A 57,671-nucleotide genomic window follows, 5' to 3' on the forward strand; every position below is an offset into this window, starting at 1 on the left:
CTGTTTTCCACATACATTGGGCCCATATTCCGCTGTAACAGCCCATTATATTCGGTTTCAAGCATTCCCTCAGCCTTCAGTCATATTCAGCATCTTAGCATCTTAGTTATTCTACGAATCATTCAAAGGAACTCTTATCTACAATTCACACTAACCTTTTCCACAGCAGCAGGAAACTATAGTTTCCTATACATACAAAAAAACGCCAACCCATGCATCCCTGCATTCGTTGACGTCTTACTGAATCAGACTTACGTCCGGCGCATATACGCACGCACGGTAATCGGAGCAAAGACCGCCACAATCACAGCGGCTCCGATCAGGGAATAGACCAGATCACTGCCTACCGTTCCATGATTGACCAGTTCACGGACAGCAGTGACCAGATGCGAGATCGGATTGTTATTCACGAACCACTGAAGCCATTTCGGCATCGTCTCAACCGGCACGAAGGCATTCGAGAGGAAGGTTAGCGGGAATAACACGATCATAGAAATCCCCTGTACACTGGATGCCGTGCGGGCGATCACGCCGAAAAAGGCAAAGATCCAGCTGATGGCCCAGGAGCATCCGATGACCAGAACCGCCGCCAGGGCAACCCCGCCGATGCCGCCTTCCGGCCGCAAGCCCATGATGTAGCCCATTACGAAGGTGAGTACTGTAGCAATCGTGTAGCGTATAGTATCTGCAAGCAGTGCTCCTGCGAGAGGGGCAATCCGGGCAATCGGCAGCGATTTGAAGCGGTCGAACACCCCTTTCTCCATGTCCTCCCGCAGCTGGACACCGGTGACGACAGAGGTCGTGATTACGGTCTGCACCAAGATTCCCGGAATGATTACCGGCAGATAACTTGCCACATCACCGGCAATTGCCCCGCCGAAAATATACGTGAACATCAAGGTGAATATAATCGGCTGAAACGTGACGTCAAACAATTGCTCCGGTGTACGCCGGATCTTGAGCAGTCCTCTGTAGGCCATCGTAAAGGAATTTCGTACCGTCTGGCCGAAGCTGGTACGGTTTTTTAAATTACGGTCTACACCCGGCTTGATTAATGTACTCATGCTAATACTCCCTCCTTCTTCTGCGCGCTATCCGGGACAAGCCCCGCAGCTTCCTTGACGCCATAACCGGTCAAGGTCAGGAATACTTCATCCAGCGTCGGCTTCTGCACACTCATCTCAAGCAGCGGTATGCCTGCCTCACGAAGGGCGATCAGCAGGTCGGTTACCCGGTCCACGTTCCCCATCGGTGCGATAATTTTGGCTGCTTCTGCCGACAGGTTAGAGCGTCCCTGAAGCACCTGCTCCACAATCTGCCGCGCCTTCAGCAACTGCTGCGGATGGACCACCTTCAAGTGAAGCGAGGAGTTGCCCACCGAGCTCTTGAGTTCATCAACGGTTCCCTCTGCGACCACCTTACCGGTATCAATTACGGCAATCCGGTCCGCCAGTTGATCCGCTTCCTCCAGATATTGGGTCGTCAGCAGGACCGTCGATCCCGTATTCACCAGCCTGCGGATCGTCTCCCACATCTGATTGCGCGTCCGGGGATCAAGCCCCGTTGTCGGCTCATCCAGGAAGATAAGCGGCGGCTGCGCAATTAGACTGGCCGCCAGATCCAGCCGCCGGCGCATCCCTCCGGAGAAATTCTTCAGCGGGCGCTTCGCTGCTTCCGTCAAGCCGAATTCCTCCAGCAGCTCAGAAGCCTTGCTGCGTGACTCCGCACGGCCCAGGCCATGCAGCCTGGAGAAGATCACCAGGTTCTCCGTCGCGCTAAGCGATTCATCCACCGATGCATATTGACCCGTCACTCCAATTAACTGACGCACGATCTGCGGTTCTTTTGCCACATCATGTCCGAAGATACGCGCCGAACCTGCGTCAGGCCGGAGGAGGGTAGCCAGCATGCGAATTACGGTTGTCTTCCCGGCACCATTGGGACCCAGCACCCCATAGATCATTCCTGTGCCTACCTTGAGATCCACACCATCCACGGCCCGGTTGCTCCCGTAGATTTTGACCAATCCCTGCGCTTCAATGGCGTAGCTGCCGCCCTGCCCTGCTGCTTGTGTCTGCTTCATGTTTTATTCCTCCTTGATTGCTGAATCTATAAGGATAGTAACCGGCATATGTAAACTGAATTTAAACCTCCTTCTACTCTGCCCGGTTGCTGTTTCCCTATCCCATTAAACCAAAAATCCGATCCCTTGGGATCGGACTTGCGGAGTACGCTTGCAGGCGTACCTCTATATACAGTTCTCCTTAGTCATAGCCGCCTTCAGCTTCGGGCAATGCCTGGTACTCTTCTTTACCGGCTACGATGTCTGCGATGAAGGTCCGCAGCTCCAGCAGTTGCTCTGCATCTGCCGTAAGCTCACAATTCTCGCCGGACCAGGACCAGTTCCGTGTGAATCCGTTGACGGTGATCCTCCAGCTGTCCTCCTGATAAGGGACCACCGCACAGCCCTGCTTGAGAGGCACAAGCTCCAGCTTCCCCATGATGTGAATGGCTCTCATCCGCTCATAGATGCTGCGCATTTCATCTTCGGTCAGCATAATATCCGCTGTGGCCGTTCCGTTCATGATCAGATCTTTTACCACAGTATCCTGATACGTGTTGATCTCATTCTTGTTGACCTCCCCATACCCGTACCGGACGAGAAAATCGAAATCAGCAGGCATCTCTTCAGGCATCTCTCCCAATACCTCCGGCTGCTCCGGAGCGGGTTGTGCATCCTTATTCGTGCTACAGCCAGCAATGACCAGTGCAGCCAGCAGCAAGTAAAATATGTGCTTCAGGTTAGTCACCTCCACCTTAATCCGATAGCGCCCGCATGATGTTAGATTTCGCCTCTGCCGCAACCGCTTCATTTCCGTCATCGGCCGCTTGCATGAAGATCAGCATGGGGATGTATACCGCCATCAGCCGCGCCAGCAGCTTCGTGTCCTCGTCCGCTCCTCCGTACGTTTCGAAAAACACGCCGCGGGCGTACGGTGGTAAAAAGCTATAAGCAACGCTCAAATCGCAAGCCGGATGGCCTACGCTCAGATCACCCCAATCAATGATGCCGGAGACGATCCCGTTCTCATTCACAAGCATATTTTTGAAATGAAGATCGCCATGCAGCAGTACATTTACCTCCTCCACACGGTCCTGTTGCAGCCTGCTGATATACGCCTCGATCCTACCTGACTCCGCCGGCGATAGGTGTTCAACCAACTTCGATAGAAAGCCCTCCATTTTCACTTTGCGCGATGCGATGTCCGTCAAGCTCCGATGATCTTGCTGAACTCCGTACTTCAGCGCCGTATCGACCGGAAACTCATGCAATCTCCGCAAAAATTCCGCCAGCGTCTCTGCCGATAAAGCCCGGCGTTCTTCCGTCAAACCGACTGGAAACTCTCCTGGCACGTGGGCATAGCCAAGAAAGGGTGCCGGATATTCGTCACTTGCTTCGCCATAAAACAACGGTTTCGGATAGGGGATGGTCAAATAGGCCGCCAGCTTCGGCAGCAGCTTCCCTTCCATACGAATCGCGCCAACTGCAAACGTCCTTCTTGGAAACCGGAACACGTACTCGTCACCGATGAGAAAAACCGTATTGTCCCAGCCCCAGCCTAGTCGCTTCACTTGCTTCGATGACAGCTCTGGGAATTGCCTGCCGATCAGCGTCCGCGCCTGCTCTTCGTTAACCTCCCACTCCGCATCCCATACATTCGTTCCTCCCATGAATTGTCTTCCTCCTCGTTCATTATGTACTATAGTAACGCCAACCCTTGATTCCGGTAATCCCGGTGCGTGATGATATCCGGTTCAATATAGCCTAATCCTTCCTCTCAGCTAATTACCTGTTATGTATATCTGCCTTCCACCCAGCAAAAAGGCCGGGGCCACAGTCACCTGTGTCCGCCAGCCCAGTATATCATGTCTAACGCCATCTCTTCACCTCTGCCTAAGCGGCGCCCGGTCCCGCTGGATACTTGCACCATTAAGGTCGCTTAACTTCCCGCACCGGAATCCATATTTCACTTTTAAAAGCTAATGAGTCGGTATCCTTGCTTTCATTCCATAGAAGCTCCGGCCCCTCGACCTGCTCATAATTGGAAGAGGGGAACCATTCGGAATAGATCCGGCCCCAGATATTCTGAAGTGTGTCCGGAAACGGCCCCACTGCTTCGAATACAGCCCACGTAGACACAGGAACCTCAAGCTTGGCGTAGGATGGCGGAGCTTCCAGAGTGGTGGCAACACCAATATAATGATCCAGCTCCCCGCGTTCCTCCATCCGTCCTTTCGAGAAATTCACCGATGCGCTGATTATTCCCGCCGGAATGATATTCGACAGCCCCTTCAGCTCATCGATCATCTCCATATTCAGACTCTGCCACATGGCAGCGATCTCCGGGTTCACCCCGCTGAACTGGATGGCTACCCTTTTCTTGAGTCCAACGATTCGGAAGGCCTCTTTCTCCTCTATGCGGTAATTCATTTCACTGCCTCCTCTAATGGTTAATTGAAAGGTCATTCGAGGAAAGGCCTTCAGGGGTGTCCCTGCCGTTCTTGCTTCTGAAGGCGTTACGCCGTGAAGCTGCTGAAAGGCTTTGGTGAATGCATCCGGTGAAGTGTATCCATACTCCAGAGCAACATCAATAATGCGGTGCTGGCTCCCCTGCAGCTTGAAGGCAGCCAACGTAAGACGTCTGCGGCGGATATATTCGGAGAGCGGAATACCGGCCCGGAAGGAGAACATCCGTGTAAAATGATACTCCGAGCATAACGCGTAGCCTGCAGCCACTTTTACATCGATCTCGTCGTCCAGGTGCTCTTCAATGTAGAAGAGTGCAGCATTCATATCTTCCAGCAGGTTCATCGTATACCTCCCTTTCCTCCCCATCAGCTTAACAGCTCTGCCGGGGCAGCATCCGACAGTTCCTGCACCATATTAACGGGTACTTTCTTATTCAAGACAATCCGCAAATTTAGAGGCATAATGAAACATAGAATGTATACGAATAAGCGAGACAGGAAGTCCCCATTACGCGGCTAAAAAAGGAGGTTGCCATGAAGCTTCTCCCCAACTGCATCACGCTCAGCCGGATCGGGCTGGCTCTTCTGCTGCTGTACCTGAGGCCGCTGGGCACAGGCTTCACTGTAGTCTACCTCCTGTGCGGAATTACCGATATGCTGGATGGTCCGATTGCCCGAATGACCGGTACGGTTAGCAGCTTCGGTGCCAAGCTCGATTCCGTGGCCGATATGACGCTGGCTGGCACTGCACTCTATACCTTATATCCGTTCCTTGGTCTGACCCCCGGCCTCATCCTGTGGATCGTGCTGATAGCCGTCATCCGGGGAACCTCCATCCTGACCGCGCTGTGTAAATTCAGCACCTACGGCAGCATTCATACCTACGGGAACAAGCTGGCCGGATTGCTGCTATTCCTTACACCATTGCTGCTTCCCCATGTGAATCAGGCGATCTGGACAATAGCTGTATGCTCAGTAGCCACTCTATCTGCAATCGAGGAACTGATCCTGCTTCTGATCGCAAGTGAGCTGCAGTTGGACCGCAAGGGACTGTATGTGCGGCGCTGATCATCTCACTCCAGCCCCAAATACTCCCTAATCCCATCTATAACAGCGGAGGCCACGCTCTCCTGGAACACGGAGGTCCACATCTTCGCCTCGTCGCCGGGATTGGTTAGATACCCCAGCTCCAGCAGCACCGACGGCATTACCGTATCGCGCAGAACGAAGAAATTCCCCTTCTTCACGCCGCGGTCTTTAAGGCCGGTAGCTTGAATGACATGCTTATGTATCGTCTCGGCCCAAGCCAAGGATTCTTCATGATAATAAAAGGTTTCTGTACCCGAGGCCGATGCATCCTCATAGGTATTACCATGAATGGAGATGAACAAGTCTGCGGGCAGGTTATTGGCGAACTGGGGCCGGAATAGCTCTTGTGAGGAAATAAAAGCATCCCCGGTCCGGGTAAGCAGGATCTCAAGCTGCGGGTCCTGCTCCACCCTGGCAGCGATTTGCTCTGACAGGTTCAGATTAAACTCCTTCTCCAGGCGTCCGCTTACAGAGACTGCCCCGGGATCTTCGCCGCCGTGCCCCGGATCTACTACAACCTTATAGACCTTGCCCTGGTAGGGCTGGCTGCTGCGCTGCGGCTGACCGCCTGATCTGGCAGATGGTGCATGGAGAGCAGTATCCTCAGCCGGGCCCGCACTGAGGCTGGTACTGGCAATGTTCCCGCCTGATCCGCTGTCTGCCCCATTACTGCATGCCGCCAGTAACAGCAGGGTGAGCCATGCGGCAGCTATCAGGTACCTTTTCCTCATTCGGATGACTCCTTCCTGCTCATTTCAGGGGTGCTCTCCCGGACGGCCTTATCCGGTGAATTCAGCAGCACCAGCCCTCCGATGATAATCAGCAGACTGATGCCGGTGAGCAGATTGAACGGATCATTCCAGATCAGGATGCCGATCAATGCCGTCAACGCCGTCCCCACTCCAGACCAGATGGCATAAGCCAGGCTTAGAGGTATGGTGCGAAGGCTGATCGATAAGCAGTAAAAAGCCAGGCCCATTCCAAGCACCACTCCGATCGACGGCAGCACACTGCTGAAACCATTGGAGAGCTTAAGCATAGTCGTACCGAAGATTTCCGACATAATAGCGATGCTTAGCGCGAAGTAACCTCTCATCTCTACACCCCCGTTGACAGCTTCAGCAGAATCACACCGCCGATGATGAGGATTAAGCCTGCTATTTTTCGCACATTCAGACGTTCCTTATAGACCAGTACACCAACCAGTGCGGTTAACGCCGTTCCTACGCCGGACCAGATGGCATAAGCTGTCCCTAGAGGGATCTCCTTCAGCGCCAGCGACAGATTGAAGAACGCCAGCCCCATGCCGGCGGCCACCGCTATGGAGGGAAGCAGCTTTTTGAACCCGTTCGATGCCTTCAGCATGGAGCTGCCGAAGACCTCGCTCACAATGGCTAACGCTAATAACATATAAGCATTCAATGGATTGCCTCCTAACTCATGACCCTGACAAAAGTCCCCGGATATAGCAGCTTAGCTCCCTGGCAGTCTGCTCGTGCGCCGGCAGGCCCGGATGGGTCCGTGCTCCCATCGTTTCATTCGTCACATTCGGCAGCTGGAACACCGACACGTTCTTGTCGCCCGTAGACTTCATGTATTCATCCACTGCACGGTAGATCGCCGGCATCAGGGAGAGGCCCAGCATGCCATACACCCAGAGAAGATGCGCCCCGGGGTTATAGCTTCTCAGCTTCGCCAGGAACCTCGTAACCGCGGCCTCGAAGGCGGCCAGATCCTCCTCATGATAGCTTCCGTCTTCATTCAGCCGCTGCTTATAGATGCGCCCGGTGTCCTCATCCAGCCATTCCGGGGAGTTGAACGCGCCGTCATCATTGGTGCCCAGGTTAACTACTACCACATCCGGCTGCCAGGCCGCAAAATCATTCATCGCATGCGCCCCGAGCGCTTCATTACGGGGACCGGTCAGCAGACCGCAGACCTGCTCGTAGATGTCAGGGATATTGCCTCCAGGATTGTTGTCCCAGCTGGAGAGCACTCCCCAGCCGCTCTGCGAGATCACCCTGAATTCGGCCTGCACGGCCCCGGCAGTTATCGCTGTGTAGTTATGAACGCCGCTGAACCAGGCAGGAATCCAGTCCTCTTCACTTTTGGCGCCAATGACACCCTCACCTGATGTGATACTGTCACCGATGAACTCCAGCCGGAACGGCTTCGCTTCAACAGGCAGGAAGCTGCCGTCAGTGCGGACCGCATGGAACTGGAGATAGGCGCCGGGATCGCCGCTCATCGCCTGAACCTCTTTTACAATCCGGATATTCTTCACCCGCTCAGGGCTCATTCCTCTGAATATGCAGACCCAGTGCCTTCCGGCATTCACCATCTGTCTGCTGACGGGAACGGAGTTGATCAGCACACTGATCCAGGACTCGTGATGATCGTAGCCGGACTCCACTTCAAGCCACAGCTCGGAGGCCTGGAGGTTCACTTCTATCGCACTGCCCGTCCAGAATAACGTCAGAGGGTTAAGCGCTCCGGTCGTTCTGCCATGAATCTTCAAGTGCTTGATCTCTGTCAAAGGCTGTACCTGTAACTGCAAATGCGAATTGTAGCTCATTCTATTCCCTCCAGTTTGCTGGCAATCGAGAAGCTGCGGACCTTCATCCACTTTCCGCCTACCCATTCGTCAACGGTGCCCTTCCGCGTTCTGACACAGAACTTATGCGAGGTACCGCGGTCAAAGCCCGTTGCTTCATATAACAGGTCCTCGCCCTGCTGTCCCTTGAAATACACCTGCTTCAGGCCGAGTCTGTTCAATAGCTCCTGCTTCACACTGTCTGTATATTGGCGTGAGAATTCTTTTGTCATCATTGTCCTCCTGCTTGGTTTATCAACGGTTCAACTTCCCGGATGCTTCTTAGAGAATAACGTATATGCGGCGAATTTTCACCTTTATTTTTCACCAAACTGCCCTTAAATCCGGTTGATTTTGAACTCGGCCCTGTAATAGAATTAATGGATTATATAGAAAAGGATGCGCATACGCAATGCCTTATAAGGAATCACGTTCTCTTCGAAAAAGGTCGATTCTGTTCTTCTCGCTGATCATGCTCGTGAAGAGTTATTTCGCCTGGTATTACCTGTTCGAGGACGGTCCGACCTGGACCACCTGGCTGAAGGAAATCCCGTTCGTGCTGCTGCTGTTCTGTCTCATTGAATGGTTCGCCACGAGGCATAAGGTCGCCATCTATCTGATCGTCAATCTGCTCATTACCGTCCTGTTCTTCTCTCTCATCGTCTATCATAATCATTTTGGAATGATTGCTACGTCCCAAGTCTTCGGTCAGGTCAAGCAGGTAGGCGCCGTCAAAAAAAGTATATTCGCCGTCGTGCATCCGCAATATATGCTTATCTTCGTCGATATCATTATCATCAGCCTGATTATGCTCAGACGCAAAAAAGCGCTGGCCTGGAAGCATTCCATGTCCCGTCCCAGCAACCGCAAGGCGGTAGCTATCCTGTTCTGCATCTCGCTTATGCTGTGCATGATGAATATCTTTCCCAACAAAGCCAGTATGAATGAGAACGTCAAGGCAGAGCAAATGGGCATTCTCAATTATGAAGCCTACGCCCTGCTGCGTGAACCTGCCGAGGAGCCTATGGACCCTGCGCAGATCTCCCAGGCCGGCATTGACATGACGAAGGGTATCCAGCCTGTCGCCCAGCCGGTGATGTTCGGGGCCGCCAAGGGAAAGAACCTGATCATCCTGCAAATGGAATCGCTCCAGAACTTCCTGATCAATCTGTCGGTGGACGGAACCGAAATCACGCCGAATCTGAATAAGCTTGCCGGTGAGAGCTACTACTTCCCGCGCTTCTTTCAGCAGGTAGGCCAGGGCAATACTTCCGATGCCGAATTCATCGTCAACACTTCCTTTTATGTGCCGCCGGATGGTCCGGCCACAGATAAGTATGCTCCGAAGGAGCTGCCGAGTCTGCCGAAGCTGCTGGAGGCACAGGGCTACGACACTGCAACTTTTCATACCAACAATGTGGAGTTCTGGAACCGCGGGGAGCTGTATAAGGCACTGGGCTTCAATCAATATTACGACAAAACCTATTTCGGCGAAGAGGATGCAGTCTTCTACGGCTCCTCAGATGAAGTCCTGTACAGGAAGACCTCTGCAGAGCTTGCGCGTATGGATCAGCGTGAACAGCCCTTCTATGCTCATGTAATCTCAATGTCGTCACATAATCCGTTCTCGATTCCAGAGAGCAAATACAAGATGACCCTGCCGGAGCGTTACGAGGGAACGCTGGTCGGCGACTATATCCGGGCTGAGAACTATGCGGATTATGCGCTGGGCCAGTTCATAGAGGAGCTTAAGAGCAGCGGTGTGTGGGATAACAGCGTGGTGGTCCTCTACGGCGATCACCGGGGACTCCCGATCTTCTCACTGAAGGATGGGGATAAAGTCCTGCTGCAGGAAATCCTGGAGCATGATTATAATGAGCGTGATCTCATTAATGTCCCATTCATTATCTCCGCCACCGGTGTTACGACACCGGCACTGAAGGAGCAATTAGGCGGCCAGGTGGACATTCTTCCTACTGTCTCTAATCTGCTCGGTGTCCCGCTGGACTATCATATCCACTTCGGACAGGATTTGCTTAATCAGACAACATACAACCTGCTGCCGCAGCGCTATTATCTGCCTACGGGTTCCTTCGTTAATAATGAAGAGCTGTTTCTGTCCGGCAGCGGGTTCGAGGACGGCCAGCATTACACCCTGTCCGGTGACGGAACGGATCTGACTCAATCGACGGAGGATGAATTCACCCGGGCGCTGGAGCTGCTCCGCATGTCCGACAGCTATGTGACGCAGCTTCGGGACCGCCCGGTGGAAGATGAGCCTATGAGCGAGTAACGGCAAGAAGCCCGGTTCGGGGATCTCCCTTAACCGGGCTTATTTTGTGTCTAGCTGAGGGTTAGCGCTGCTTGCCGATGAAATTCCGCACAGCCTGACCTGCCTGAAGCGGAAGCTGCATCCAGACATACGCATGTAGCGAATCCGGGATCAGCGCAATTTCATAGCTGTCCAGCAGCTCTGCGAAGGCATTCAGACTGTTGCGCACCCGTTCATCGTTCCATTCCGCTTCGCTGGGCAGGAACAAGACCGGGCATTGTATTGTCTGATAATAGTGTTCAAAAGACATGCGATTCAATGCTGTCATAGAACGGTTCCTCCCATTCGTCCAGGTCTGCCCGGAGCTGCACTTTCCTCTGCTCCACCTCTTCTGCCGTGCCGTCAAATATACCATATGCGCCAAATTCGTTATTCAGCGCACCTTCGCATACCAGGGACGCTACAAGCTCCGGATGGGCTGCTGCCAGACTGACCGCTATCTGTGCCCCCATCGAGCTTCCTGCTACGTAGCACTTGTCCACCTGCAAATGCCTTAGTAACTGATACATATCCTCTGCCATCTCGTCAATGTGATAGCCAGTCTCCGGCTTGTCCGACCGGCCATGCCCCCGGAGATCCGGTGAAAGGATGCTGTAGTCCTGCTCAAGTTGCGGGAGAATTCCATCCCACATATGCAGGTTGCTGGATCTTGCCAGTCTGGCTTCAGTGCAGGCATTCGGCACAAGAATGCATACTCAGCGGCACAGTCTTGATCTTCTGATTAACAATGCGGGAGTCATGACTCCACCTGTACTCCAGGTCACCGCAGACGGGTTCGAGCTGCAATTCGGTACGAATTACCTTGGACACTTCGCGCTCACTGCGTACCTGATGCCCTTGCTGCGCAAAGCAAAGGAGCCCCGGGTGGTCAGTCTAAGCAGTATCGCCCACCGGAATGGCTCCATTCATTTTGACGACCTGCAATTTGAACGCCGTTATCATGCGGGACAGTCCTACGCCCAATCCAAAATAGCAATGATTATGTTCGCTCTGGAGCTGCAGCGCCGCAGTGATCTGGCCGGATGGAACCTGCTGAGCCTACCGGTTCATCCGGGCATATCACGTACGGACCTGCTGCTGAATGGGGCGGGACGAAACAGTGCTCCCGGCATTCTCCGCAGGCTGCTTGGGCCCATCTTATTCCAGCCGGCTGCCCAAGGCGCACTCCCTGCACTGTTTGCCGCCACATCACCGGATGCCAAGGCCGGAGTCTATTACGGTCCCGGCAGACTCTCAGAAACCAGAGGCTTGCCGAAGCCGGCAAGATGGCTCCGCAAGCGCTGGACCGGACTGCCTCAGCCAGGCTGTGGGAGGTCTCCCGGCAGCTGACACAGGCGGATTTCGAAGCGATTGTGAGTGGCTGACATCTCTTATGCCGGGTCTGGTTGCCCGCTAGGCACCAATCCCGTCTTCTGATCATACACAATATAGAAAAGAAGGGCGGGATGCGGGATGACTACTAACAAGAGAGATGCAGAAGAGTGGGCGATTTTTCTGGCGGCGGTCTGCGGGCAGACCTACACTCAATTCGACAATGCAGAAGGGGCATTCGTGGTGCCGGAGGGTTTCTCAGCCGTGCACAGCTTCCAGGCGAAATCGATGGGGAATGTCTGGGAGCTGTTCGGCTTCATTCTGGAATCTCCGCAGGAGATCATTATTGCCTGGCGCGGAAGCATCTCCACCAATGACTGGCTCTCGAACATGAATGCCGCGCAAAAAAAATTCAAATACATTCAGGAGCCCTGCATGACCCATCGGGGGTTCACCGATATCTATGCATCTGCCCGGGATGCCATTCTCTCTGTGCTTGGCACACTGTCCCCGGAGAAGACGCTGTATGTAACAGGCCATAGCCTTGGCGGCGCACTGGCCACTCTATGTACGCTGGATATTGCCGCCAATTCTGCCTTCACCGCCCCGAGGCTCTATACCTACGGGTCTCCGCGTGTCGGGGATCCGGATTTTGCCAAGGCCTTCAGCCGGTATGTACGCAGCAGCTACCGTTATGCCAATCTTTTTGACGTCACTACGTATGTTCCGCCAACCGTCTACAAGCTGCCTAAGCAGAAGACCAAATACTATTACACCCATGTCCATACTCTTAAAACCCTGTCCTTTCAGAATGGCAGCCCTGAGCTGAACCATGTTATCCGCAGTTATTTCGCTGTGCTTAGGAAGACCCGGCCGGACTTCACCACAGCTCTGTGCGCCGCGAACCCCGGGTTCTGTCCAGTCCCGGAGCTAATTACTTAGTTCGCCAGGATCTGATTCAGGCTCTCCTCCAGCTGCGGCGTTCCGGCGGGAGACAATACGCCAGCCTTCGCCAGGATCTCCTTGTTGTAATACAGCATATGGAAGTGGGTATCCAGCGGAACCGCTTAAGGCTTGCCGTCATAGGATACGCTTATGATATTGGAATCCGAAATCTGCTTCAGGTCGAATCCTACCTTGGAGGCGAGTTCATCCACCGGCATAATCTGCTGGGCTTTCACGAACGGCGAGATCCGCTCCACGTGGGCGACCGCAACATCCGGACCTTTGGAGGACGACAGCGCTGTACCGAGCTTCGCGTAATACTCATTGGATTCCAGCCGGAGCGGCTTAACGGTCACCTCTTGCTGCGAGTCGTTGAAGCCCTTGATAATCTGATCCACGAACTCTCCTTCCCCGCCGCCGAACATATTCCAGAAGGAGATCTCTACCGGACTGCCGCTTGTGCTCTCTGGTGCAGCCGGTTCATCTGATGCCTTGGCCGCTCCGTTCTCTGTATTTCCGGAAGAGCATCCCTGCAGCACCAGAGCCAGCCTCAGCCCGGCCGTTACTACACTTGATAAGCCTTGTTATATCTTCATCTGTACAACCCTCTTCTCCGTAAAGTTTGTGCAAGGAAGGCCGCCACATGGTGATGTAAGGGCTTTCTCATCTCTAACTCTACAGCGAACACTGCTGTGCTTGAACCGACAAACTGCCGGGAGCGCCGTTGTTCTCGTCGATGGTGCTGAGGAAGCTCCAGTTGCCTCCACCGTTCGTGCTTTTATACACTCTGAGCTTGTACGATTCCTGCCAGCGGACAGAACGCATCGCCAGCAAAATATCGCCATTCGTGAGCTGCACGAACTGCCCGTTGTCGTTGAACCGATAATTCACCGCTATTTAGGCTCCAATTTTACGATTATCCGCTCGCCTACCGGTTGATCTTACGAATCTCTTCCAGTGGAAGCTTCGGTGTCCGGTCCGCCGTCAATAGTCCGTTCACTTCCTGCTGCACATCCGTAACTTGGGTATAGCAATAACCGCAGATGTACGGGGTATCCTTGATCGCCTGCGTGATGCTGCGGAACCGCTCGATGAACGCCTCTGTGCTGCCCACCTGCTCTCCATAGCCCCACCCTTCGCCGGTGTCGAAGGCAATGCCCCCGAATTCACTGACTATGACCGGCTGCCCCCGGTACTCATACCCCTCTGCCATCGCGTATTTCCAATTGTTGAACGAGGAACTGCCGCCAAGCACACTGCCGGAGTCCGCATACCGCTCCATTAGAGCCGCACCGCTCTCCTCGTAATCATGCAAGGTAATAATATCGCTGATCGTATGCTCCCAGCCGTCATTGACAATCACCGGACGATCCGGGTCCATCGCCTTGGTCAGATGATAGATGCCCTCTGTGAATTGCTGCTGCCGCTTGTTCGTGTAGACCTGCGGAATGCCCCATGATTCGTTAAAAGGCACCCAGGTAATTACCGAGGGATGATTATACTGCTGCCGGACAATCTCTGTCCACTCCTTCGTGAACTGCTCCACCGCCTCATCGCCAAACTCATAGGTGGCCGCCATCTCCGACCAGACCAGCATTCCCTTCACATCACACCAGTACAGGAAGCGCGCATCCTCAATCTTCATATGCTTGCGGACCCCGTTGTAGCCCATCGCCAGAATCGCGTCGATATCAGCAATCAGCGCCTCCTCCGAAGGCGGGGTCAGATGGCTGTCCGGCCAATAGCCCTGGTCCAGAATCAGCTTCTGATACACTGGCGTATTGTTGAGCAGCACCTTGCCTTGTTCAATGGAGATTTTGCGGAGTCCGAAATAGGAGAATACCCGGTCAATCACCTGCTCCGCCTGGTACAGAACGAACTCCACCTCATACAGTACCGGCGCCGCGGGCGACCAGGACTGGAGCTTCCAGGGGCCATTCGCTTCATGTGTCAGCTCTACATCCAGTTGAAGCGAGGCCCGGTCTGCCTGAAGCGAGACCTGCTTGAAGGTCTTCTCTCCGGTGCTGATCCGGGTCTCCAGCCGGAGATCAGGGCTTGCCCCATGGGTGTTGTATTCGAATTGGACCGAGCGGTTATCGAGATCCGGGGTGATTTTGACAGACTTAAGGTACGAAGGGGATACATACTCCAGCCACACACTCTGCCAGATTCCCGTGGTCTGCACATAGAAGCACTCGAAATTCTCATCCACCCAGCGCTGCTTGCCCCGTGGCTGTGTACAGCTCTGGCTGTCCTCCACCTTGACCGTCAGACGGTTCACTGCTCCGGCTCCCGTGTTGAGATAATCGGTAATATCCAGTGTAAAAGCCGCATACCCGCCTTGATGACCCCCGGCATAGCTGCCGTTCACCCACACCTTCGCGATGTAATCTACCGCCTGGAAATTCAGCAGCACCCGCTTGTTGCCCAAGCTGTCAGGTTGGTGTACCTCCCGCTCATACCATACATACGGATGGAATTCGGTCTCACCGATACCGCTCGCCTCCGTCTCATACGTGAACGGAACCTGAATCTTCAGATCGCCGTGCAGCTCCTCATGCCATCTCTCCCGCTCCCCTGTGTTGTCATCGTCATAGCGGAAATCCCACTCCCCGTTCAGACTCTGCCAGCCGTTACGGACGAACTGCGGCCGCGGATAATCCTTGATATAATGCCGGGTTGTCATGGAACAATGCACACTCCTTATAAACAATAATTTTGTTTTAATACAATAAATATGTATCAATTATTGCAGAACCTGTTGAAATGTCAATGCTGACGCAAAAAAAGAACCTTCGCCATAAGCAGCAGGTTCTTCTCCGCAAATACAAATACAATCTTAGATTCACCTTCTTCTAGACTAAGTCTCTACACTATAAAAAATCTTCATCACCAGATCCTGCTCATAATCGCCGAACTTTTTGCCGAACAGGTTCATGCCGCCCTTGAAGACCGCATTCTCCTTCACACCCAGCCGCAGATCCACATGGTTCTGGCCGGTGAGCTGCAGTTGCTCCAGATTAACAGCGGATAGCTCCTGATGGTCAATAGTGCTGCGGGTGTTGTCTACGCTCCAGGTTTTGAGTGCGCCGAACTGGGTTCCCGTATCGATCCACCATGCGGGATTCAGCTTCCCCCGTCTGCCGCCAAAGTCTCCGGGCGAGGTCCAGGTTCCCACCTCCACCTGGTTAATCCACAGCGTAATATCCGAAGGCCACTCATTCTCGTAATTCGGTGCCTCCGAGCAGATCTCCATGGAGAACTGAATCCGGCGAAGCACCGCTCCTTGCGGGATCTCCAGCGGATAGCGGTATTCGAGATATCCCTTGCGCAGCCAGAGCAACTGGGCTTGTACCCTGTCCGGATGAAAAAATCCCGCCGGTGAATCCTCGGTAATAATCGGACCGTTCTCACTGACCATCCCGCAGGTTGGCGCTACCTCGCAGGCGGTGAAATTGCCGATCGGCATGGATATCTCATAGCAATATTCGCCTTGATCGGCTTGCAGGCGGCGCTGCGGGGCATTGATCGTGATTTTGATATCATCATAAATCCGGCTGCATACCTTCATCGCCCCGCGGGACGCGGGCAGCAGTTCGGTCTCAATCAGCCCAGCCTGCTCCAGCACCTTCACATTGGAGGCAGCCGTGGATACCGGAATCTCCAGCGCCTCCGCCAGCTCCGCCACATTCATTCTCCGGCTGTTAAGCAGCGCCAGCATTCTGAGTCTAAGCTCCGTAGAGAGCGCGTGTGTCACCTTCACCAGCTCATCCGCATGCTCCATGGATAACTCCAGCATATCGATCACCTCATTTAACTGTCCGTAATTACATATCCTACAATCCTGCACTAATTGCAACATTCCCCGGATCGAACGCCCGCTAACCCAAGAATATTGCATAAAATGCAGCAATTCCTTCGCATAAGGCAGCTATTCCGGACAATTCCTGCAGTCTGTGCAACAATTCTCCCAGCGTTGCCGCTGCTAAGATATCAAAGTTGTAAAACTTACAACATTATAGTCGCTAAAGATATTATGGAGCTTCCAATCACACCTTGGCTGGAGCGAAGGACTTCTGTCCAGCTTAGTTATCCAGCATCACAACCTGATCACCGAGCCGGACCTCTCCCGGAGTGATGACGGAAGCATAGACGCCGAACTGCTGCTTAAGCTCTTTATAGACCTGCTTCAGCAGTGAGCTGTCGCGCTCCAGCGTATCCGGGTCAGTCGTAATCATCACACAGCGCTCACAATAGCTATCCACTTGCAGCACTGTACTGCCTATCGCCAGACGGCGGCCGAGCCACTCTTCCTCCCCGAGCGAGTCCTCACTTACTTCCACCATGAAGTTGCCCCGGAAGCGGCGCTGGTCTATGGGCTTGTCCCACATCGCCTCCAGCTTCTTCAGGCTCTTATCCGTCACCAGCAGAATACTGGCTCCGTCTACTGAGAGTAGCTGCGGGTACTGTGCCTCCGGGTGAGGAGCTTTAGGCTCCGACATTGTAATTTCAGTCTTCGTTAGGCTCTGAATTTCCGCCAGCAGCTCCTGATCCCAGCCGAACACCCGTCCATCCGCAGCCGTCACCCGGATATCTTCCCCCGTATATTCCGCCTTATAGGACATCATCTTCGGAATCTTCCGGGCAGTGATATACTGGGACCAGTCTTTTTTTGTCATATCATAGAAAGAACAATACCGGTCCCCCTCCACTCCGTAAGATACAACCTTGCAGGACTCCAATTCCTCCCCCGCAAAGGATTTTACCGGATAACGGTTAATCGACTTAATCTCACCAACTGTAACTGACACGCCCCCACCTCTTCTGTCTATAATCTGATCTCTCTGCTACTTTTACTGCAGCGGCTTTAGCTTCTGAATCTCTTTAACGGAAAGGCCAGTTGCCTCGGCGATAACAGACAACTCTATACCTAGAGCAAGCAGCTTCTGAGCTGTTTCCTTCTGTGCATCGGCCTTACCTTCTGCCTTACCTTCTGCCTTACCTTCTGCCTTACCTTCTGCCTTACCTTTAGCCAAACCTTCTGCCTTACCTTTAGCCTCACCTTCAGCCCAGCCCTTGGCCTCGGCCACTTTAGCCGCTTCATACATCGACGCCTCATCGTGTAAGTACCGTTGACGCGCTTCGTATTGTCTGCGGGCCTCCTCGTTCTGACTCAGAAACTCCAGCGTGTTCATGGCTTTTTTCAGCACAGGTTCATTCATCGTCAGCACCTCCCATTTGGTTTGGTCTACGCCCTTAAGGAATAACAGCCAATTCACCAGTCCGCCTTGCTCCAGCGAGACAGCCTGCTCATCCAGCTTCGGCAATTCCAGGAAGTGAATCTCAATATCGTCAAGCAGAGGAATTCCTGTCCGATCCTCCCGTAAGTGAAATACGTTATGATACAGAGTATTCGGCAATAAGGCAAAGTTTATAATGTTGATCGTCACGCACCGCTTTAACTGGTTATACGGCTGGCTCTCCTGCAGTTGAGTCGAGTACTGTTTGCTCCAATAATAGAGGGTCCGTTTCTCCGTATCGTATTTGTTGAACAACTGCATTTCTACATTAATAATTTCGCCCTCGGTCGTCTTGGCCCGAATGTCGAGAATAGACTGCTTGTCCCGAGGAGAGTCCTTGTCGGTGTATGGATTCAGGAGAATAATATCAGCTAGCGGGGGCTTGCCCGCTTCGGCAAAAGTTCTGTTCAGAAAAGCCAGCAGCACATCACGGTTCTCTTCACTTCCAAAAATCCTTTTAAACAAGAAGTCATTTCGGGGATCAAGCAGCTCCATCCAGTTCAGCCTCCGTTTCAGTCTTATTATACCATTATCGCTGCCTGTTTTGCGTAAGGCAAGAGGTGGGCCCTTATGGAATGCAACAATATGATTACATGCACGCAAAAAGAAAAGGACAGCCCCAAGGCTATCCTCATCATTGCATATAATTACAGTGATTCCCGGATCACCCGCTTGTAATACAAGACTGACAGGAGGCCGAAGATCGAATACAGCACAGTATATAGCCCCATAACTACGAACATCGGGGTCAGCATCTCGGTTCCAAACAGGAACCAGCCGGATTTTACCGCAAAATAACTGTGACACAGGCCGACAATCAGCGGAATACCAAAATTGAACAGCTGCTTGAACTGGATACCTCGCAGAAGGTCCCCTTGGGTGAAGCCCAGCTTGCGCAGGATCGTATATCCCTCCCGCTCCTCCTCGCCTTCATCCATCTGCTTGAAGTAAAGAATACAGCCGGAGGTAATCAGGAACGTCAAGCCCAGGAAGCCGACAATGAACATAATCAGGCCCATATTGGTCCGCTGGTTGAACTCAAACTCGTATTGCGAGAAGCTTTGCAGCTCTGGCTTTTGCTGCTTATAAATCTCATACGCATGCTTGGCCTGCGAAGATTCCGTAAGATTTAGACCGTAATAGATTCCTCCGCCCTTCACTCTTTTCTGCTCATCCGGGTCTTTATGCTGGAGTAATTCCTGGAAGACAGAATCATCCACTACGAACACCCCCAAGATTCCCCCGCCAAAATAGAACGGCAGCACAGTCTCCTCGGACAAACCCGAGAGCTGCTGCCTCATCACGCCATCCTTGGTGGAGAAGTAGAGCTCCCCCTTCTTCTTGAGCCTCAGCATAGTTTGCTTTGTAGTCGTATACCCTTTAATCGCTACCTCGCCCGGCTGCAAATCCATGTCCTTCAGACTGCTGTCACTAATCACAGTTGCTGAGAGAATGGTTTCATTACCCGGGGTATTCCTAGTATCCAAAACATCCTTAAGATCGACTTCTACCTGAACCGTTGGAATCTCCAGCGTGGTATAACCTATGCCGGACTTGTCGAGTGCCCCCCGGAATCCGGCCTCATCCGCCTTCTGAAGGAAGCCGTAATCATGCGGTGAACTCATTCTGGCAGAAGCCCCCACTGAATAATATGAGATATAGCTTAGAGAGAGCAGGCCGATGGCCAGCGCAGAAACCGTGGTGATGACCGTCAGCAGCAGGGCGTTCGATTTCATCCGGAACATAATGGAAGAGAGCGATAATACCTCCCGAATGGACAGGTAGCCCTTTTTGCTGCGGCGGATCAGATTGAAGAGGAAGCTGACCGAGCCTTTGTAGAACAGATATGTTCCGATAATTACCAGTGTGAGGATGGCAATCATCGCATACATCAATCCGTTCATGCCCATGAATGTGCCGCTGAACAGCTCACCGGAGATATAATACCCTCCTAAGATACTGACGATTCCAAGCACGCCGATTACAACCTCCCACAGCGACAAACGCTGAATACGTGTCTGGGAAGTGGCCGTAGCCTTGAACAGCGACAGAATGCTCTGGGCCCGGATGAAGGTGTAATTCATGATCATAATAAGCACGTACACGGCGGCAAAAACAATCACCGTCCGCTGCAAAGCCTCTGGAGAGAAGCGCAAGGCAGCCAACTGGTCGACCTCCAGAATTTTGAACAGAATCATTAGAATCAGCCGTGACATCACGAAGCCTGCGCCAATTCCCGCGAACATCGATCCGAAATACAGAATCAGATTCTCTGCGCTCAGCAGCACAAAGATTCGGCTCTTGGTCAGCCCGATCAGCTGGAACAGCCCGATCTCCTTACTTCGGCGCTTGATGAAGATCGTGTTCGCATAGAGCAGGAAGATGGCTACAATCGCAACCAGCAGGACGGAGGACGCACCGATGGCAGCCCCGCCTTTGACGGAACCCTTGACCTCATCCATGGAAGGATCGAACTGAAGAGTCACGAAGGAGAAGTACAGGGCCACACTGAAAATAAGGGCGAAGACGTAGAGATAATAGTTCTTAACATTCTTCTTAAGATTCCGCAGGATAATATAATTCAGACTCATTGCGCGACACCGCCAAGTACGCCCTGCGTGCTGATAATATCACCCAAAAAGGATTGCCGCGATTCCTCCCCCTTGTTCAGCTGGGTGTAGATTTGCCCGTCCCGGATGAACACCACGCGGCTGCAGTAGCTTGCGGCAACGGCATCATGTGTAACCATGACAATGGTGGCTTCACGCTTGCTGTTCATGGCGGCCAGCTTGTTCAGCAGATCGGACGCAGATTTGGAATCCAGGGCTCCTGTAGGCTCATCGGCAAAAATAATGCTCGGATCATGCACGAACGCCCGAGCCGCCGACGTTCGCTGCTTCTGCCCGCCGGAGATTTCCGCCGGATATTTGTCCTTCAGCTCATAGATTCCCAGCTCGCCCGCTACCTGATCGAATTTCTGATGTGCCTCCTTCTTGGAGATGCCTGTAATCGACAGCGGCAGCATGATATTCTCCTTGACCGTCAAGGTGTCGAGCAGATTGTAATCCTGGAAAATAAACCCGAGATGATGCTTGCGGAACTCGGCGAGCTGCTTCTCCTTCATCCCCGTAAACTCCTTGCCCTCAATTTCAATCGTGCCTTTGCTTACCTGGTCAATCGAGGAGAGAACGTTCAGCAGCGTCGTTTTACCTGAACCTGAGGGGCCCATAATTCCGACGAACTCGCCCTTGTCAACCTGAAGATCAATGCCCCTCAGAACTTCCTGTTTATTGAATTTGTTGCCATAGGTTTTATAGATTTTGTTAGCTTGCATGATAAGCATCTGTTCCCCACTCCTTTTCTATATTTCTATCATAAGCGGGTGGATGATCATTTTCCTGCGCTTCGCCGAACAAATGGAACAGGCATGTGACACTATTGTCACATGCCTGTCAGGCGCTGAAAGTCATTTTCCCTTGGAAAAGTCAGCGTAAATACACTCCCCTGCCCAAGCACGGAAGCAGCGTGAAGTCTGATCAGCAGCGGCTCCGCAACCTGCCGGGTCAGGTACAGCCCCATTCCGGTAGCTGCCCCCTCTTGGCGGAAGCGCGATGAGGTGAAGCCTTTATCGTAGATCCGCGGCAGATCCCTGGGATCAATCCCCTGGCCGCTGTCTTCAATCACAAGCACAACATGGCCGCCCTCTTCACGGCTCCGGATGACGATATCGGACGCTTCGCTATATTTCACAGCATTGGTCAAGAGCTGCCGAAGCATGAAGGCCAGCCATTTGCCGTCTGTCAGCACAGTCTCAGCTTCAAGCTCCACGTCGAACCCGATGCGTTTGGAGATGCACCAGGATTTCAGTGCCCGGATCTCCTTATTAAGAATAGGAGCAAGACTGACCTTCTCAATGAACAGATCATTGCGGATGAAGGGAATCCGCTTCTGATGCAGCTGCTGGTCAAGGAGATGGTGGATGCGCAGCCATTCGTACATCATCTGTCTTTGCAGGGTCTCATCCGGCAGGCGCTCTATCATGAGCTGCATAGCAGTCAGCGGAGTCTTGACCTCATGGATCCAGGCCAGCAGCTCGTCCTTCTCCGATTCCAGCAGCTGGACATTCATGGAGGATTCACGCTTGTAGCGGTCCGTCTGGGCGCTTACCGCCTCATGGACCAGCCGCTCCATCGGACTGCCCGGCTCCAGGACCGCTTGCAGCTCATAGATCTGATCCCAGGAAGCAAGGCTCTTATAGAACCGGGTCTCCCGGGAATAGCGCAGAAAGACGAAGGCCAGGCAGAGCAGCGTATTGAGGAGTACAATGTACAGGACCGGCAGCAGCGGAATGGCAGAGTCAATATAGGCCACGAATAGAATAATCAGCTGGAAGACTGCCAGCAGGAGCAGCCAGCTCCGCTTCTCAGTGAGGTATTTCCTTATCATTGTTCCGCCTCTTCTGTCGCCATATACCCTTGCCCGACCTTGGTCTCAATGTAGGTATCCAGGCCGAGCGGCTCCAGCTTCTTGCGCAGCCGGTTCACATTCACAGTCAGTGTATTATCGCTGACAAAATGCTCGTTGTCCCATAGGCTGGTGATGATCTCCTCACGCGCTACAATGGTGTTTTTGCGCTCCAGCAGGATTTTGAGAATCAGCAACTCATTCTTCGTGAGCAGCGCCGCTCCCCCGCTCCCCGTGACCGTATTCTTCACAAATTCAATCGCCGCTCCGCGCCAGGTCTTCAGCTCTGTACCCTCCATGCTGTAATTATAGACCCGGCGGAGGGTCGCCTGAATCTTGGCAATCAGCACCTCGAAGTGGAACGGCTTCTGAATGAAATCATCGGCCCCCAGCTGCATCGACATCACCATATCGCTCGGATGGTCCCGGGAGGAGAGGAAAATAATCGGCACCTTGGAGTGGCTGCGTATAATCCGGCACCAGTGGAATCCGTCGAAGCGCGGCAGCTGGATATCAATCACCACCAGTTCAGGCTTCACCTCAGTGAATTCCTGCAGGACCTTATCGAAGTCCGTAACCCCGTACACCTCATACGACCACTGGGCCAGGCGCTCCCGGATCTCCCCGAACAGCGTAATATCGTCTTCAATCAGCATAATTTTGAACACAAAGGACTCTCCTTCAGCAGGTATTTCGTTAATCCGCATATGCCCTTAATTCTACCTCAAATCACGAACTGTTCATAGAAAAGGCCGGCATTCCTCCGCAACGTATGACTCATTATGTACGTAGTTTATTAAAGGAAGGCTGGAAGATGAAGGGGGATGCTGAACCGAGCGAGGCCTATCTTAGCTCCAGACGCTTCACGGGTGCCGTACTCTTGTGGATTGGATCATTTTTTATCATCATGGGGATCTTGCTTTTGCTCTAATGGGATGACCATTTCAAGTAGTTCAAGCTGCATAATGTACTATAGTCCTTGTCACGCCGGATGTACATTCAGTAACTCTGGCATAACCATTTCCGGTCTCCTCCATTAAAATTCTTCCAAAAGCCGTAATTCAGCGGTCGAACTGGCTCATCAAAGTCCTGTTTAGGGCTTCCGGTGAGGCAGTTATTTGGCGTTCCACCCGTAAACTGAAAGGCTCACCATCCATACAATTCTCATCCGAATATAATTCCTACTTTACAAACTTCTGTTTTTAGCTTAATTTAACATTAAGTAATAACTGAATGTTGATGATGAATAATTAATATTCAATGCTTTTATTACAGAGTATAAGAGGGAGGAACAAATGAACGATTCTTTGCAAGAGACACTACTGAAGAATATCCGTTTTGCGTACAACGAGTCTATTGAGTTTATTGTTTCCATGGGAATGTTGGCCTGTGAGGATCAGCTGGCAGATCTGGCAACGGAATATAAAATCGAAATTGATGAGCTGCTCGGAACCTATTTTGAAGATGCCCGCAAGCTATTGTCACCTCATTTCACTCGTGAGCTGATGTTTTTTTTCCGTCATAACTTTTTTCACAATGCACTGGATTTCCCGTTATATGAATCTGCCTGTTCCTATCCAGAAGCGCAGACTGCCGAAGAATGGATCAACAGACTGGAGAAAAGCCCTGCTGAGCACATCGTTTCAGAGATGGTCTATGGCGTCTACCACGATAATTTGGATGCATTATTGAAGGGCAACGATTGGGAGGTCGTCAAAAAGGATCTCAATAAACTCTTAGAACTTGCTTCGGACACGCAACCTCAGCCTGAGGTGGTAGAAGCCCATGGTCCGCTGCTTGAATGCCTTGCACGTCCGCAAGAAACCAAGCTGCGTTATATACAGCTCCTGCGTCAATTCCATCAGGATGTTTTCATTCACTGGAAAGACCGGATTCAAGCAATTTCTGAACAGGCCTCACTCCGTTATGAGACACAGTTCCACAGTAACCCGGAGGTTTTTATTCGTGAACTTCATAAGAATGAGCCTGCAATCTTTGACTTTCCTGCCACCTTCCATGTCAGCTTTGTTTCACAGGTGAACAACAGCTTCTACAATTTCCATACAGAAACCGGGCAGATAGGCTGGGTCATCTTCGGCGTACACAATGACCGCGTATACGGACCCGTTGCCGACCGGGAGAAGACCGAGCTGTTCCTCAAGGTCTTCTCGGATAAACGGCGTCTGGATCTCCTGCTTCTGCTCAAACAGCGGCCGCACTATGGTAAGGAAATCGCGGCTGCGCTTGGCATTACACCTGCAGCTGTGAATTATCATGCCAACTTCCTGTTTTTCCTGGATCTTTTGGACATCGAACGGGTAGATCACCGACTGTATTATGTGCTCAGAACCGATACTTTGCGCAATCTGCTTGCCTTAACAACAAAAGTCATGCTGGATTAAGACCCAATTATTAACTGGAGGGGTTCCCCTTGGATCGGACCACTAATACCGGAGCATTACCACTAGAGAAACAGCCCGCCGCTGCCCAAAATATCTTTATCCGTTTGCTGAAGCTCGGCAAACCTTATACTGGCTGGTATATCATCCTTTGTTTTTTTGCAGCCATCACCTCACTTACAAGCGTAGGTATTGCTGAAATTCTACGGCGTATTATTAATGCAGCTACACACCATGACACTTCCGGTCTTGCAGCCGCGATGACTTTGGCCGTTGTCATTATAGTTATCGATGCTGGAGTCCACTTTCTGAATACCTATCTCTCAGGACTGCTGGAGATCAAATCCACCTCCAGGCTCCAGGTCTCCCTGCTGACAAGATTAATGAACATTCAGATGAAAGAGCTGGACCGTTATCATTCCGCCGATCTGATCAGCCGGATGAACGATTCTGCACCAGCCGCCCAGCAAGGAATTAACAGGAAGACCATCGAACTGATCAGCAATCTATTGCAAATCGCATTTCTGCTGACTTATCTTTTGTCTCTGCAGTTTGTTCTAACCCTGGGTACTATACTTATCTGTTCGCTAGTCCCGCTGGTCATGCTCCCCTTTACCTCCAGGCTTCGCAGGATGAATGAGCAGCGCCAGAGTATTGAGAGTGAACAACAGGCATTCGTTCAAGATTCGATACAGGGCGCTGAGGTCGTGCGTGCTTTCTCCCTTGCTTCCCGCCTGCTAGGGCAGTTCAACCATAGAGTCCGTCAGTTTAACACTGTTCATTTGTCAGTATCACGGGTTGAAGCCGTAGGATACAATATGCCTCTGGCTGTTACCCTCGGCGGATTGCTCTATGTTCTATCTTATGGTGGCTATCTGGTAGTCGGAGGCCGGCTTGATGTAGGGGCCGTTGCCGCTTTTCTTATCTGTTTTGAGCAAATTTCTAACCCGATATCCAAGCTTGCCAATCTATGGACTGAATTACAAGCTTCACTGGCACAAGGTAAACGCTTATTTGAGATTATGGATCTGCCCTTGGAAGGCGAGAGCCCGGCTAATACAGACGATGCAGAACAGCACTCTGAAGCATGGACTGAAGATAATCAGCCTGTAGCCGGTCAGCTGCCCCTTTTATTCCGTAATATCACCTTCGGGTACGGACAACACAACGTATTAGCCGGCCTCCATCTGCGGATTGAACCCGGAAAGGTAACTGCCTTTGCAGGTGCGAGCGGCAGCGGCAAAAGCACCATTCTTCAGCTAATGCTTGCAGCTTATGTGCCTGATGGAGGGAGCATTCATCATGGCGGCATGCCTTTACATACGATTCCACCGCATAGCTGGCGCAGACATATCGCCTACGTATCCCAGGAGCCTTATCTATTCTCCGGTACGCTATACGAGAATATTGCCTGGGGACGACCCGGGGCATCCCGTGAAGAAGTTATATCCGCTGCCAATAATGCGGGTATTCACGAGTTCATTATGGGAACTCCCCTGCAATATTAGACGATTATCGGTGAAAGGGGGCTTACTTTATCAGGAGGTGAACGTCAGAGGCTATCCATTGCCCGGGCCTTCGTCCGCGAACCGGGGCTGTTGCTGCTTGATGAGCCTACTGCTGCCCTTGACAGCCATAATGAGGAGGTTGTTCAGCAGGCTTTGCAGGTGCTGATGATGAACCGGACCACGGTGGTGATTGCTCACCGGCTGTCAACCATCAGGCATGCGGACCATATTTACTTCATGGAAGCAGGAGCGATTGCTGAACAAGGGACACATGAAGAACTGATGGCCATGCAGGGCAAGTACCACGCTATGGCCCAGGCAGGTGTCCAGACAGAGGCAATTGCCGGAGGAGGATTACAAAATGAATGCTAATTTATCTTCAACTGGGCGAATCCGGCTTCGGGAAGCGCTCAAGCGGCGGCTGCCTTATATCAAGCCATACCGGCTCGGATTTCTGACAGCTGTAGTATTGCTCACAGCCAAGCTTGCTCTGGATGTAGGGTTTGCAACGATTCAGCAGGTTTTCATTGATACTATTAACAATACCGATATGCAGTCCTTGACAAGGATAACCGTCATTTGTTCTCTGGCTTGTCTAGTGACTATCATCTGTCTTATGCTGCAGCATTACCTCCGCTTCACCGTTCACAGCCGTATGTCCTGGGATTTCCGGGCAAAGCTCTTTGACACCAGTCACCGGCTGCCCTATAGCCAGCTGCAAGCTATGCACTCCGGGGATCTGACCTCGCGTAATACTAAGGATGCGGGAACAGCCATGGGAATGATCAGTAGTCTGGTTTACGATCTGGGTTATAATCTATTGCTCTGCTTGGTAGCATTTCTCTATTTAGCCAGTATGGATGTATGGCTCGCACTGCTTGCCCTTGGCACGGGACCCGTGGTCTTTCTGTCAGGACGTTTCTTTGACCGCAGACTACGCAAGCTGTTCACGCAGATCTATGCCCAGGAAGCTCTGTTACGGGGAATTCTGCAGGAGACTACCCAAGGGATGAAGGTCGTCCGTTCATTTTCACTGGAGAATATGCTGCTGAGCAGGTATGCCACTGAACGCAGAAAGCTGAACCAGCTTCAAAAGCAAAGAACCTTGCTGAATGCCCTGCTCTGGCATTCTTCCGCTTTCATCAACAACGCTGTAATGATCAGCTGTGCTGTACTTATTGCAAGATCAGCGATGCGGGGAGAGACCACAGCAGGAGAAGTGCTTGCCTTCATCCTCCTGATGGGACGAGTTCAATGGCCGTTCGTCGAAATGTCGCAGACCTGGGGCGGGGTACAGGAATCACTCGGTGCAGCTGATCGTGTATTTGAAATTCTTGATGCTTCTTTGGAAGGTGAAGCATACAGCGACCGCTTCTCTTCCCCTGGATCAGTTACCACTACTGAGGAGAACGTATTAAGTATACAGGGGCTCTGCTATAGCTTCGCTGGGCCTCAGTCCAAGGAGAAGACCGGCTTATCAGAGATTAATCTCCAGCTGCAGCATGGCGAGACCGTCGCTGTTGTCGGACCCAGCGGCTCGGGTAAAACAACACTGGTACAATTATGCTGCGGACTGTACGAACCGCAAGCCGGCAGTATTAGCGTGTGCGGTAATGCGGTACACAGTCAATTGGAAGAGGCCCGCCGGATGATCTCCTATGTACCGCAGAACCCCTACTTGTTCTCGGGCAGTATCCGGGAGAATATTGCATTCAGCGCAGCTGAGGCAACTGACGGGGAGATACGAGAAGCCGCCCGGTTGGCAGGTGCAGATGAATTTATCATGCGCCTGCCGGAAGGCTATGACACAATGATTGGTGAACATGGCTCCTCCTTATCCGGTGGTCAAAGACAACGCCTGGCCATCGCCAGAGCATTCCTGCGAAATGCACCGCTCCTGCTGCTGGATGAAGCTACATCAGCACTTGATAATGAGTCCGAACGGCTGGTGCAGCAATCCCTCCAACGGCTAATGACAGACAGGACCACCCTCGTGATAGCCCACAGACTGTCAACGGTACGGGATGCCTCTCGGATTATAGTTCTTAACCAGGGGACAATCGCCGAGGAAGGGACACACGATGAACTGCTAGAGCAAAACGGACTCTATGCTGACCTCTACCACTTACAATTCAGCTCTACAAAAGCTGGAACCAGGGGTTCTGCACTACTTACGGAATCGCTTACTGCAGGATGACTCGGAGTCTAGCAACATTCATCATTCGGATATTGACCCATGTACCGGGGGCTCAATCGTTTCGTTGCCCCGAACATCTGTAATGATCTTGGTAGCGATTATTTTCCCGGCCTGATCCAGTCCTTCGATCTCGAACGGAACGCCCGCAGTCGCCGCTTGAAAAGCAAACCAGACCGTCCGGCCGGAAGCCGTCGTAATAAGCTTCGCTTCAGATTTGTCTGTGCCGGCTTCCTTTTGCTGAACAATGATTTGCTGAATGGCCGGGTCCAGCACCTCTCCGAATACCAGTGGAAACGGCGTGGAGACCTGCTCTATTTCAGGTACCCTCATATAATTCATAGCCGCTGAGGAAGGAGCTTCGCCTTGTCCATATCCCGCGCCCCAGACCCATTTCCATCCAAGCCAAGTTTTGCGGACATACTCTATCTGAAGATCGCCGCCTTTCTGCTGGCCTGACCGGGTAAGGAATACAAGCTCTCCCCTGCCGACCGTCTCCTTATGTACAACCGTAATGGAATCCGACTCACGGAACAACCGCACGGCTTCCTCAGGGCTACTGCCAAGCGGAATTTGAAGGGTCTCCTTCAGCCCTAAGTCTTGCGACATCCGCCGGTCAGACCAGCCGCCTGGTTTTTCATACATATATAATAAGATATAGAGTACCGCTACCGAGGCAAGAATCACTCCGGCTGCTATCCCCCATCTGCGGGTAGTTTTCATCTTTTTATACATCCCCAATCCCAAGTGTTTACGCTTACAATGGCTTCCATCTAACTATAGAATATTTCCGGTCAGATTACAAAAGTACCCCTGCAGCAAGCTGTAAACATATACATTCTTATATTTGCAAAAAGCCAGCAGACCAGGCTCCAAGTGGGCCTTCATCTGCTGGCTTATGTCATTCACATCTATACTGTATACTATATTATTTAACTTCAGTAGCTCCGGTTACTTTACCTTCAAGTACAGCTGTTGCCTTCACATCTTCGCTGGAGAAGTACAGGTTGCCGTCGATAGTAGCATCCTTGTACAGGTTGAAGCCGTTAGCTTCTACATATACATCACCTTTGATCGTACCGCCTTGAACGCGGAAGTTCTCGCTCTGTACCGTTACTTTTGGTGCGGTAAGGGTGTAAGTAGCTGTAACTTTGTGGTCGGCATCCTGTGCGTACAGGGCCAGCTTACGGTAGATTGGCTTAGCTGTATCGTTCTTGTCGTGGAATTCGCCTGCTACCACTACATCCTTGTCCACAGTCAGATCGTTCAGAACAGCAACAATCCAGGTTCCCTTGTCGCTTACTGCATTAATGAAAGAGTCTGCCTGGTTCACGATCGAAGCGGAGGTTTTTGCATCTGTCTGCTCTGTTGCCGGTGCAGTTGTCGCTGCTGCCCCTTTGTCTGCATTGTTTTTATCCGATCCACAACCCGACAACAAAGCTACCGATACGCCTGCTACTACTAATACTTTAAATAATTTCATTTTAATTCCCCCTGTTTCTTTAAGTTAATCTTATTATATATTAAAATTTAATGAATACAACGTGATAATTTTCACGAATTTGTGTCTTTTTTCACAAACATTCATATTTGCTCTTTCAAAGTATCCTCCCACTCCTCTCTAAGGAGCCCCATTCGGATAGAATCATAGAAAATTCCGTTATAGTATCGGCATCGTCTCAGCCTGGCCTCCATTGTCATGCCCAGCTTCTTTCCTGCTTTCAGCATGCGCTCATTCCCGGACCAGGTGGTGTAGCCGACACGGACTAACGGAAGGCTAGAGAATAAATGACTGATCCACAGCTTAAGAGCTCTAGTTCCGTAACCGCTGCTCCAAAAGGCAGGATCATAAATGACAATCCCCATCTCCAGCCAGTATGAAGGCTCATGCTCCCAGTAGTAGCTGACATCGCCTATAACGACGCCCTCTACTTCTATTACCCAATTCATCCCTCCTCCAATAATTTCGGCCCGCTTCCCGTAGTAAGTCTCCCATGTAATGCGTTTGTGTTCATAATATGGCGCATCCCATTTCTTCCATTCCGGGGCTTCCTCTTTATAGGCGAGCTCCCACAGCCTGGGCAGATCCTCTTCAGCTATCGGACGTATCCGCAATTCGTGATCCTGAACCATACATCTCCTCCGCTTCTGTATACCTGACGTTAACTTCTTAGCGTTTATTATATATTCTTATAATAACTGACTATTGCAAGCCGTGACTGGTAATAAATGTGTATAAACAAATTGGACTTCCCGGCGTCAGATTGAGATAATACAGGGTAACTCGTCGGGCAAGTACACAGACACTCAGATGATATATGTATATACAGAAAGGATAATCCGAATGAACCTGTCCACCCTGTCGGCCTCGCTTGCGCCGCTGAATCTGCGGAGCTGTCTGATTCAGCAGCAGGGCAGGCTGATCTTCGAACATTATAGAGATCAGCGCACGGCCGCCGAGCTGGCGAAGATCAACTCCTGCACCAAGAGCATCCTCTCCGCGCTGATCTGCATTGCCATAGACCAGGGGCTGCTGCCCGGCCCTTCGGCCCCACTCAGCGTCTTCTTCCCGCAGGTTCTGCGCGATAAGGATGCACGGAAGCCGAACATTACGCTTGAGCAGCTGCTGACCATGTCCGCAGGCTTTCGCTGGACGGAGTTCGGCGGGGCCAATTCCTTCCCGAAGATGACCCGCACCCCGCATTGGGTGAATTATGTGCTGGAGCAGCCACTCGCGGATGAACCGGGTACCCGGATGGAATACAATTCGGGAGTCTCCCAATTGCTGTCTTCGATTCTGGTACAGGCCACAGGTCAGAGCACAGCCAGCTATGCCGAACAGGTTCTCTTCGGACCGCTCGGCATCCGGGATTATGACTGGGAATCGGACCCCCAGGGCATCCATACCGGCGGCTTCGGGCTGAAGCTGCGTCCGGTAGACCTGCTGAATTTTGGACAGCTCTATTTGCAGCAGGGAGTATGGAAGAATTCGCAGATCATCACCGGCCGTTGGGCCGAACGTTCCGTACAGCCAGTCATGCACACGGAGCCTCCCCGCCATGGGGGATACGGCTGGCACTGGTGGACAGATGCCCTGTCCCGCAGCACAGAAGCCGGAGAATTCAGTTTGGTAGACTACTATTACGCCCGCGGGTACGCCGGTCAATTCGTATATGTAGTGCCGGAGCTTCAGCTTGTCGCTGTGCTGACCCAAGATAACAAGCGCGGGAAGAATAATCCTCCAGTGGATGTGTTCCGTGACTATATCGTGCCTTTATTGGGGGCTACTTAAGCCTGCTTCTGAGCTTGCTGGCTGCATACCATAATAGCAGACGCACAAATCCCCGCTGCCTGATTGCTTAAGGCCCGGGGATTCATGTGTTGACTACGCTATTCAATTTAAATCTTTCCTCCAAGTAACAAAAGCCATATCCCTGACATGGTGATTGTTCTCAATTTCATGTTTCCTTGACGCTTCCGTGTTGCCCGTTCGCTCCATTTCGGAGTATTGCTCCATGTCCTGCATATGGGGTGGATTCCCGCGTACACGATTTCACGAAAAACGTTTTCACGGACGTTTTCCCTACTGTGATAAATCGCAGTTGTACGCTTCGCTAACCTTTTTCATTGGAATCACGCTCTTTCTTCCGCAAGAACCTTCTCTTGCTTGAATAATTAGCTTCGTTCTTCTTCCAATAAAGATTTGCTCTTTGGGTTCCCGCATACCCACGATCTGCCAGAAGATGTTATCATCCACCTTCTTTATCTGCAGCCGATTCCGGCATGCTTCGCTAACGCTAGTACATCGGGGCTCTCTCCTTTCCTTCATTCATTGCTAAATTTAGGAATGAGACTATCACCTGCGGTACCACTTGTAATGCTTAATGCTCTTGTTGCAGTGGTTCCTGTGGTGATGCCTACATTATACCTGAGAAACACTCAAATTTAAACTTTCAAAAACCTGCATATCCCTGCGAAATCTGCGATATTTCTGGAGGATTGTAATTGAAATGCCCATCTCTAAAAATAGCTCTGGTTAAGGATTATTTACTCCCGATAGCTGGTTTTTTTCATGTATGCGCTATCATTTCGCCGAAAAAACATCGGCCAGACTGAAGATATTCTCTTCAGTCTGGCCAGCGTAGCTACAAGGTGAGACTATGATTTCTGTGCTTGCGATTGAACACCATGAGCAGATAAATTCCATAGAGGAGATACATAATATTAAGAATGGAGACGATCAGCACCTCATGCTCCAAGTTCTCATTACTGACCATGGCCAGTGCATCATAAATAAAATGGAATGCGATCAGCGGAACAATATTCCGGCCAGTCTCGATCAGCAAAGCGAGAAGACAACCCAACAGCAGCGCATTAATCACCTGGAGAAGCGTATGTATAAGATCATTTCCGCCAAAGGCATTAGACATATGTAGAACCCCGAAGAAGATAGAGGAGAACACAATATAGAAGAGCGGGCCTCTAGATTTCAGATAATTCCAGATCACTCCTCTAAAAATGGCTTCCTCCGTGTAACCCACCAGCAGCGTCATCATAACAATGCTGATCACATCAGGCGCTCCCAGTTCAACGTTAATCCCATTCATCAGCGGCTGGGCTACGGCAATAATGATCAGCGGGATATAGAACAGTACAGCTCTGGAAGGCTCAGCCTCCAGCTTGCGGAAGCCGAAGCTCACGAGCGAGGAATCCTTTCTTTTCATATAAACAGTCACAATAATACCCATAACCAGGTAGGCGCAGGCTTGGGCATTTCTAATCCCCATATCCCCAAACTCCATAATCGTGGCTACAGCGGAGGCAATGGATACAGCCAGGGTCAAGACTACTCCCCATACCAGCGAGTAAATGAGCGGACGTCCCTGTGCAGCAGTGTTTTTCATTTCAGATCTCCTTTATAGTAGGCTAACGTATTGCCGCTTCAGGACAATAATGGATTAATTGTATGCGATGATGCCAAATTATACGATATCTATATAATCTTCCAATGAATATTGCGGAGCTTCACTTGAACCAGCATGTAACATCAAAAAAACCGGTAAGGCCGCAAGACTGCTGCAGCTTTACCGGTTTTTTGTGCTTTGCTTATTCCCTTACAGCAGTCCTGCATTCTTCACGGCATGTTCCCAGCTTGGAAAATAATACAGCGCACTTCTCATCAGCTCGGGCTCCTGCTGCTTGATCTGCTTCTTGTTCATGTTGCCCCCACCAGATTGAAGCTGCTTGATCCTACTGATAACTTCATCCGAAGCCATTGTAATATCCAACTCTTCACCCCTTTCCGGTGTTTCTTTCCATATTTTTCACCATTACTGCCGGTTCTATACCAGCTTGCGGCACTCGGAAAGTAATCAGTGGCTAACAAGATAAGAGGCATCCAGAATCAGGGCCACCCGGCCGTTGCCCAGGATGGTCGCCCCGGACAGATGGTTCATCGTTCCCAGATACGCGCCCAGGGACTTGATGACCACCTCCTGGTTGCCGATGATCTCATCGACAGCGAATGCAGCGATCCGGTCAACAGATCTTACAATCACGAGCGGAATCGTCTTGGAATGGCGCTCTGTGCGCGGATAATGCAGCTTGTCTCTGAGCCAGGAGAGCGGAACAATCCGCCCGTGGTTGATAATCGCCTGCTCCCCTTGAACAACCTGAATCTCTTCGGGAGCGATCCGTACAATCTCGGCCACATTATACATAGGGACAATCAGCACACGCCCGGAGACCTTAACCAGCAGCCCCTTGATAATAGCCAGCGTAAGCGGCAGACGAATCGTAAACAGCGTACCTGCCCCCGGCTCAGTCTGAATATCTATGATTCCGTTGAGACGTCCAATCTGACTGCGGACAATATCCATCCCCACGCCCCGCCCTGACACTTCGCTGACTTCGGAGGCCGTGGAGAAGCCCGGCTCGAAGATCAGGCTAACCGCCTCCTGCGCGGTTAAGTATCCTGCCTGCTCTTCCGTAATGATCCCTTTTCTGAGCGCAGAGGCTGTAATCCGGGCAGCATCGATGCCTTGTCCATCATCCTCCAGACGAATCACGACCTGATTCTCCTCATGAAAAGAAGTAAGCGTAATTCTGCCCTTCGGAGCCTTGCCCTGCTGCACACGCACCTCTGGACTCTCGATGCCGTGATCAGCGCTGTTACGGATCAAGTGGATCAGCGGATCACTTAGCTCTTCAATGATCATCCGGTCCAGCTCGGTCTCGCCTCCCTGAATCTGCAGCTCAATATCCTTGCCCAGCTTCTGGGCCAGATCCCTGACCAGCCGCGGAAAACGGTTAAACAGCTGATCCATCGGCAGCATCCGGGTCTTCATGACCCCTTCCTGAAGCTCTTTGATAATTCCGCCCATATGATCCGAGATCGAGCCGATATCAGGCAGAACCTTGGCGGGATCATTACGTTGTCCATTAGCGCTCAGATCGGCCAGAGAGGTCTGCTCGATCAGCAGCTCTCCCACCAGATTCATGAGATGGTCCAGCCGCTCCACACTCACCCGGACCGTTGACTGTACCTCATGGGGTTTCCCTTTGCCCGGAGCAGAGGACGAAGCTTCAGCAGGCAACGGTTCGGCAGTAGTCTGGATGTCAGTCCCGGCAACAGGTGCAGGCACGAACGGTGTAATGATAATGCTCTCGACATCTGTCTCCCCTGCCAGCTGCTCCGATATCTGCCGGATCTCGCGCGGGGAAGCAGCGACTACAGCAAATTGGCTGTATCGGGCATCTTCATCGTCTCCAGGCGCCGCCGGGGGCGCCAAGGCAGCAGCAATTACCGGTCCGCAGACCTCTTCGATACGCTGCAAGAGGATATAATGCCGGGCCGCCTTCATCTGGCAGTCCTCTCTCAAGGTGACTGCAAGGGCCAACAGCGAGTAGCCCGCTGTGGCGGCCTCTTCCACCTGAAGCAGCTGCGCTGCATTTAAGACCGGAAGCCGGACCGGCTGAGGTTCAGCCGGCTTATTAATCAGCGCCTTGATCTCTGCCACCACAGCGGAGCAATCAGTGAAGCCCTCCCCGCTGACATACTGCGTGCGCAGCAGCTTCATCGCATCCAGCGCCCGGAAGAGTGTGTCAATCAGATTGCCGGTAATCTCCGGCTTCTTCGCCCGTACCCACTCCAGCGCATACTCCACCTCATGCGTGAGATCGCTCATCTCTCGGAAGCCCATAGTGGAAGCGGAGCCCTTGATCGTATGGGCTGCGCGGAAGATCGTCTGAATCAGCTCAGCGGTTGGAGCATGCTCCAGCGCAAGCAGGGACTGGTCGATCCGCTCTAATTGCTCGTTCAGCTCTTCTATGAATATATCGCGGTAAGCCGACAGTTCCATCATCATTGCTTGTTCCCCTTTTTACCCGCCCAATATTTCTTCGAGCTTCAGAATACCGATCAGCTGGTCATCCCGTTGCCCCACTCCGTGGAACACCGCATCGCGGCTGCGGCTTTGTCCGCCTGCCGGCGGATGAATCTCGGCGTACGTAGTCACCTTGTTCACCTTGTCTACAATCAATCCGACGAATTCCTCGCGGTAGTTGACCACAATAATTCTTGTGCTCCGGGTATATGGCTCATCGGCCATTCCCAGCAGATTGCGCAGGCTCATGACACAGACCACCTTGCCGCGCAGATTGACTACACCTTTGACTTCATTCCGGCTGAAGGGGATATCTGTAATACTGAGCATTTTGATAATCTCATGAATCTCTTCAATACGGATGGCACAGGTCTCGGCTCCTACCGCAAGCTCGATATATTGTTCCTTCTGTAAGGACGACATAGCTTCACCTTCCGTCTGTTGAATTAATGGGTCTTGAATGCAGCTGCCGATTGGGCTAGATCCTCAGACAGCAGGGCTAAGGCCTGGCAGGTTGTCGCCGTCTCCTCAGAAGCCGCTGCCGACTCCTCGCTGGAGGCCGCAATGGACTGAACCGAGTCCATCACTTCCGCAGCCTGGGCGGATTCCTCTTCGCAGGCGGCAGCAATCTCGTTGACCTTGAGTGAAGAGGTATTGACCATCTTAATAATTTGCTCGAAGGCCTGGCTGGTCATCGAAGCCTGCTCGACACTCTCAGCCACCGCCCGGACGCTCTGCTTGGTATTCTCCTGGATGACCTTGATGATCTTCGTAATCTCCTTCGTGGCATCGCTGCTGCGTTCAGCAAGCTTGCGGACCTCGTCCGCCACCACGGCGAAGCCGCGTCCCTGTTCTCCGGCACGCGCCGCTTCAATCGCTGCGTTCAGGGCCAGGAGATTGGTCTGCTCGGCGATATCGTCAATCACTTCGATGATATCCCCGATTTTGCTGGAATCGTCTTCAAGCTGCTTCATCTGGTGATTGACGCTCTGCATCCCCTGCAGTGAAGTCTCCACTACATATCCGCCTTCCCGGGCAGTCCGCACAGTATCATTGGACAGCTCCGCCGCTTCCTCGGCGCTGGAGGCTACAGAATCAATCGCCAGCGACAGCTCCTTGAACAGCTCCGTGATATTGGTCGCCGCCGCCGACTGGTTCGTGCTGGTGCTGGCAATCTCCTGGGTGCTGGCTGAGATCTGTTCGGAAGAGGCCGCAACGCTCTGAGAATTCATCACAATCCCGTTGATTAGTTCCTTCAGGTTATGAACCATCCGGTTCAGGGCTGTAGCCAACTGTCCGACTTCATCCTTAGTTGATATATCCGCTTGCTGCGTCAGATTACCGTTAGCTACTTCAGTAGCCACATGCAGCATCTGCATCAGGGGTCTGGAGATGGATCTTGCGATCAGGTAGCCAATCAAAATACTGAGGATTACCGCCGCGATGACCACTGAGATCGTAAGGGTGAATGCCGAGGAATAAGCAGACTGTGAATGGTTGTTCGTCGCCTCTGCCAGCTCAACGTTCACCTTGATCAGACCGTCCAGATTGTTCATCACGTTCTGACCCTGAACGGCCAACTGTGTGCTCACAAATGTATTGAAGGCAGCGTCATCATCCTGCTCCGCCAGCACAAGCGCTTGATCGAACAGCTGTTCAAAGCTTGCATACTCCTTATCAAAAGAGGCCAGCAGCTCAACTTCACGGGTAGTCGTCGCCAGTGGACGGTAGTTATCCACCTTCCGGGCGAGCTCCTCGCGGCCAGCTGCAATTTTTTGTTTATAATCAGCAATCTTTACCGTATCTGTTGTATTGCTAATATCACGGATATACACCCGGTTAAGCTGATAGCTAATCTGGGCGGCAGACAGATCTCTGACCGAGATCAGGTTATTGCTGTACATTTCTTTCATATTCTGATTGCTGGTGCGCAGGGATAAGACCGAATAGACTCCAAGTCCTGCCAGGATTAAAGAGACGATCAAAAAAGCGGAGACGATCTTTGTAGCTGTTTTCAAATTCCCGAACCATTTCATAGTGCTTCCCCCTGTGGTTACATCTTAGCGTCCTTCTTGCCGGCGTTAATCTTACACTCCCCCATCAGCCGGCGGGACATCATTAGCTATATTTCGACATTTTAAATCAAAAAAATTATATTCTAATTTGTGATTTTCATATTTTTTTCATAAAACTCACTGTATTCCTCCCTTTACAAATCGAAATGTTCACTATTCCGTAGTTTGATGCAGAATCCGCTTGACAGAACAAAGAAATAAGTTATAAATAAACATAATTAGCAACCGATTCAATCCAATTCTATCCACCGCGAAAAGAGGCTTGTGATGTCAGCAAAAGTACCTGTAGCCGAAAAACTGGTGTTCTCAGGCGGTCTGCTGGGCCAGAATATGCTCTACAGCTTCATGTCGATGTACATCCTGTTCTTCTATACGGATCTGCTGGGAATTCCGGCAACCACCGCCAGTGTCATTCTGGTGGCAGCAAGCATTATCGATGCTTGTCTTGATCCGGTCATGGGCATGATTACCGACAAAACCCGCTCCAGATGGGGAAAATTCCGGCCTTATCTGCTGTTCGCCCCTTGCCTGATCGCGCTGGCCACCATCCTCTGCTTCTGGGACTTCGGCGGTTCGCGGACAGTGACTCTTGTAATCGCTACCGTCTCTTACCTGTTATGGGGAATGCTGTACACGGTCTGTGACACACCGCTCTGGGCCTTGTCGTCCGTAATCTCCACCGATCCGGGGGAACGCACCTTATTCGTCACATTGGGCAAAATCGGCGGAACGCTCGGCGCAGTCGTTATCACCATCGGCGGTATCCAGCTTTTGCTCGCCTTCGGCGGTGAACGGAATACGCAGGCTTACCTGTACTCGGCCATCATTATCGGGGTCATCGCGGCGCTGTCGATTTTCTTAACCGGGATACTCACCAAGGAACGGGTCGTCCCCTCCGCTGTGAAGATTTCTTTCCGCCAGAACCTGCAAACGGTTTACAAAAACAAGCCGCTGCTCACCCTGCTCGCCTCTCTCTTGATTATCAATCTGGTGAACGGCATCCGGCAGAGCATTCAGCTCTATTACGTGGTCTATGTCTGGGGAGATGCGGGGTATGCCACACAGGTCGGGATCGCTCTGGTAGCCGGTATGCTGCTGGGGATGATCGCTACGCCGCTGCTGCTGCGCCGCTTCGCCAAGAAGAAGGTCTTCATTATCTCCTGCATTCTGGGGAGTGTAGCCTGTATTCTGCCTTATCTGCTGGGTGACCATAACGTATTGAACACCCTGGTGTTCTTCGGGGTCAGCTTCTTTTTTTCCGGCATGACGACGATTGTCAGCACCTCGATGCTGCTCGATACGATTGATTATTCGGAATGGAAGCTTGGCTTCCGGGGAGAGGGCATTGTGTTCTCGACGAACACCTTCATTACCAAGTTCAGCGGGGCGGTGTCGCGGATGATTATCGGAGCCAGTCTCGGCCTGCTCAGCTACGTGGAGAATCAGCCGGCGACTCCGCAGCTCCAGCATGGTCTCAGCTTCGTGATGTTCCTGCTGCCTGCACTCTGTTTCCTGGCCGCTATTCTGCCGATTCTGTTCTACAATATAACGGAGAAGCAGCGGGTACAGATCCTGAGCGAACTGAATCACAGCCGGTCCTTATAGTGGGGCTGGCGGGAGGATGGTAGCGGACAGAGGAGAGATGATGGCGTGGAGATGCTTTTCCTGATTGAAGCGTTCACGGTCAGGGGTGCGGCTGAGTGGAACGGACTCAGTTGCGCTTATTTCTGCCAAGAGCTACGATTGGAGCAAGCTACGGACTCTGTCCGCAGAGCAACAAAATAGGCAGTCTTTTTGTAAATAACGACTCTCCTGTCCGTAAGGAACAGGCCCGGTTGAGTAATTTCTCTTTATCCAACTTTGAGAGGGACTAACTGTACCCTTACCACAAAATAATAGGGAGGTTTTTGGATTATGGATATATCCACACTAGCGGCGTTGATGTCCCCTCCAGATCTTAGCGGGTGCCGGACGGTGTTATGTATACAGCCGCACCCGGACGATAATGAGGTAGGCATCGGCGGCACCATTGCCTCATTCGCTGAGCGGGGCTGCGAGATTCATTATCTAACCGTCACGAACGGAGATCTGGACGCGGTGGACGAGCAGTTGTCTTCCGCCGGGATCGCCGCCATCCGCGCAAGCGAGCTGGAAGCAGCCGGAAGATTGCTGGGAGCTACGGTGTTCCACCAATTGGACCATGGTGACGGAACACTGGAGCATATCCCCGCCCTCGCGGGCGAGATTGCCGAGATCATCCGGACGGTCCAGCCGGACGTGGTACTGTGTCCTGATCCTTGGCTGAGCTATGAAGCGCATTATGATCATATCGTTACCGGCAGAGCCGCAGCCCAGGCTGTCTTGTCCTCCGGGCTGCCCCTGTATCCGAGAGGCACCCTTACCCGGCCATGGCAGCCGAAGGCCATCGGCTTCTACTTCACCGCTGAGCCTAATACGGTCATCGACATCACGGACCACTTCGAGCGCAAGTTCGCGGCCATGGCCCTGCACGTCAGCCAATTCAATGAAGAACAGCTCGCCATGTACCGGTTCTATTTCGGCGAACAAGGCCGCCAGCTGGCCGAAGGCAGAGGCTTCGGGCTGGGCGAAGGTCTGAAGGTGCTGTCCCCGCTGCACCTGCACTGCTTCGTGGATGCACGGCGGATTTGAGGGCTTGGTAGGGCCGGAGAGTATGCTGGCCGGGCGTGGATTGCCGGGCCGGGGAGTGCTGAGACGTGGAGTGCCGGGACGTGGAGTGCTGAGAGGGTAGGCTAACGGAAGTTGGGCCATAGAGCGCACGCCACGCAATTCGCAGGTTCCCCTTCACTTCATCCATCAATTGGAAAAATGTATCTTAATTCAGCGATTCCCGGCATTTGCAGGTAAAGAAGTGGAAAAACAGCATCTAATTTTGTTTATTTTCCTATTTAAGCGGAATTGCGATTTATTAAGTGCCATTTTTCCAACTATCGTCCTAGCCCCCCTCATTCGTTCATCAGCAAGTGTAGAAAATCCACCAATTTTTGTTCTTGCACTACGGCTATTCTCATTTTTCTCTATTACAAAAAGAGCAGCAATCCCTCATCCATAGGGAGATTGGCTGCTCTTTTTGTCAGTCAGGAAGCTCGGACAAACGGTAGTAAGGGAGGTTCAATAGCGGCTTGAAGCCCAGCTTCTGCGCCAGTCTGTAAGAGCCCATATTCTCTTGGCGGCAGCCCCACACCGGCTCCAATCCCTGCTCCAGACAGTAATCGATTAGCTTACAGCACACGGAGAAGGCGAAATGCTTCCCACGGTGACCCGGTGCCGATTCAATCCCGATCTCCAGCTGGTCCGTTGTCCGGTAAGCCGAGAATGCGCTGGAGGCCTGCTCGCCCTCCCACAGTAAAGTGTATCCTCGGCCTGCAGCCAGGAAGCGCTCTGCGTCAAGCCAGAAATACCGGGGAATCACCGAACCCGCCTGCTCGCCGAATCCCTCTCCGTTCATCTGGACAATCTCCGCATCCTGACGGAACCATTGCGCCTTCGCACGGTAGTAGACCTCCGGGTCGAACGTAAAATTCACCCGGGTCTGTATGTACATTCTGCGTGAATCCGCCGCATCAAGCCGTGTATTATGCTCAGTAAGCATTGCTTCAATCGGCGGGTCCCAGCCCCCTGCCGGATCAGCCTGCAGCCATTCCGCTGAATGCCGGTGCCCCGTCTTGTTCGTAATATAGTCAGATAAGCTCCGGTTAAACTCCTCATTGCCGGAATCCCCATAGACCAGCGACATCCCGTATTCATGAGCCACATAGAAGGAACGGGGGCTATGTACAGAATCCACATACACACTGCCTGTCGTCTGCCCGCCCAGAACGCCTTGAGCGAACAGGGTATTGATCTTCACTTCCTTTAACAGCGGCCAGGCAAGAGCGTAATCCCGGCTATCCAGCTTCAGCATGCTTGTCTCCTCTTTTCCCATCTATATTTTTCTACTTATTATACCTTACTATGTCACGCATAGAGGAATGAATGTTATAATACACTCAATGTCATGCGAATGACTTGAATCCTGGCTCAACCTGAAAGGAAACGACCTATGATTAATACCATTCCCGAAGTGAATTTTACAGCTTCCCCTTACTATAATTCCGGCCTCAAAAATGTAGTTATTCTCGCCACCGGCGGTACGATTGCCGGCAGCGGCGAAGCCCATAAAACCTTGAATTATGAGCCCGGCGCCCTGCCCGTGCAGGATCTGCTGGATAGTGTACCGCATCTGGAACGGCTGGCGAACTGTGCCGGGGTGCAGGTTAGCAATCTGTGCAGCGCAGATATTACCAGTGAACACTGGCTTACCCTGGCAACCTACATTAACACACTTGCTCTCCGGGAGGATGTGCACGGGTTCGTCATCACCCACGGCACCGACACCCTGGATGAGACGTCCTACTTCCTGAACCTGGTGATTAAGACCGACAAGCCGGTAATCATTACCGGATCTATGCGCCCGGCTACCGCAATCAGTGCCGATGGCCCTCTGAATCTGTATCAGTCGGTAGCACTGGCAGCGAATCCTGAGGCTTTCGGCCAAGGCGTGATGGTTGTCTTTGCTGAGGGAATTTATAGCGGACGGGATGTACAAAAGGTAAACACCTTCAAGGCCAATGCCTTCGACGAGCGTGATTTCGGCTGCCTCGGATATATGCGGGACAGCCACGCCTTCTTCTACACCCGCACCCTGAAGCGGCATACTACTGCAACCCAGTTCGATGTATCTGTGATCCAGGAGCTGCCGGAGGTGTCTGTAGCTTATTTCCATGTGGATGCCAATCCTGGGATTCTGGATTATCTGGCTACGATCTCCAAGGGGATTGTCATTGCCGGAGCTGGCGGAGGGATCTACAGCAAGCCTTGGATTGACAAGGTGGGGGAGCTGAAGAACAATAACATCCCGGTAGTCCGCTGCTCGCGGATTTCCAGCGGAATTACACTTAAGGATTCCTATATTGATTTGTCTGCCAATTCCATTCCCTGCAACAGTCTCGTCCCGCAAAAAGCCAGAATTCTGCTCTCCCTCGCCCTGACGCAAACCACCGGCTACGATGAAATAGCCGCAATGTTTAACGAGTACTAAACGCTGCCCGCAGATGGCGTGAACTCAAAGGTGAACACTGCGCCGCCCTCCGGGCGGTTCCGGGCACTAAGCTCTCCGCCGCAGCGTTCCACAATAGCACGTGCGATGGCGAGTCCCAGCCCGGATTCGCCATTTTTCCCTTTGACGAACCTGTGAAACAGGCTGGGCAGAAGCTCCTCTGCAATGCCCGGACCATCGTCAGCAACCGTTAATGTAATCCTCCCTTTGCTTGTATGCACCTCTACATCAATACGCTTCCCGGCATAACGGACCGCATTGGATAACACGTTCAGCAGAGCTTGCAGGAGCTTATCCCGGTCTGCTCTTACCATCCCCCCGTGCTCCCCGGAGACTGCCAGATGCAACGAAAGCTTCCTTGCCGCCAGCAGTGGATTGACCCGCTCCACCGCCTCGCTCAGCAGCTCCTTCAGATCTGTATCCTCCGCCTGATAAATATCCTCTTCACTGTCCAGCTTCGCCAGAAGGGTCATTTCGCTGACCAGATCACGTAAGCGCCCGCTTTCACTCAGAATAATATCCAGTCCTTTGCGGACGCCTTCTCCTTCAAATACCCCATCCCTAATGCCCTCCGCATAACCGGCTATCGACATCAGCGGAGACTTCAACTCATGCGAAGCATTCTGGAAAAACTGCTTCTGCACCCGGTTGAACCGGTGCAGCTCACCGGCCATCTCGTACACTGCCCTGGCGACAGAACCGATTTCACCGCCTGCCCGGACCAGATTCACCTCGGCAAACCGGCGGTTTTTCACTTTCCCCAGCTCCTGACGCAGGCTGATCAGCGGATCAATCAGCTTCCGCGTAATGAACAGGCTGAACAGAAGCATTACTGCCGCTCCCGCAGCAAAGACAAGAATCAGCCGTTTCAAGAGCGACTGCTCGATGACCTTGATTCTGCTGACAGGCGTCAGCAGGGTGAGCTTACCTTCGGGAAGCGTGTTGACCTGCACCAGATAACGCGGATCATTGCCAGCCCATATGCTCTGCAGGCTCCCCTGCTCCATAGCTGTGACATCCACCGTTACCCCGGACTGCGCGGGCAGGGCCGGGAGATTTCCCGAGACCACATTCCCCTGCTGGTCGCTCACAATGGCCTGTACTCCGCTGGAGAGCGTAGGATATGGAGCCGTAAGCGGCTCTGTTTTTCCCAGTGTGTATTCCCCTCCTTCCGTGAATGGAGCCTGCGTCAGACTCGCGGTCAGGGAAGCGCCAAGTGTTCTTAATCCCTCTTGCTCCGTGCCAATGAAATGGTCCATCAGCACATAATGAATCATCACTCCCGTGATGGACAGGACCAGCAGCAGAGACAGCCCAAAAGCAACGTTGAGCTGATGCACCAGCTTCAGCTTTTTCATCCGCAGGTTTAGCCTTTCTGCCATTCTCTTCATTCCTGTACCTCTCTCATACGGTAGCCGTGACCCCAGACCGATTCCAGCGGCAGGCCGTCCATTTTTTTGCGGATGCGCTTGATCAGATGGTCGACAGCGCGGTCGCTGCCGAAATAATCCTCTCCCCAGACATAGCCCAGCAGCTCTTCGCGCGTAAAGGCCCGGTTCGGATTTCCCGCAAAGACCATCAGCATCAGGAACTCCTTACTGGTCAGCTCCACTTCATCTCCCCGCCAGAAGGATCTTCTCTCCTCGGGATGCAGCAGCAGACTGCCCAGCTCTATCCCTGTATGCGCAGCAGACAGAACAGCAGCAGACTGGGAGGTCTGAATACGTTCCCACCGTTTCAACTGGCGGTTAATCCGGGCTACCAGCTCACGGGGACTGAAGGGCTTGACCAGATAATCGTCGCTGACAAGCTCCAGGCCCAGGATTTTATCCACTTCATTATCCTTCGCAGAGATCATAATAATCGGTACCTCCGCTTCATCGCGGATACGCCTGCACAGCTCATAGCCGTCCATTCCCGGAAGCATAATATCGAGCACCCACATACCGGGAGGATCATTCCTCCATAACTCCCACGCCTCCTCGGCACTCCCTAGGCCAATCGTCCGGTAATTCTCCTTATTTAAATAAGCTTCTACCAGATTGCGTATATTCTCGTCATCGTCCACAACGGCAATGACCGTTTGATTGTTCATCCAGCTAACCTCCGTGATTCGTCTCTTGACCATTATAGCAAGCAGCTGAGCGGGATAGGGCGCTGCCATTGTTTTTCCACATTGCTGACCCTCTCCTGCCACAGAAGCCCGCTATAGTGAGAGCTGTAAGACAAACCACCTGAAGGAGTGTTCGTACATGAATCGTCTAATCGTGAAAAGGATGGCTCTATCCACCCTGCTGCTGTCCAGTATCGCCACCCCGGTCTTCGCGGATACGGGAATCGCTTCGCCCCCGGTACAGGGGCCCACTGCCACCATAAGCACAGCCGCCGCATCCACAACTGGCAGTAAGCTGCTCCCCTTGCTTGAACCGCAGGTTCTGGCGCTGGTGAACAGCTATGCCCCGGAAACAGCCCAGGACTGGGGGGATACGCTCAGCCGCTACCATGCATTAACCAGCACCAAAGCGCTTAGCGTGGATATCACCACGTCAATGTCTGCCGCCGCTCCATGGACAGAAAAAACCGGCATGATGGATGTGCAATTGGCCGTGCCTGGAACGTTAACAGACGAGGACCCTTTTCCTCTTGCCACTGTGTCGGAATACGGGTCAACCGGGGGCCACGTTGAGGCAGTCCTATCTGCCTCAGAAGTTGCAAACCTCACACTAACGAAACCTGACTCTCTGGAATCCGGGAAGCTTACGAATGTGGTAACCTTACATGCGGCGTATATTGACGGCTTCTTTAAAGCACAAACTACACTGGCAGAGGCTGCACAAGCCACAGATGCAGCAGCCATTAAGCAGGCACTGTCCGAACTGCTAAGACAGTATAAGGACTTTAACCACAAGCTGGAAAAAGCGAAATAAATCACTGACACCACCTTGAAATCAATAAAAGCAGACCAAGGAATTCCTCCCTGGCCTGCTTTTTCTTTTCGGATCATTAATATAGCGTAGCCGCCTACCGGCGCGGATACATCTGATAAGGGTAGAATGCCGCCGCAGGCTGTTGGGCAGCATAGGCGGGCATACTTTTGGCGGGCGGGCCCATATTCATTTCTCCGGCAGTCCCTGCTACGGCGCAGCCCGGAGGGGGTCCTAGTATAATCGATTCCTTAAGCGGAGCCACGGCCATGGCGTACTCCTCTTCATTAATACAATAAGCACGCTGGATGACCTCTGCGGGAACCGCCCGCAGGAAGTCTGAACCATACACAATATCCGGTGTCGGCGCATCGAAGACCGCCAGGAAATGGGCTTGTTCGCTCTCGGCCAGAATCCAGTGGAACCAGCCCTTCGGGAAGACAGCAATTTGTCCGGCCTTCAGATGATAGGTCATCAGCTTCTGGGTGAACGGATCGAACACGGAAGCAATTAGCTCCCCGCTAATCACGAAGATCATCTCCGTCACATTCGTGTGCCAGTGCGGCTGGACGATGAAGCCTCTGCTCATATGGGCATTGAAGAACCCGTTGCGTATTGCCGGAAGCTGTTCGCCAAAAAGCTGCGTAATATAATTGTTCGCATCCCGCTTATAATTAAGCACCTGGTTAGAATCGGCGGCAAGCTTCAGGTCCGGTGCCTGCAATACTGGATCTAGCATGATTAGTTCCTCCTCAGACTGGATTGTGGCCTTAATTTACACTGGGCATTCGTCCAGATACTGTATGCGGGAGAGGAACTCTTTGACACTAGAGACGGGTGCGGACTAAATCAGACGGGCGATACTCTCAATCTCCACGGCGGAAGCTGCGAGCTGCTGCATCGAGGCGGTAATCTCCTCTGTGGCTGCAGCCTGACGTTCGCTTTGCGCCAGACAATCTGTAAGCACCGCATCCATCTGGTTAATCTTCTGTTTGATCATCTGCAGAATGCCGGCAATATCCTTCGCCGATGAAGCACTGGACACTGACATTTTGCGGATCTCCTGGGCCACGATACCGAAGCCCCGTCCATGCTCAGCGGCATGCGCCGCTTCAATCGCTGCATTGAGTCCGAGCAGGTTGGAATTATCTGCCACCTTGCGGATGAAATCGAGAATCTCGTCCGTCTGCTGCAGATCCTCAACCACCTTCTGTCCCAGCTCCTTCAGATCCCCTACTGTATTCGCCAGATCCGAGGCCGTTCCCGCAATCTCTACCGAAGTCGAGCTGATCTCGTCAGAGGTCACTGCCAGCGCATTGGCTGCATCGCTAAGCGTTACCTGATTACTGAGGCTGATTCCGATCGTGAACACTCCTGCCACAACCCCGTTCCGGTCCCGGATAGGCATCGATGAAGATTTAAAGGGAATTCCGTAGATCTCTCTTGGAATCGTAGCACTGACTTCTTCCCCGCTCTCCAGAGCAGCCCGGATTCCCCCGCTGGGCGGTACCGGAGAACCCAGCTCAATCTTGGCTTTCAATTCCTTCCCCTGCAGATAATAAATGAACTTGTCCCGATCTGCCAGAGCAAACATTACATCCAGGGGGAAAAGCCGCTGCACCAGCGGCAAAGAAACTTCAAGCGCCTTCCGCAGCTGGTCCATTTCTGATTCCTGTTCGGATTCGTGTTCTAATTCATGTTCGGTATTCATTGCTTCAACAACTCCCTAATCCTATTTATTTATGTACCTCTCTTATCGCCCGAATCCTATTGTTCGAACAACGTGACACAGTTGCGGCCTGCCGCCTTGGACTGATACAGTGCATCGTCACCCAGCTTGTAGATATCCTCCTCTCGCAGACCATCCACAAGTACGGCGGCTACGCCAATAGAGACGGTAATCCTTCCGTATTCCGGACTTAGATCATGCTGTATCCCCAGCTCCGCAATGCTTCGTCTGATCAATTCAGCGAACACACGGGACTCTGGCGGAGTCAGTCCGGCGGTCACAATCCCGAATTCCTCGCCGCCCAGCCGGAACGCGGTTCCATTCGCCTGTTCAGCCAGTTCTTTTAGAACACCGCCTATTCTGCGCAGTACCGTATCGCCTTCATAATGCCCGTAGGTATCATTGAATTTTTTGAAATAATCAATATCCAGCATCAAGTAGGTTAAATACCGTTTGCCGGCAGCAGCCTTATCCACCTCATCCAGGAACAGCTTATTGAAGTATCTACGGTTGTAGAGCCCGGTTAATTCATCGGTGATGGAGATCCGTTCAATTAGCCCGATATACTTGCTCAGCTCTCCGTTGTTGAATTCCAGCTCCTTCGTCCGCTCGGCCACCAGTTCCTCCAGATGCTCCTTATGGCGGCGTAGCTCCTCTTCCGCCTTCTTACGCTCGGTGATATCCTTAATCGTTCCCTGAATCGCCGGCTTATCCTGATACATAATTCTGACGACCTTGTGAATAGCGATGACTTCAAGGGACTTATCCTTATGCAAAAGCCTTGTCTCATACTCTTCCGGTGCCTGCTTGCCCTCGACCCTTCTGGCATAATAATGCATCACCTTCTCCCGCTCCGGAGGGGTAATGAAATTCCCGAAGGGCTGCTCCAGCATCTCGCCCGGCTGATAGCCGAGCATCTGCTCCAGAGCCTCATTAACATAGACACACCGCATATCCTGGACCACGAATACCCCGTCCTGCAGGTTGTTGACCAGTTGGCGGTATTTCTCCTCAGAACGCTCAAGCTCATTATACAGACTGGCATTCTCAAGCGAGAAGACCATCTCTCTGGACAGCAGATTGATAATCTTCATCCGTTCCTCGGTAAATACGCCGGTCACCAGATTATTCTCCAGATAGATGATGGCAATCGTCTTATTCTGGTTAATCAGCGGCATGCAGACCACCGATTTCGGCTGCTGCCTCACAATATAAGGATCATTCACGAACGGAGTCTCGGAATAGGCATCATTGTAGATCAGGCTCTCCCGGCTCTCCTCCACCGCTCTGATGATCGCAGCAGGCAGATTGTCCAGCTGCTGCGACTCATGAATGGCCACGGAGATCCGGTCCGTGTCCGCTTTATATTCCCCTTCGACCAACAGGTTGGCCTTGGAGGTCATCAGGATGCAGCCCCGCTGCGCTCCGGCATTCTTGATCACGATCTGCATCAGCGCTTCCAGCAGGTGGTTCAGCTCAATCTCTTTGGAGATGGCCTGCGAAGCCAGAATGATGGAATTGAGGTCGATGCTCGCCGTATAGTCCGTCACCGTCCTGCCGTGCATGAACTCTTTGGTGCTGATTTTCTGGACCAGAGCGGGATAACGCTCCTTGATGAACGCGATCTTCTCCTTGGCGCCCCAGACCGAATAATAATATTCGGATTGTCTGAGCAGATAGGCGGTAAACTCATTGAAGCCCTTGTCCATATAGTACCGGGCCGCCAGCTCGTTGCTGAGTGCCTTATAGCGGATGAAGCTGCCCTGCTCGCTGGCCTCAATCGCCAGATCATAATAATAGCCTGCGCGAGTGCTGTTCCCGGAGATCCGGGCCCATTCGGCCCGCATCAGATATTCATGCTGGCGGAAGGTTCCCGGTGCATTGCTGGCCCATTTGCTTACCCGGCCGAGCTCCTTGCGCATTTTGGATCTTGCCTTCCGCTTGCCGCCTACCCCCAAACCCTTGTAAGCATAAGCCAGATTCAGGAACGTGTACAGCGCGAACTCCTCCATAAAAGCCGATCCGGCCAGCGTCCCGATGATCGGATAAGCACGCTCGATATACTCCAGCGCTTCATCATGCTTTTCATAGAGAAACAGCAGCTTCATCTTATAGATATAATAGATAGCAATTCCCGAGTAATACCTCGCTTCCTGCAATTCGTGCAGATAGACCTCTTCGCTGAAGGCTTCATTGTTAAATGAGGTACGCTCCGGCAGCTCTCCGGCAAGGCTGAGATAATACTGGCGGGCCAGCTGTGCGGTGGCAAGTGACTCCTTATATTTCGTATTCTCAATCATAGAGATCGTACGGGCACTTTCCTGAAGCAAGGCCGGGATGTCCATCGACGGATTCCAGAGATTCACATAGAAGGCAGAATGGGCTAGGTAGAGCAGATCCCCTGTCCTCAGACTGGCTTCAATCGAGGTGCCGAACCAGTCCTGGAGCGTATCCCAGGGCTCGGTCCAGGCGTGGCTGAACAGTGTGTACAGAACATGCGCCGCGCCTTTCCACTGCAGATCATTGAATTTGTCATTAATTCTGATCCCGAGACGTCCATAAGCGAAGGCCCCCCGGGTATCCCCGAAGCCGGACAACAGCATGGCATAGCCGATAAAAGCAAGTGCCGACTCCGGCGAGTTGCCGTATTTCAGCGTCAGCCCTACCTTCTTCAGCACCACCAGCCCGAACAGCGAGGTCTCCCCCGAGATAAACGCCGGCGGTATAAAGTTAACCAGCAGCCGCATCACCAGCTTCATCTCCGGGTCCTGCATCTCCGGCAGTGCAAAAATCGTCTCCGGTGTTCTCGCCCGCAGCGCGTTCTTAACGGCCAGCAGTTCCTTAAGGACTGCTGGCATCCCAACCTTGGCCGGAATCTTGATTCCGAGCGCCTTCAGCCCCCGTCTCCCCGAAGCAATAGACTCGGGCATCATACCGAGGTACATATAATGATTGGTCTGCATCTCGTAGATTTCCGCAATAGCCATCCGCTCCGTAGTCTGCTCAAGCAGTATACGGCAAGCCTGATCCCCCTGATCGATATGATGGGTGAGGTAGCTGCATTCCGCATACAGCCTGTAGATCTCCGCCGCCTGCCCCGGGTCTGTGCTCCAGATCTGCTCCGTGAGTAGCTCCATTGCCGCTTCCAGCAGCAGGAAGGCTGAATCATACCCGTAGCCTGCTTTGGCCTTATAAGCTGCCCGCAGATTCAGAGCGACGATCTCACGTGCCTCCGAGCTGTCGGTGATTAACTCCAGTCCCTGATTGATATGGGTGGCGATATCGACCAGCTTGTCCTCGGCCTCCTCCGCTCCGAGGTTCCGCAGCAGGAGCCGGCCGATGCTAAAATGAAGCCTCTTCCTGCGTTCAGGATCAAGCAGCTGATAGAAGGCCTGCTGAATCCGGTCATGGGCGAATTTCAGCCGGATGCCCACCTGGGCAGCCTCGCGGCCGGATTCAGCAAGTGTAGCCGAGAATATGGCGTACTTATGGTCGGCAGGGACGATGTATTCTTCCTGGACCGCCCGGGTAACCGCCGCAGCAATCACCTCCGGCGCTTCTTCTCCGATCAGCGTCAGCATCCCGTAATCGAACACACTGCCGGCCGCTGAGCTTAGCATCAGGATATGCCGTACCTCCTTCGGCAGATGCTGCAGCTGTCCAACCAGGAAATCGACCACACTGTCATGGACCGGCAGCGCCTCCAGTTCCTCCAGGCTCCAGCTCCATTCCCCGCTTCGCTTATCGAAATAGATAATCCCGCGCCGATGAAGATCCTTCAGCATTTCCGTCAGGAAAAAAGAATTCCCCTTGGACCGCTTATATAACCGTCCGGTGATTTCTTCAACGCGTTCCATGCTGCTATATAGTGTGTCTGCCACAAGGCTTTGTACATCTGTCTCTTGCAGCGGCTGAAGATGAATACGTCCAACCTCACGGCTCTTGCCGATCTTGGCCATGGCGGCGAACAAGGGATGACCTTCATGGATCTCATTCTGCCGGAAGGAGCAGATCACAAGCATCCGCTGCAGATGATTATCCAGCACCAGCTTCTCCACCAATTGCAGGCTGGAATAATCCGCCCACTGGATATCATCCAGGAAGAGGACCAGCGGCCGGTCCGGATGCGTCACCCCCTGCACGAACTTGGCAAAGCTCAGGAAGAACCGGTTCGTCTCCTCAGCCGGACTCAGCGGCTCCGGCTCCGGCTGGTTACCCATCCATGCGGCCAGCTCAGGGATCAATCCTGTAATCACCCCGCCGTTCCCGCCAAGCAACCGGGTCAGCGAGCGGCTGATCTCACGCTTATACTCCTCATCGGGGCTCGCCAGGAGCTGGCCGACCAGCCTGCGGAAGGCCTGAATGAGCGCACTGTACGGAATGTTCTTGTTGTACTGGTCGAACTTCCCTTCCGCGAACAGCCCCTTCTCCCGGCTGATCGTCCGGTGCAGCTCATGGACCAGTGCTGTTTTGCCTGCACCTGCATCACCGGAGACCAGCATGACCTGTGAACTCCCGCTCACGCTGCTGCGGAAGGCCGCTTCCAGAGAGGACAGCTCCTCCTGTCTGCCCACTATCTTTTGCGGAATGCGGAAGGTGTTCAGGAGGTCCTCCATTCCAATAATGAAATCCCCCTGCCCGGCCAGGCATTTCTTCAGATCGGCCTTGATGCCGTGAGCGCTGCGGTACCGGTCTTCCGAAGACTTCTCCATCAGCTTCATTATGACGGCCGATAAGCTCCTGCTAACCCTGCCATTGGTTGCATGATAAGGGGAGACCGCTTCCTTCGCAATGATGGAATAGATCTGCTCCAGCATCTCTGACGATGGATACGGCATAAGGCCGGTCATCATCTCGTACAGGACCACACCCAGTGAATAGTAGTCGCTCCGGTAATCAATATTCCGGTTCATCCGGCCGGTCTGTTCGGGTGAGATATACGGCAGACTGCCCTCCAGCACGCCGCTGTTCTGGAAATCCCGCCTCTCCTTGGACAGCTTCACCGCAAGGTCGAAATCAATCACCTGCACAATATCCCGCTCCCGGTTCCAGATGATATTCGACGGCTTGATATCCTTGTGGATCACGTTCTGCTCATGAATGGAGCCCAGAATATCCGCAACCTTGACCGCCAGCTTCAGTAAGGCCTCCTCCTCCGGCTGCTCTTCCGCCAGAATCCGCTTCAGCGAACGTCCGGCTATATCCTCAAGGACCATGACGTACAGGCCGTTCTGCTCTTCAAGCCTCAGGGGACGGATAACCCCTTCGGTGCTGGCGCTAAGCTCTGTGAGCAGCTTAAATTCCTGCTTGAAGCGCATCACCGCTTCGGTGCCGGCAAACTCCGATTTTAACACCTTGAGAATGACCGTTTCGGCAGAGGTAGCCTCGGTGCACCGGTACACGGCTTTTATAGGATTATCTGAAATGGTCTCCAGGACCTGATAATGGTCATTAGCAATCATTGTACTCCACCTTTAGCCTTGTTCTCCCGTAACCTCAATATCGGCATCGAATTTAAATACATAGGCAGCAATCAGCCAGATAATCCAGCAGTTCAGCCCGAAGAACAGATAACCGAAATAGCCCAGAACCGGCATCTCGGAGAAAATATGGAATTTATCCAGATAAGGCACTGAGTATTTCCAGTAATTCGGATTGGTAGGGGCATCGTCATGGAACCACTCACTGCCGAAGTTCCAGAACTCCCAGAAGAAGCCGTTGAACACCGTAGCCAGCCCCACCAGAATGACCTTGGACCAGTCTCCGTTCTTCACCGGGGTGAAGGGAGTCCAGTAACCGGCAAGCGCCATCGCTGCGGACAGCATCGGAACCAGCGCAACCCACAGCACCCAGAACAGCAGGTACGGATAATAGCCCATGCCGAAGGCCAGGATCAGCCCGAGAATATAATAGATGATCAGCCATGAGCGTGATACGTTTAGCTTAGGCCCATGACTATAACGGTTGCGGAACAGACGGAAGGTCTTGAGGAGTAAGTACCATTCGAAGATAGCCGGAAGAACGGTGGTGTAGGATAAGGAGAACCAGAACACATTGCCGAAGTTAGAGAACACTTCATTATTAGGATAATACCAATTCTCCAGCACGAAGAAATTCAGGTATTCAAAAGCAAACCAGCTGAAGCAGGACACCACCGCGAGCAGCTGCATCACACGGGGCTTGCGCGAGATGATTGAGGCTCCGTGATTTCTCCGGTAGACCAGCCCGTCCAGAATCAGAATAAAGGACCACCAGAGAGGAACAAACGTGTAATGCTCCAGCGAGATAAACAGCTTCACCCGGGCCCACATCAGGAACCAGCTAAGTGCAAGCACCGGCAGGCTCCACCAGAACCAGACAGGAAAAGGGGTGGACGCCTCCAACTTTCGGGGTGCCTCCTCTGTCTTCTTGAAGCCGAACCAGCCGGGGAATACCAGGACCAGTGTGATAATCAGGGCCACGACGCAGGCAAGAAAGAAATACAGCAGGCTGAATCCGGGGTCTGCTTCGACCTTCTGGGCCGGGAAATCCCCGTACCCCGGAGGCATCCCCTTCCATTTCGCCAGACTTCCAAGTAACGGGAGCAGAAAGATCAGTCCGAAGGTAACGATCAAGAATACTGTCTTTTTCCATGTTTTCATTGCGCAAAACCCCGCTTATGTATGTAGTTGAAAGTCGAATTTTGTTGATAATCGCTAATATTCGATAAGACTCCAGTTTATTCCTGCTGGCCGCACACAAAAAAATGCCCCACCGTCCACTTCCCGGACGTATGGGGCATTTGTACGGGGCAACAGAACCCATTATCCCTTCAAATCCAGCTTCATGCTCAATGAACGTATCCCGTGTTCCTCTTCCTCTTCACCAAGCGATACGAATCCCTGAGAGGCATAGAAGCCAGTAGAATTCGGGGAAGAGTTCACCGTGATCTGCGTGCTCCCTCCCGCTCTCATCCGGTCAACCGCATGCCGCAGCAGCGTCTTGCCGATTCCGGTTCCCTTATAGGCATTCTTCACGAACAGCAAAGAGATATGCTGATGATTGCGCAGCTCTATGATCCCTGTAACCTCTTGCCCGCTAAGCGCGATATAGATCTCATGATCCTCCTGCATCCGCCTGACAATGGCGGCAAGCTCAATATACCTGTAGAATTCAATAACACCCTGCGCCGAATAATTGGCGGCAATATGTATATCAAACGCCTCCCGGATCAAGGGAGTGATCAGCTTCTCCTCACCCGGCAGCAACTGTCTGATCCCTGTCATATGGCATTTCTCCTTTAGTGTGACTGACCAGCGACAACTCTATAATAATAGCATAATTCAGGGAAATTTGCCCAATAATAGTTGCATGTAATCCGCGCAAGAGCTGGACCGGCATAGCCTACCCCGAATATTTGTGAAAAGACAGGCACATGATACAATGAGACCGTAACGGCGTACCTGCCTTAATTTCACACAAGAGGAGTGACAGATGTGGCAATCAATGTGTACCTGAATTTCAATGGCAATACCCGGGAGGCTGTAGAATATTACGCGGAAGTGTTCGGAACCGAACCTCCGCATATCATGACTTTCGGCGAGGCTCCGCCCGATCCGTCCCATCCTGTACCGGAAGCAGCCAAACACCTCGTCATGCACGCCAATCTGATGATTGCCGGCAGCCCGGTCATGTTCTCTGACGTATTCCCCGGCATGCCGTACACAGAAGGGAATAATATCAGCCTGACGGTGACGGATACTGATGAAGAGAAGATTCGGCTCTGGTTCGACAAGCTGAAGGAAGGCGGAACTGTGCACATGGAGCTGCAGGAGACCTTCTGGAGCAAGGCCTACGGGAACCTGAAGGACAAATTCGGCATCCACTGGCAGCTCAGTCATGACAACGGCCAGAACGGCTGACTGTATTAGGAAGTTTCCTTTTCACAAAAACGCTCAGGATATGGCGGCTCTTCCCCTGGAAGGACGGCATATCCTTTTTTGTATGGCCTCATAACTGCAGCCCAAACGTAACATTTCAAAGTTGTAACCTGATTTTTAATGCGCTTACATCCTGTTCTATGTTTTAATTGTAATAACGTTATGTATTTCATCCTACTGTAAAGGAGACTAACTTATGGAAATATCCTCATTTTTGCTGCCCAAGGATCAGGTGGCATTCATCACCTCCTCGATCTCTATGCGGGAAGCGCTGGATCAGCTGGAGAATCATTATTATTCGGCCATTCCGATTATTGACGATGCCGGTAAATATGTTGGGACCTTGTCGGAGGGCGATCTGCTATGGAAGCTGAAGAACACCGATGGTCTGAGCTTCGCGAATATGAACGAGGTGACCGTTGGCTCCATTCAGCGTCATGTGCATAACGAGAGCGTAGAGATCCACGCGCAGATGGAGGATATGCTGACCCTGGCAGCGGACCAGAACTTCGTCCCGGTAGTGGACGACAGCGGAATCTTCCTCGGCATCATCCGCCGCAAGGATATCATCGAGTATTACACACGGAATATTACAGATTAGCTCAGCTGCAGATACAGCAAAGGCAGGACTGTCCTCCATGGACGGCCCTGCCTTTGCTGTATGATTCGGGTCTTTAACCCCTTAGTGCTCTATAGCTCTGTCAAAATAATCGTGCCCTGCGGGGTGACCGCAAGCGTGTGCTCATACTGGGCCGACAGACCTCCGTCAATAGTGCGCGCGGTCCACCCGTCTGCATCCACCTTGGTCCGGTAGCTGCCGGTATTCAGCATAGGCTCAATGGTGAACACCATGCCTTCCTTGATCCGCGGGTCTTTGCCGGCCGGGCCGTAATGAGGCACTTCAGGTGCTTCGTGCATCTCAGAGCCAATCCCGTGACCGATGAAATCCCGGACGACGGAATAGCCGTTAGATTCGGCATATACCTGAATAGCATGCGCTACGTCGCCTATGCGGTTGCCGGCTACGGCCTGCTCGATACCTTTGAACAGAGATTCCTTAGTCGTTGCCAGCAGCTTCTCCGCCTGCTCACTAATTGTACCCACTCCGTAGGACCAGGCCGAATCCGCCAGCCAGCCGTTCAGGTTGACTACCATATCAATCGTTACAATATCTCCATCCTTCAGCTCCTCATGCTTAGGGAAGCCATGACAGATGACATCATTTACAGATGCGCAGGTGGCATATGGATAACCGTGATAGCCCTTCTGTTCCGGGGTTGCGCCATGCGAGAGCATGAACTTCTCGGCAAACTGGTCGATCTCCCAGGTGGTTATTCCCGGCTTAATCAACTTGGCAATCTCCCGGTGGCATTCCGCCAGAATTATGCCGGCTGCCCGCATCTTCTCGATTTCTTCCATCGTCTTCATAATGATCATTCAATTCGCCTCTTCTGTACAGAATCCATTACTCACTATATATAATGGCTCTTGGTTATAATGGTGTATTGCTACTCTATATTATGTAAGAAAACTTCCGAAAATCCAAATAAACAAACAAAATAAACCTGTCTTCCGCAAAAACACCAGAAAACAGGCTCATAACTAACCTTCTTATGATGGCTATTCCGTACAAGTTACTGGTAGATATTGCATATGCAAGCCGCCGGACGTCCGCTGTTAGTCGTGGAAATTGAGCCCCGAAGTAACCGCCTTGACATATCCGCTGCGGATCACATAATCGCCGAAGTGCTCACCGGCATTGCGCTCTCTTGCGTAGCTGTGAATAATCGGCTCCAGGGTGTCCAGAATCTCCCGCTCGTCAATGTTCTCCTTGTAC

At 52.4% G+C, this 57,671-nt stretch carries 53 protein-coding genes and 1 pseudogene (1 of these 54 running past the window's edge); 15 read left to right on the top strand and 39 right to left on the bottom strand.

Annotation, left to right across the window (positions count from 1 at the left end; all coding sequences use genetic code 11):
* Positions 1-251: 251 nt before the first annotated feature.
* The 5 genes from NSU18_RS31975 to NSU18_RS31995 form a co-directional block, all read right to left on the bottom strand.
* Positions 252-1,064 carry an ABC transporter permease gene (locus NSU18_RS31975; protein WP_341022974.1) on the bottom strand — a complete coding sequence of 271 codons (813 nt, stop codon included), beginning with the start codon at positions 1,062-1,064 and terminating at the stop codon, positions 252-254.
* Positions 1,061-2,083, bottom strand: coding sequence for an ATP-binding cassette domain-containing protein (locus NSU18_RS31980; protein WP_341151127.1), 1,023 nt, complete (start codon positions 2,081-2,083; stop codon positions 1,061-1,063). Before NSU18_RS31980 ends, NSU18_RS31975 begins: the two co-directional genes overlap by 4 nt.
* A 181-nt stretch (positions 2,084-2,264) precedes the next feature.
* Entirely contained in the window at positions 2,265-2,810 is a 546-nt protein-coding gene (locus NSU18_RS31985) for a hypothetical protein (RefSeq protein WP_341151128.1), read from the bottom strand.
* A 7-nt stretch (positions 2,811-2,817) separates the two neighbouring features.
* Complete coding sequence (locus NSU18_RS31990) at positions 2,818-3,732, bottom strand: phosphotransferase (RefSeq protein WP_341151129.1); 915 nt, start codon at positions 3,730-3,732, stop codon at positions 2,818-2,820.
* Positions 3,733-3,991: 259 nt separating this feature from the next.
* On the bottom strand, positions 3,992-4,873 hold the full coding sequence (locus NSU18_RS31995; RefSeq protein ID WP_341151130.1) for an AraC family transcriptional regulator: 882 nt from the start codon (positions 4,871-4,873) through the stop codon (positions 3,992-3,994).
* A 191-nt stretch (positions 4,874-5,064) separates the two neighbouring features.
* On the opposite strand from NSU18_RS31995, the gene NSU18_RS32000 reads away from it, so the two are divergent.
* A complete protein-coding gene (locus NSU18_RS32000) occupies positions 5,065-5,598 on the top strand; it encodes a CDP-alcohol phosphatidyltransferase family protein (protein WP_341151131.1) in 534 nt (177 codons plus the stop codon).
* 5 nt (positions 5,599-5,603) lie between these two features.
* Here NSU18_RS32000 and NSU18_RS32005 read toward each other — a convergent pair whose 3' ends face one another.
* The 5 genes from NSU18_RS32005 to NSU18_RS32025 are packed head-to-tail and all read right to left on the bottom strand — an operon-like array spanning position 5,604 to position 8,445.
* Positions 5,604-6,350 (bottom strand): N-acetylmuramoyl-L-alanine amidase family protein, encoded by a 747-nt coding sequence (locus NSU18_RS32005; protein WP_341022987.1) that lies wholly within the window; start codon positions 6,348-6,350, stop codon positions 5,604-5,606.
* Positions 6,347-6,715: a DMT family transporter gene (locus NSU18_RS32010; protein ID WP_341022988.1), complete on the bottom strand. Its 369-nt coding sequence runs from the start codon at positions 6,713-6,715 to the stop codon at positions 6,347-6,349. Before NSU18_RS32010 ends, NSU18_RS32005 begins: the two co-directional genes overlap by 4 nt.
* A gap of 2 nt (positions 6,716-6,717) precedes the next feature.
* Complete coding sequence (locus NSU18_RS32015; RefSeq protein ID WP_341022990.1) at positions 6,718-7,041, bottom strand: DMT family transporter; 324 nt, start codon at positions 7,039-7,041, stop codon at positions 6,718-6,720.
* Between the two features lie 16 nt (positions 7,042-7,057).
* The gene (locus tag NSU18_RS32020) at positions 7,058-8,194 is read right to left on the bottom strand and encodes an SGNH/GDSL hydrolase family protein (protein WP_341151132.1); all 1,137 of its coding nucleotides are present in this window, start codon (positions 8,192-8,194) and stop codon (positions 7,058-7,060) included.
* On the bottom strand, positions 8,191-8,445 hold the full coding sequence (locus NSU18_RS32025) for a hypothetical protein (protein WP_341022993.1): 255 nt from the start codon (positions 8,443-8,445) through the stop codon (positions 8,191-8,193). Before NSU18_RS32025 ends, NSU18_RS32020 begins: the two co-directional genes overlap by 4 nt.
* Positions 8,446-8,624: 179 nt before the next feature.
* Here NSU18_RS32025 and NSU18_RS32030 point away from each other — a divergent pair, with 179 nt between their 5' ends.
* Positions 8,625-10,505 (top strand): LTA synthase family protein, encoded by a 1,881-nt coding sequence (locus NSU18_RS32030; protein WP_341151133.1) that lies wholly within the window; start codon positions 8,625-8,627, stop codon positions 10,503-10,505.
* 61 nt (positions 10,506-10,566) lie between these two features.
* Here NSU18_RS32030 and NSU18_RS32035 read toward each other — a convergent pair whose 3' ends face one another.
* Positions 10,567-10,812 (bottom strand): hypothetical protein, encoded by a 246-nt coding sequence (locus NSU18_RS32035; protein ID WP_341022995.1) that lies wholly within the window; start codon positions 10,810-10,812, stop codon positions 10,567-10,569.
* Positions 10,784-11,227: an alpha/beta fold hydrolase gene (locus NSU18_RS32040; RefSeq protein WP_341151134.1), complete on the bottom strand. Its 444-nt coding sequence runs from the start codon at positions 11,225-11,227 to the stop codon at positions 10,784-10,786. The genes NSU18_RS32035 and NSU18_RS32040 overlap by 29 nt, the downstream gene beginning before the upstream one ends.
* Positions 11,228-11,231: 4 nt before the next feature.
* Between NSU18_RS32040 and NSU18_RS32045 the strand changes: the two genes are divergently transcribed.
* Positions 11,232-11,873: an SDR family NAD(P)-dependent oxidoreductase gene (locus tag NSU18_RS32045; protein WP_341151135.1), complete on the top strand. Its 642-nt coding sequence runs from the start codon at positions 11,232-11,234 to the stop codon at positions 11,871-11,873.
* A 123-nt stretch (positions 11,874-11,996) separates the two neighbouring features.
* The gene (locus NSU18_RS32050) at positions 11,997-12,797 is read left to right on the top strand and encodes a lipase family protein (protein ID WP_341151136.1); all 801 of its coding nucleotides are present in this window, start codon (positions 11,997-11,999) and stop codon (positions 12,795-12,797) included.
* 125 nt (positions 12,798-12,922) lie between these two features.
* On the opposite strand, the gene NSU18_RS32055 is transcribed toward NSU18_RS32050, so the two are convergent.
* The 10 genes from NSU18_RS32055 to NSU18_RS32100 all read right to left on the bottom strand — a co-directional run bounded on the left by NSU18_RS32055 (position 12,923) and on the right by NSU18_RS32100 (position 23,232).
* On the bottom strand, positions 12,923-13,339 hold the full coding sequence (locus NSU18_RS32055) for an extracellular solute-binding protein (RefSeq protein WP_341151137.1): 417 nt from the start codon (positions 13,337-13,339) through the stop codon (positions 12,923-12,925).
* Between the two features lie 136 nt (positions 13,340-13,475).
* The gene (locus NSU18_RS32060) at positions 13,476-13,691 is read right to left on the bottom strand and encodes a sialidase family protein (protein ID WP_341023001.1); all 216 of its coding nucleotides are present in this window, start codon (positions 13,689-13,691) and stop codon (positions 13,476-13,478) included.
* A gap of 37 nt (positions 13,692-13,728) precedes the next feature.
* Positions 13,729-15,486, bottom strand: coding sequence for a glycoside hydrolase family 2 protein (locus NSU18_RS32065; RefSeq protein WP_341151138.1), 1,758 nt, complete (start codon positions 15,484-15,486; stop codon positions 13,729-13,731).
* A 174-nt stretch (positions 15,487-15,660) separates the two neighbouring features.
* Entirely contained in the window at positions 15,661-16,599 is a 939-nt protein-coding gene (locus NSU18_RS32070) for an ArsR/SmtB family transcription factor (protein WP_341151139.1), read from the bottom strand.
* A 286-nt stretch (positions 16,600-16,885) separates the two neighbouring features.
* Complete coding sequence (locus tag NSU18_RS32075) at positions 16,886-17,611, bottom strand: MOSC domain-containing protein (protein ID WP_341151140.1); 726 nt, start codon at positions 17,609-17,611, stop codon at positions 16,886-16,888.
* A 42-nt stretch (positions 17,612-17,653) separates the two neighbouring features.
* Entirely contained in the window at positions 17,654-18,595 is a 942-nt protein-coding gene (locus tag NSU18_RS32080) for an Rpn family recombination-promoting nuclease/putative transposase (protein WP_341151141.1), read from the bottom strand.
* A 152-nt stretch (positions 18,596-18,747) separates the two neighbouring features.
* Positions 18,748-20,691: an ABC transporter permease gene (locus NSU18_RS32085; protein WP_341151142.1), complete on the bottom strand. Its 1,944-nt coding sequence runs from the start codon at positions 20,689-20,691 to the stop codon at positions 18,748-18,750.
* Positions 20,688-21,443: an ABC transporter ATP-binding protein gene (locus NSU18_RS32090; RefSeq protein ID WP_341023009.1), complete on the bottom strand. Its 756-nt coding sequence runs from the start codon at positions 21,441-21,443 to the stop codon at positions 20,688-20,690. The genes NSU18_RS32085 and NSU18_RS32090 overlap by 4 nt, the downstream gene beginning before the upstream one ends.
* A gap of 98 nt (positions 21,444-21,541) precedes the next feature.
* Positions 21,542-22,546 (bottom strand): sensor histidine kinase, encoded by a 1,005-nt coding sequence (locus NSU18_RS32095; RefSeq protein ID WP_341023011.1) that lies wholly within the window; start codon positions 22,544-22,546, stop codon positions 21,542-21,544.
* Positions 22,543-23,232 (bottom strand): response regulator transcription factor, encoded by a 690-nt coding sequence (locus NSU18_RS32100; RefSeq protein ID WP_341151143.1) that lies wholly within the window; start codon positions 23,230-23,232, stop codon positions 22,543-22,545. Before NSU18_RS32100 ends, NSU18_RS32095 begins: the two co-directional genes overlap by 4 nt.
* A 104-nt stretch (positions 23,233-23,336) precedes the next feature.
* On the opposite strand from NSU18_RS32100, the gene NSU18_RS32475 reads away from it, so the two are divergent.
* From NSU18_RS32475 to NSU18_RS32115, 4 genes and pseudogenes are all read left to right on the top strand, one after another.
* Complete coding sequence (locus NSU18_RS32475) at positions 23,337-23,495, top strand: DUF6199 family natural product biosynthesis protein (protein ID WP_445321885.1); 159 nt, start codon at positions 23,337-23,339, stop codon at positions 23,493-23,495.
* A gap of 364 nt (positions 23,496-23,859) precedes the next feature.
* Entirely contained in the window at positions 23,860-24,966 is a 1,107-nt protein-coding gene (locus NSU18_RS32105; RefSeq protein ID WP_341023013.1) for an ArsR family transcriptional regulator, read from the top strand.
* Between the two features lie 104 nt (positions 24,967-25,070).
* Positions 25,071-26,843 (top strand): annotated as a pseudogene (locus NSU18_RS32110) (ABC transporter ATP-binding protein).
* Entirely contained in the window at positions 26,833-28,668 is a 1,836-nt protein-coding gene (locus tag NSU18_RS32115; protein WP_341151144.1) for an ABC transporter ATP-binding protein, read from the top strand. The pseudogene NSU18_RS32110 and the gene NSU18_RS32115 overlap by 11 nt, the downstream one beginning before the upstream one ends.
* A 21-nt stretch (positions 28,669-28,689) precedes the next feature.
* Here NSU18_RS32115 and NSU18_RS32120 read toward each other — a convergent pair whose 3' ends face one another.
* The 3 genes from NSU18_RS32120 to NSU18_RS32130 all read right to left on the bottom strand — a co-directional run bounded on the left by NSU18_RS32120 (position 28,690) and on the right by NSU18_RS32130 (position 30,798).
* Positions 28,690-29,388 (bottom strand): hypothetical protein, encoded by a 699-nt coding sequence (locus NSU18_RS32120; RefSeq protein WP_341151145.1) that lies wholly within the window; start codon positions 29,386-29,388, stop codon positions 28,690-28,692.
* A gap of 205 nt (positions 29,389-29,593) precedes the next feature.
* Positions 29,594-30,148 carry a hypothetical protein gene (locus NSU18_RS32125; protein WP_341023018.1) on the bottom strand — a complete coding sequence of 185 codons (555 nt, stop codon included), beginning with the start codon at positions 30,146-30,148 and terminating at the stop codon, positions 29,594-29,596.
* A 101-nt stretch (positions 30,149-30,249) separates the two neighbouring features.
* Positions 30,250-30,798, bottom strand: coding sequence for a GNAT family N-acetyltransferase (locus NSU18_RS32130; RefSeq protein WP_341151146.1), 549 nt, complete (start codon positions 30,796-30,798; stop codon positions 30,250-30,252).
* A gap of 211 nt (positions 30,799-31,009) precedes the next feature.
* Here NSU18_RS32130 and NSU18_RS32135 point away from each other — a divergent pair, with 211 nt between their 5' ends.
* Positions 31,010-31,957 carry a serine hydrolase domain-containing protein gene (locus tag NSU18_RS32135; protein ID WP_341023021.1) on the top strand — a complete coding sequence of 316 codons (948 nt, stop codon included), beginning with the start codon at positions 31,010-31,012 and terminating at the stop codon, positions 31,955-31,957.
* Between the two features lie 853 nt (positions 31,958-32,810).
* Here the strand turns inward: NSU18_RS32135 and NSU18_RS32140 are convergent.
* From NSU18_RS32140 to NSU18_RS32155, 4 genes are all read right to left on the bottom strand, one after another.
* Positions 32,811-33,569 (bottom strand): CPBP family intramembrane glutamic endopeptidase, encoded by a 759-nt coding sequence (locus NSU18_RS32140; RefSeq protein ID WP_341151147.1) that lies wholly within the window; start codon positions 33,567-33,569, stop codon positions 32,811-32,813.
* A 468-nt stretch (positions 33,570-34,037) separates the two neighbouring features.
* Complete coding sequence (locus tag NSU18_RS32145; RefSeq protein WP_341023024.1) at positions 34,038-36,032, bottom strand: chemotaxis protein CheA; 1,995 nt, start codon at positions 36,030-36,032, stop codon at positions 34,038-34,040.
* Between the two features lie 15 nt (positions 36,033-36,047).
* On the bottom strand, positions 36,048-36,473 hold the full coding sequence (locus NSU18_RS32150) for a chemotaxis protein CheW (protein ID WP_341023025.1): 426 nt from the start codon (positions 36,471-36,473) through the stop codon (positions 36,048-36,050).
* Between the two features lie 23 nt (positions 36,474-36,496).
* Positions 36,497-38,086 (bottom strand): methyl-accepting chemotaxis protein, encoded by a 1,590-nt coding sequence (locus NSU18_RS32155; RefSeq protein WP_341023026.1) that lies wholly within the window; start codon positions 38,084-38,086, stop codon positions 36,497-36,499.
* A 306-nt stretch (positions 38,087-38,392) separates the two neighbouring features.
* Between NSU18_RS32155 and NSU18_RS32160 the strand changes: the two genes are divergently transcribed.
* Both NSU18_RS32160 and NSU18_RS32165 read left to right on the top strand, forming a co-directional pair.
* Positions 38,393-39,730 carry an MFS transporter gene (locus NSU18_RS32160; RefSeq protein WP_341023028.1) on the top strand — a complete coding sequence of 446 codons (1,338 nt, stop codon included), beginning with the start codon at positions 38,393-38,395 and terminating at the stop codon, positions 39,728-39,730.
* 309 nt (positions 39,731-40,039) lie between these two features.
* Positions 40,040-40,795, top strand: coding sequence for a PIG-L deacetylase family protein (locus NSU18_RS32165; RefSeq protein ID WP_341151148.1), 756 nt, complete (start codon positions 40,040-40,042; stop codon positions 40,793-40,795).
* A 442-nt stretch (positions 40,796-41,237) separates the two neighbouring features.
* Here the strand turns inward: NSU18_RS32165 and NSU18_RS32170 are convergent, their stop codons facing one another.
* Positions 41,238-42,068, bottom strand: coding sequence for a GNAT family N-acetyltransferase (locus tag NSU18_RS32170; protein ID WP_341151149.1), 831 nt, complete (start codon positions 42,066-42,068; stop codon positions 41,238-41,240).
* 138 nt (positions 42,069-42,206) lie between these two features.
* Here NSU18_RS32170 and NSU18_RS32175 point away from each other — a divergent pair, with 138 nt between their 5' ends.
* Positions 42,207-43,244, top strand: a complete 1,038-nt coding sequence (locus NSU18_RS32175) for an asparaginase (RefSeq protein ID WP_341023036.1) — start codon at positions 42,207-42,209, stop codon at positions 43,242-43,244.
* Here NSU18_RS32175 and NSU18_RS32180 read toward each other — a convergent pair.
* Both NSU18_RS32180 and NSU18_RS32185 read right to left on the bottom strand, forming a co-directional pair.
* Positions 43,241-44,620: a sensor histidine kinase gene (locus NSU18_RS32180; protein ID WP_341151150.1), complete on the bottom strand. Its 1,380-nt coding sequence runs from the start codon at positions 44,618-44,620 to the stop codon at positions 43,241-43,243. The genes NSU18_RS32175 and NSU18_RS32180 overlap by 4 nt on opposite strands.
* Positions 44,621-44,649: 29 nt before the next feature.
* Positions 44,650-45,357 carry a response regulator transcription factor gene (locus NSU18_RS32185; RefSeq protein ID WP_341151151.1) on the bottom strand — a complete coding sequence of 236 codons (708 nt, stop codon included), beginning with the start codon at positions 45,355-45,357 and terminating at the stop codon, positions 44,650-44,652.
* A gap of 157 nt (positions 45,358-45,514) precedes the next feature.
* Here NSU18_RS32185 and NSU18_RS32190 point away from each other — a divergent pair, with 157 nt between their 5' ends.
* Positions 45,515-46,189 carry a hypothetical protein gene (locus NSU18_RS32190; protein WP_341023041.1) on the top strand — a complete coding sequence of 225 codons (675 nt, stop codon included), beginning with the start codon at positions 45,515-45,517 and terminating at the stop codon, positions 46,187-46,189.
* 94 nt (positions 46,190-46,283) lie between these two features.
* Here the strand turns inward: NSU18_RS32190 and NSU18_RS32195 are convergent, their stop codons facing one another.
* The 5 genes from NSU18_RS32195 to NSU18_RS32215 all read right to left on the bottom strand — a co-directional run bounded on the left by NSU18_RS32195 (position 46,284) and on the right by NSU18_RS32215 (position 55,180).
* Entirely contained in the window at positions 46,284-46,925 is a 642-nt protein-coding gene (locus NSU18_RS32195) for a cupin domain-containing protein (RefSeq protein WP_341151152.1), read from the bottom strand.
* Between the two features lie 105 nt (positions 46,926-47,030).
* The gene (locus NSU18_RS32200) at positions 47,031-47,897 is read right to left on the bottom strand and encodes a methyl-accepting chemotaxis protein (protein WP_341023048.1); all 867 of its coding nucleotides are present in this window, start codon (positions 47,895-47,897) and stop codon (positions 47,031-47,033) included.
* Between the two features lie 56 nt (positions 47,898-47,953).
* Positions 47,954-53,377, bottom strand: a complete 5,424-nt coding sequence (locus NSU18_RS32205) for a diguanylate cyclase (protein WP_341151153.1) — start codon at positions 53,375-53,377, stop codon at positions 47,954-47,956.
* Between the two features lie 12 nt (positions 53,378-53,389).
* Positions 53,390-54,556, bottom strand: coding sequence for a small-conductance mechanosensitive channel (locus NSU18_RS32210; protein WP_341151154.1), 1,167 nt, complete (start codon positions 54,554-54,556; stop codon positions 53,390-53,392).
* 162 nt (positions 54,557-54,718) lie between these two features.
* Positions 54,719-55,180, bottom strand: coding sequence for a GNAT family N-acetyltransferase (locus tag NSU18_RS32215; RefSeq protein WP_341023054.1), 462 nt, complete (start codon positions 55,178-55,180; stop codon positions 54,719-54,721).
* A 210-nt stretch (positions 55,181-55,390) separates the two neighbouring features.
* Between NSU18_RS32215 and NSU18_RS32220 the strand changes: the two genes are divergently transcribed.
* Both NSU18_RS32220 and NSU18_RS32225 read left to right on the top strand, forming a co-directional pair.
* The gene (locus NSU18_RS32220) at positions 55,391-55,816 is read left to right on the top strand and encodes a VOC family protein (RefSeq protein WP_341151155.1); all 426 of its coding nucleotides are present in this window, start codon (positions 55,391-55,393) and stop codon (positions 55,814-55,816) included.
* A gap of 214 nt (positions 55,817-56,030) precedes the next feature.
* The gene (locus NSU18_RS32225) at positions 56,031-56,435 is read left to right on the top strand and encodes a CBS domain-containing protein (protein ID WP_036700824.1); all 405 of its coding nucleotides are present in this window, start codon (positions 56,031-56,033) and stop codon (positions 56,433-56,435) included.
* Positions 56,436-56,524: 89 nt separating this feature from the next.
* On the opposite strand, the gene map is transcribed toward NSU18_RS32225, so the two are convergent.
* The gene (gene map / locus NSU18_RS32230; protein ID WP_341151156.1) at positions 56,525-57,271 is read right to left on the bottom strand and encodes a type I methionyl aminopeptidase; all 747 of its coding nucleotides are present in this window, start codon (positions 57,269-57,271) and stop codon (positions 56,525-56,527) included.
* Between the two features lie 240 nt (positions 57,272-57,511).
* Positions 57,512-57,671: the end of an assimilatory sulfite reductase (NADPH) hemoprotein subunit gene (cysI, locus tag NSU18_RS32235; protein ID WP_341151157.1), read on the bottom strand. It continues 1,556 nt past the right edge of the window; 160 of the gene's 1,716 nt are visible here — the last part of the coding sequence; the start codon falls outside the window, past its right edge; it ends in the stop codon at positions 57,512-57,514.

The organism is Paenibacillus sp. FSL H8-0048 (assembly GCF_038002825.1).
Classification (GTDB): domain Bacteria; phylum Bacillota; class Bacilli; order Paenibacillales; family Paenibacillaceae; genus Paenibacillus_AQ.

Bases quoted from the DNA above. Each gene is read 5' to 3' on its own strand.
- NSU18_RS31975 (WP_341022974.1), bottom strand. From the start codon at position 1,064: ATGAGTACATTAATCAAGCCGGGTGTAGACCGTAATTTAAAAAACCGT.
- NSU18_RS32475 (WP_445321885.1), top strand. From the start codon at position 23,337: ATGACTCATTATGTACGTAGTTTATTAAAGGAAGGCTGGAAGATGAAG.
- map (WP_341151156.1), bottom strand. From the start codon at position 57,271: ATGATCATTATGAAGACGATGGAAGAAATCGAGAAGATGCGGGCAGCC.
- NSU18_RS32070 (WP_341151139.1), bottom strand. From the start codon at position 16,599: ATGCTGGAGTTATCCATGGAGCATGCGGATGAGCTGGTGAAGGTGACA.
- NSU18_RS32175 (WP_341023036.1), top strand. From the start codon at position 42,207: ATGATTAATACCATTCCCGAAGTGAATTTTACAGCTTCCCCTTACTAT.
- NSU18_RS32135 (WP_341023021.1), top strand. From the start codon at position 31,010: ATGAACCTGTCCACCCTGTCGGCCTCGCTTGCGCCGCTGAATCTGCGG.
- NSU18_RS32170 (WP_341151149.1), bottom strand. From the start codon at position 42,068: ATGCTGAAGCTGGATAGCCGGGATTACGCTCTTGCCTGGCCGCTGTTA.
- NSU18_RS32030 (WP_341151133.1), top strand. From the start codon at position 8,625: ATGCCTTATAAGGAATCACGTTCTCTTCGAAAAAGGTCGATTCTGTTC.
- NSU18_RS32105 (WP_341023013.1), top strand. From the start codon at position 23,860: ATGAACGATTCTTTGCAAGAGACACTACTGAAGAATATCCGTTTTGCG.
- NSU18_RS32080 (WP_341151141.1), bottom strand. From the start codon at position 18,595: ATGGAGCTGCTTGATCCCCGAAATGACTTCTTGTTTAAAAGGATTTTT.
- NSU18_RS32155 (WP_341023026.1), bottom strand. From the start codon at position 38,086: ATGAAATGGTTCGGGAATTTGAAAACAGCTACAAAGATCGTCTCCGCT.
- NSU18_RS32115 (WP_341151144.1), top strand. From the start codon at position 26,833: ATGAATGCTAATTTATCTTCAACTGGGCGAATCCGGCTTCGGGAAGCG.
- NSU18_RS32225 (WP_036700824.1), top strand. From the start codon at position 56,031: ATGGAAATATCCTCATTTTTGCTGCCCAAGGATCAGGTGGCATTCATC.
- NSU18_RS32195 (WP_341151152.1), bottom strand. From the start codon at position 46,925: ATGCTAGATCCAGTATTGCAGGCACCGGACCTGAAGCTTGCCGCCGAT.
- NSU18_RS32090 (WP_341023009.1), bottom strand. From the start codon at position 21,443: ATGCTTATCATGCAAGCTAACAAAATCTATAAAACCTATGGCAACAAA.
- NSU18_RS31995 (WP_341151130.1), bottom strand. From the start codon at position 4,873: ATGAACCTGCTGGAAGATATGAATGCTGCACTCTTCTACATTGAAGAG.
- NSU18_RS32125 (WP_341023018.1), bottom strand. From the start codon at position 30,148: ATGAAATTATTTAAAGTATTAGTAGTAGCAGGCGTATCGGTAGCTTTG.
- NSU18_RS32050 (WP_341151136.1), top strand. From the start codon at position 11,997: ATGACTACTAACAAGAGAGATGCAGAAGAGTGGGCGATTTTTCTGGCG.
- NSU18_RS32045 (WP_341151135.1), top strand. From the start codon at position 11,232: ATGCATACTCAGCGGCACAGTCTTGATCTTCTGATTAACAATGCGGGA.
- NSU18_RS32020 (WP_341151132.1), bottom strand. From the start codon at position 8,194: ATGAGCTACAATTCGCATTTGCAGTTACAGGTACAGCCTTTGACAGAG.
- NSU18_RS32140 (WP_341151147.1), bottom strand. From the start codon at position 33,569: ATGAAAAACACTGCTGCACAGGGACGTCCGCTCATTTACTCGCTGGTA.
- NSU18_RS32095 (WP_341023011.1), bottom strand. From the start codon at position 22,546: ATGATAAGGAAATACCTCACTGAGAAGCGGAGCTGGCTGCTCCTGCTG.
- NSU18_RS32190 (WP_341023041.1), top strand. From the start codon at position 45,515: ATGAATCGTCTAATCGTGAAAAGGATGGCTCTATCCACCCTGCTGCTG.
- NSU18_RS32210 (WP_341151154.1), bottom strand. From the start codon at position 54,556: ATGAAAACATGGAAAAAGACAGTATTCTTGATCGTTACCTTCGGACTG.
- NSU18_RS32130 (WP_341151146.1), bottom strand. From the start codon at position 30,798: ATGGTTCAGGATCACGAATTGCGGATACGTCCGATAGCTGAAGAGGAT.
- NSU18_RS32165 (WP_341151148.1), top strand. From the start codon at position 40,040: ATGGATATATCCACACTAGCGGCGTTGATGTCCCCTCCAGATCTTAGC.
- NSU18_RS31990 (WP_341151129.1), bottom strand. From the start codon at position 3,732: ATGGGAGGAACGAATGTATGGGATGCGGAGTGGGAGGTTAACGAAGAG.
- NSU18_RS32120 (WP_341151145.1), bottom strand. From the start codon at position 29,388: ATGAAAACTACCCGCAGATGGGGGATAGCAGCCGGAGTGATTCTTGCC.
- NSU18_RS32205 (WP_341151153.1), bottom strand. From the start codon at position 53,377: ATGATTGCTAATGACCATTATCAGGTCCTGGAGACCATTTCAGATAAT.
- NSU18_RS32200 (WP_341023048.1), bottom strand. From the start codon at position 47,897: ATGAATACCGAACATGAATTAGAACACGAATCCGAACAGGAATCAGAA.
- NSU18_RS32150 (WP_341023025.1), bottom strand. From the start codon at position 36,473: ATGTCGTCCTTACAGAAGGAACAATATATCGAGCTTGCGGTAGGAGCC.
- NSU18_RS32010 (WP_341022988.1), bottom strand. From the start codon at position 6,715: ATGAGAGGTTACTTCGCGCTAAGCATCGCTATTATGTCGGAAATCTTC.
- NSU18_RS32065 (WP_341151138.1), bottom strand. From the start codon at position 15,486: ATGACAACCCGGCATTATATCAAGGATTATCCGCGGCCGCAGTTCGTC.
- NSU18_RS32185 (WP_341151151.1), bottom strand. From the start codon at position 45,357: ATGAACAATCAAACGGTCATTGCCGTTGTGGACGATGACGAGAATATA.
- NSU18_RS32005 (WP_341022987.1), bottom strand. From the start codon at position 6,350: ATGAGGAAAAGGTACCTGATAGCTGCCGCATGGCTCACCCTGCTGTTA.
- NSU18_RS31980 (WP_341151127.1), bottom strand. From the start codon at position 2,083: ATGAAGCAGACACAAGCAGCAGGGCAGGGCGGCAGCTACGCCATTGAA.
- NSU18_RS32025 (WP_341022993.1), bottom strand. From the start codon at position 8,445: ATGACAAAAGAATTCTCACGCCAATATACAGACAGTGTGAAGCAGGAG.
- NSU18_RS32000 (WP_341151131.1), top strand. From the start codon at position 5,065: ATGAAGCTTCTCCCCAACTGCATCACGCTCAGCCGGATCGGGCTGGCT.
- NSU18_RS32180 (WP_341151150.1), bottom strand. From the start codon at position 44,620: ATGAAAAAGCTGAAGCTGGTGCATCAGCTCAACGTTGCTTTTGGGCTG.
- NSU18_RS32160 (WP_341023028.1), top strand. From the start codon at position 38,393: ATGTCAGCAAAAGTACCTGTAGCCGAAAAACTGGTGTTCTCAGGCGGT.
- NSU18_RS32085 (WP_341151142.1), bottom strand. From the start codon at position 20,691: ATGAGTCTGAATTATATTATCCTGCGGAATCTTAAGAAGAATGTTAAG.
- NSU18_RS32035 (WP_341022995.1), bottom strand. From the start codon at position 10,812: ATGACAGCATTGAATCGCATGTCTTTTGAACACTATTATCAGACAATA.
- NSU18_RS32145 (WP_341023024.1), bottom strand. From the start codon at position 36,032: ATGATGATGGAACTGTCGGCTTACCGCGATATATTCATAGAAGAGCTG.
- NSU18_RS32215 (WP_341023054.1), bottom strand. From the start codon at position 55,180: ATGACAGGGATCAGACAGTTGCTGCCGGGTGAGGAGAAGCTGATCACT.